Origin of the sequence: Mycobacterium sp. SMC-17 (genome assembly GCF_045310915.1) — a bacterium.
Taxonomy (GTDB): Bacteria; Actinomycetota; Actinomycetes; order Mycobacteriales; family Mycobacteriaceae; genus Mycobacterium.
Map to the genome: position 1 here is coordinate 1 of NZ_JBJIAK010000004.1, position 56287 is coordinate 56287.

The following is a 56287-nucleotide window of genomic DNA, read 5'->3' on the forward strand; positions in this document are numbered from 1 at the left end:
AGCGTTCACCATGACTCGTTGATCACAACGCGTGAACCACGCCAGATCCGAAGTCCACCACTCCCCGGGACGCTATCCGTCCTCTCGCCTGGCCTGCCACTGAAAGTAGCAGCGGCCGCCAATCGCGGCCAACCATTTTCACTGCACGATCCAGGCTGCGCCGCCACGCTTCGACCAGCACCGAAGTATCGGCGGCGCATCCTGGAGCCATGAACGCTGAAAACTCGGACGAAGCCGATCGCGCAGGCATCGAAGCAGTGACGCGTGCCTGGGAAGAAGCGTTGGCGAATCACGATGTCGAGGCCCTGTTGGCGTGCTACGCACCGGATGCGACCCTGGAAAGCCCTGTGGCAGCACACATCTTGGGTGGCCCGGGGGTGTGTCGAGGACACGAGGAACTCCGGCCTTTCCTGACCGAGGTGGTGGCACGTACTCCGGACGAGAGGCACTACTACCGTGCCGGATTCTTCACCGACGGCCACCGTGCCACCTGGGAGTATCCCCGCGAGACGCCGGACGGTCAGCAGATGGATTTCGTCGAGGTCATGGAGATCGAGGACGGCTTGATCCAGGCCCACCGCGTCTACTGGGGTTGGCGCGGCGTCGAGATCCTGGCCAGTGATGGCTACTACCGATGATTTCGATCCTGGGCGATGCGGGCGGCTTTTCGGTCTAGCCTGAGCGGTAGGCGATCGGCGGGGGCGAACGACGTGAATCTGGATATGAAGACCCGGGCACACTGGCTGATGGGGTACGGGCTCCCCCGCGCGACACTGAAGCTGCTTTCACGCCGCGGAGACCCATTTGCCCGATTGCTGCTCGACGACGGTCAGCATGATCGCGCGTATGACCTTATCGAGCAGATTCGCGAACAGGGCCGCATGTCGCCAATATTCGGCGGCAACGCACTGGTCACCGCAGATCTCCAGATCACCCGAGAAATCCTGCGTGACAACAGGTACCGAACCGCAAAGCCAACCGATCGATCGCCGTTCCGCACTGTCCAGCGGCTCTTCGAGAAGACCAATCCCGGCGTGATCAATCCAGTGGAGCCGCCGTCACTTCTGATGGTCGACGCACCCGACCATGCCCGGCTGCGACGCCTGGTATCCCGGGCATTCACCCCGAAAGCCATCGACGGGCTTCGGCACCGCATCCACGACGTCGCCGAAAGGCTGCTGAACGAGCTGGACGACGGCGGCAGCGAATGCGATCTGGCGGTCGCCTATGCGTCCCGGATCCCCATCGAAATCATCGCGGACATGCTGGGCATTCCCCGCGCGGAGGCGCCCTACCTCTACGAGATGGGTGAGTCGACCTCCAAGCTGATCACGACCACAGCACCGTCGTGGCGTAACTTCCAGACCGCCGTCGCAGCGCTCCGCGAGCTCGAGACCTACCTCGCCACCCACATCGAGCACCTCCGCGGCGCAAGCGCCGACGACAGCATCTTGTCCGCCGTCGTCCAGGACACCGAACTCTCCGACTTCGAGGTCAGGACGTTCGCGGGCCTTCTTCTCGGCGCCGGATTCCTCACTACGGCACATCAATTCGGCAACGCCGTGGTGGCGCTGATCAATCATCCCGACCAGTTGGAGCGACTCCGAGCCCATCCGGAGGGCTGGCCCAACGCCGTCGAGGAGATGCTGCGCTACGACTCCGTCTCCCAGATCGGAGTCAGAGTGGCGACTGAGGAAGTTCAGGTCGGCGGATACCCGGTGCCCAAGGGGACCGCCGTCTTCCTGCTCCTCGCCGGCGCCAACCGCGATCCAGCCGTGTTCGAACGCCCGGACCAATTCGACGCCGCACGCGACAACGCCCGCGATCACGTCAGCTTCGGCACCGGCAGTCACGTGTGCCTCGGCGCTCCCCTGGCACGCATGGAACTGCAGATCGGCCTGCAGACGCTGTTCGAGCGCTTCCCGCGTCTGGCTCTCGCTGGTACGCCGGCCACGAACGACAGCACTCTGCTGCGAGGGATCAGCTATTTGCCTGTCTCTCTGGGACCTTCACCGGTGCGCCCGGGCTGATGCCGAGACTCTCGCCAGCTGACCCGCAGCCCTGACCACGACGTCGAGCTCGGTGGGTGTCCACGGCCGTCCGCGGGCGATGACCACAATGTGCTCGATGCCGAGCTTCGCCAGATTTCGGCAACGTTCGACCAACTGCTCGGCGGTCTCGTCGGGAGTCAAAGCGGTGGTGAGGGTGTGTTCGATCTCCTGAGGCGGCCGGCCGATCTCGGCGCAGTGCCGCCCGAGCGTGTCGAGTTGGCGGCGAATCACGCTCTCCCCGTTGGGGATATCGAACAGGTTGCAGGCGTCCGCGTACTCGGCGACCATGCGCAAGGTACGACGTTCGCCGGTGCCGCCGATCAGCACTGGCGGCCGCGCTATCGGTCGCGGCCGGCAGATCGGCTGCTCAGCGCGGTAATAGCGCCCCTCGTAAGGAGATTCGTCGCCGTCCCACATTCGGCGGACCAGTTGGAGCACCTCACCCATACGGTCGAATCGCTCACCGGTCGGCGGCAGGAGCAGCCCGAGGGCCCGCGCCTCGTCGGCGTTGTAGCCGGCACCCAGTCCCAACCAGGCTCGCCCGCCGGACAATACGTCCAAAGTGGTGACGGCTTTGATCAACACCGCCGGGTCGCGGAACGTCGTTGCGGTGACCAAAGTGCCGAGCCGCAACTCCGAGGTCTTGGCAGCAAGGAATCCGAGCGTGGTGTACGCCTCCAGCATCGGCTCGTCCAGCCGGCTGGCGGGGTCGGCCTGCAGCAGATGGTCGGCCACCCAGAGCGTGTCAACGTCTGTGCCATCGAGCAATTCAGCCACCGCGGCAAGATTTGCGCGGATGGCGGTTGGTCCCTCCGGCCACGAGAAGTTGGTGACGCTGACGCTGAGTCTCATGCCGGCCCTCCGGGGACGGCATGCTCTTGCCGGTTGCGGGCGGCGCGGCGCTTCGGCAGCAGGACGGCAACGGCGACAAGCCAGATCAGTCCCGAGAACCTGGCGATCGGCAGGAGCGGCGCGGCCGGCGGCCAGATGAGAACCAGCGTCGTCAGCTCGGCGGCCGCGGCGATTCCGAGACCGGCCCACGCCACGGGTCGCGGTACCAGCTGCAGGATCAGCGCCGGGACCGCGATGCCTGCTGTCAACAGTCCGAGCATCACGACGTGTGCCACGCCGCCGGTGAGAAACACCAAATAGTAGAGCGCATTGATCAGTGGGCCGTCGGTGATGATCTCCGGCCGCGATAGCGTCCACAGCAGCAGGCTCGACAGCCCCAGTCCCCCGGCGGCCAGTACCCCGCCGGCCAGGGCGATGGTGGCACCGGGCGCGGTGACGCCGAGTTGCCGCAGCCGTGCGCTGACGGTGGCGGCGTAGATCAGGAGCGGCACCGACGCCCCGAAGACGAACACCGCGCCCACCTGTGCCGACGACGAATGCGCGCGGAAGTAATCCTGCACTGCCGCTGAATTCTGGTACGGCAGCGGCGGTGTGCCGCCAAGCGCAACACCCGATATGACGCCGCAGAGCAGCAGGCCGAGTGAAATCGTGCCAAGAAGCCACGGCGGCGGCCCGCTCTGTTGGGGCGCCCGGCTTGGCACCGGTGGTCCATCGTGCGCGTAATCGTTCATGTATTGAACGATATTCTTAGTGAATTAGATGCGTCAACCTCATTCACGAATTGAACGGTTTCGGCCATGTATTGTTCGTCCATGTCATCAGCTTCCGGCGCCCAGCAGCGGGGCGGTGTCGCATTCCTGCTTGCCCAGCTCGGCCACCACGCCGCTCAGTTGTTCGCCGAACGTCTCGAGGCCGTGAAGCTGACTCCCCCGCATGCCGGCATCCTGCGGATGATCGCCACTCAGCCGGGCCTCAGCCAGCAGGAACTGAGCACTCTGCTGGGTTTGTTGCCCAGCAGAGTGGTCGTATATCTCGACGAGCTCGAGTCCCGGGGCGAGGTCGAACGCCGGCGCAACCCGACCGACCGGCGTCTGTACGCGTTGTATCTGACCAAATCGGGTGAGAAGTTGATGCGGACGCTCTCGGAGATCGCTCGTGAGCACGAACAAGACCTGACCACCGGCCTGTCCAGTCAACAACGCAAGACGCTGGGCGAACTGCTCGCCGCCGTCGCCGACCAGCAAGGTCTGACGCCGGCCGTGCACCCGGGCTTCCGGCAACTCGGCCGGCGGCGGGATGCGACTCCTGGCTGAGCAACGCGTTTACAGTGCGGCGTAGGTCGCTTCGACGAGATCGTTTGCACGACGATCCCCGGCGAGCGCGTCGCGACGGAGGTTGGGCACGAACGCGAACGCCAGTTGATTGTCGACGTCACCGAACGCGAACGCGCCGCCGGCGCCAGGATGCCCGAACGCTCCGGGTCCGGCGTTATCGGGGAACGAGAACAACTGCGACGGCCGCATGTACCCCAGGCCGTAGCTGGAATCGAGAACCATGACGGCATCAGAACCGCTGTGCCGCAAACGGATTGCGTCAGCCAGATTCTCCGGAGGCAACAGCTCCCCGGCGCTCAGACGCGCATAGAAATCCGCTAGTGCACGCGCAGTGGTTATCAGTCCGCTCGCCGGCCAGCCGGCCGCCAGAACACCGGGATGGTTGTAGCGCGCAGGTGGATTGGCGGTCGCGCGGGTGAACAAGGATTGCGGATCGCGGTATGCCTCGACGAGGCGTGCGACCGTGGTGGCGGGGATTGCGGCGGTGTCCGTTGCCCATTGCTGTTCGCTCGCGTCGGGAAAGCCGGTCCGGGCGATGCCATCGAGGGCGGCGCTACTGGTGCCGATCATGAGATCTCCACTGATGTGCGATCGCACGAACTCACCCACCGTCCTCTTGGCGTGCCGTCGGACGATCTCGCCGGCGAGCCAACCGAACGTCAACGCGTGATAGCCGTGCTTCGATCCCGGTTCCCACAGGGGCTGTTGAGCGGCGAGCAGACCGGCCATCAGTTCCGGATCGGCAGCTTCCTCGATCGAAACGGGGCGCTCCACAGCGGGTAGACCGGCGGCGTGCGAGAGCAGCTGTTCCCCCGTGGTGTGGCTCTTGTCCGCCGCGCCGTACTCGGGCCACCACGTCACCACAGGTGCTTCGAGGTCGACACCGTAGAGCTCCGCCACCATCAGCGCGGCCGTCGCGGTCACCGCCTTGGTACACGAGAAGGTGACGCAAGCCGTGTCGCGCTGCCAGCGCCGTCCCGTGCGCGGGTCAGCGATGCCGCCCCACAGGTCGACAACGGGCCTGCCATCGATCACGACAGAAACGCCCGCGCCCCAGTTCTGTCCGTCGGCGAAGCTCGCTTCGAAGATATCTCGCACAGCGGCGAACGCCGGATCGACGCTCCCCTCCGTCAAACCTGCCATGAGGACCATTAGAGCATGCGTCGACGCAACAATATGGCCGGATGGTGTAACGCGAGCTGGGTCTGGCCGTCGTGATTGTAGCGGGCAGACCGACACTTCAAACGTGTGGAAATCTTTGCCAGGTAATCACTTTCCAGCGCGGTAGGTTGGTGCTCACGGCACGTCAGCGATTCAATGGGGACTTCGATGCTCGCAAACACCTCCTCGGGCGTACGTTTCAGCAGCGCGGCGGGGCGCTGGATCCTCGCCGCGACGGTGCTGGGATCCGGCATGGCCCAGCTGGACGCGACGGTCGTCAACGTGGCGCTGCCGGCGATCGGCCACGACCTGAACACCGAAGTTGGCGGGCTGCAGCTCGTGGTCAGCGCCTACTCGGTGACGCTGGCAGCCTTGATCCTGCTGTCGGGCAGCCTCGGTGACCGGTTGGGCCGCAAGCGGATTTTCGTCGTCGGTGTGGCATGGTTCGCGGTGGCATCAGCGATCTGTGCGCTGGCGCCAACCGCCCAAATGCTCATCGCCGCAAGGGCTTTGCAAGGCGTCGGCGGTGCGCTGTTGACGCCGGGCAGCCTCGCCATAATCCAGTCGGTGTTCATGCCGGCCGACCGCGGCAAGGCGATCGGCGCATGGTCGGCGCTGGGCGGGGTCGCCGCGGCAATCGGCCCGCTGCTCGGCGGTTACCTCGTACAAGCGATCAGTTGGCGCGCCATTTTTCTCATCAACGTGCCGCTGGGCGCTCTGGTCGCCTGGCTGGCACTGCGCCACGTGCCCGAGAGTCGCGCCCCGTCGAGCGCCGGCCGCCTCGACTACGCCGGCGCGACGACGGCGACTGCCGGGCTGGCCGGCGCGACGGTCGCCTTCGTGGAAGGGCCCAACCGCGGTTGGGATTCTCCGGTCGTGCTCGCGGCCGGGGTGCTCGGTGCCGTCGCAATGGTCGCATTTGCCGTGGTCGAACGGCGCACCGCGAATCCCATGCTGCCGCTTGGCATTTTCTCCTCACGACAGTTCACGAGTGCCAACGCGGTGACCTTCGTCGTGTACACCGCACTCGGCGGGGTCTTCTTCCTGCTCGTGGTCGTGCTGCAGACCGCGCTCGGCTACTCCCCGGTCGCGGCCGGCGCCGCCTCGCTCCCGGTCACTGCGATCATGCTGGCCCTGTCGTCGGCATCTGGCGCACTCGCCCAGCGCATCGGCCCGCGACTGCCACTGACCATCGGCCCGCTCGTGATCGCGGCCGGCATGGTGCTGATGACGCGGATCGGCCCGGGCGCCTCATACGGCACCGTCGTACTGCCCGCCGTGGTCGTCTTCGGGTTGGGGCTCGCGGCGACGGTCGCTCCCGTCACGGCCGCCGCCCTGGCAGCCGCTGATGAACGCCACGCCGGTGTGGCCTCCGGCGTCAACAACGCGGTGGCACGCACCGCGGGGCTGCTGGCCGTCGCCTTGCTGCCCCCGCTGTCCGGGCTGACGGGCGACGCTTTCCGATCGCCCGCCGCGATCACCGCCGGCTTCCACACGGCCATGCTGATATCGGCCGGCCTTGCGGCCCTCGGCGGAGCGCTCGCGTTCGCGACGATCTCCAACGACCTGCTCGCCGAAGAACCGGCCGAGGAACCCCAGAACCACCACTATCACTGTGCGCTGGCCGAGGTTCCCGCCGCCGAACGCGGTGGTAGCTGAACACGGCCGCGAATTCATCCAGTAATCCCGCATTTGGGAGAAGAATGTCCACATGGCGAACCAGAGCGCCCTGACCGACCAGGAGAAGCAGGCCCGGCTCGACGTCAACCAGCTCAAGCAGCTGGTGGGCCTGGTGGAATACGACCCGACGGACGATCCATTCCCAGTAACCGGTTGGGACGCCATCGTTTTCGTGGTCGGTAATGCCACAGAGGCAGCGAGCTACTTCCAGTCGACGTGGGGCATGGAACTGGTCGCCTACTCGGGGCCCGAGAACGGCAATCGTGACCATAAGGCCTTCGTGCTGCGTTCGGGGTCTGTCCGGTTCGTGCTGAAGGGCGCGGTGAGTCCCGACAGTCCCCTGATCGCCCACCACGCCAGCCACGGCGACGGCGTCGTCGACATCGCGTTGGAGGTGCCCGACGTCGACAAGTGCATCGCACAGGCCAAGGCAGCCGGCGCCACAGTCCTGGCAGAGCCGCACGACATCGCTGATGAGCACGGCGCCGTGCGCGTCGCGGCCATCGCAACCTACGGGCAGACCCGCCACACGCTGGTTCAGCGGGATGTCGCCGGAACCCGCTACCGCGGTGCCTACCTGCCTGGCTACCAGCCGGCGACAAGTGGTCTGGTCCGACGAGACGGTGCTCCCGCGCGGCTGTTCCAGGCGCTGGACCACGTCGTCGGCAACGTCGAACTCGGAAAGATGGACGAGTGGGTTCGCTTCTACAACCGGGTCATGGGGTTCGTGAACCTGGCGGAGTTCATCGGCGACGACATCGCCACCGACTACTCGGCGCTGATGTCGAAGGTCGTGGCCAACGGCAACCACCGGGTGAAGTTCCCGCTCAACGAACCGGCCGTGGCGAAGCGCAAGTCGCAGATCGACGAGTACCTCGAGTTCTATCGCGGACCGGGGGTCCAGCACCTGGCGCTGGCCACCAACGACATCCTCGCCAGTGTCGACGAGCTGCGCCGGCAGGGCGTGCAGTTGCTCGACACCCCCGATGCGTACTACGAGGATCCGGAATTGCGCGCCCGCATCGGCGAGGTCCGTGTGCCGGTCGCGGAACTACAGCAGCGCGGCATCCTGGTCGACCGTGACGAAGACGGGTATCTGCTGCAGATCTTCACCAAGCCGCTGGGAGACCGGCCGACGGTGTTCTTCGAACTCATCGAACGCCATGGCTCACTGGGTTTCGGCAAGGGCAACTTCAAGGCGCTCTTCGAGTCCATCGAGCGCGAGCAGGAAAAGCGCGGGAACCTGTGATGGCCGGGTACCAAAGCGGTTTCGGCAACAGCTTCGAAAGCGAGGCCCTGCCCGGTGCGCTGCCCGTCGGCCGCAACTCACCGCAACGGTGCGCCTACGGCCTCTACGCCGAGCAACTCAGCGGGTCACCATTCACCGCACCCCGCGCCGCCAACAAGCGGTCCTGGCTGTACCGGATTCGGCCGAGCGTGGCCCACTGGGGCGATTTCACCGCCGTGCCCGGCGAACACTGGCGCTCGGCGCCCGACGACGGTCCTGCCGTCCCGATTGCCCAAATGCGTTGGAACCCTGAGCCGATGCCGGATCCCGCGGTCGAGGACACGACGTTCATCACCGGCGTCCACACGATGACGACCGGCGGGGACGTCAACACCCGCAGCGGATTCGCGTGCAGCGTCTACACCATCACGTCGTCGATGGTGGACGCCTACTTCTACAACGGCGACGCCGAGATGCTGTTCGTCTTGGAGCGCGGCAACGTACGGTTCTGCACCGAGTTCGGGATCATCGACGCCGAACCGTGTGAGATCGTCGTCATCCCCCGCGGCGTGAAGATGCGGGTCGAGGTGCCCGATGGTCCGGCCCGCGGCTACCTGTGCGAAAACTATGGCGGCCCTTTCACTCTCCCCGAACGCGGCCCGATCGGCGCCAACTGCCTGGCCAATTCACGAGACTTCCTCACACCGGTCGCGGCCTATGAGGATCGCGAGGCCCCGTCCACGATGTACGTGAAATGGGGCGGCACGCTGTGGCGGGCCGACATCGCCCAATCACCGCTGGATGTGGTTGCCTGGCATGGCAATTACGCGCCCTACAAGTACGACATGCGGCGGTTCTCCCCCGTCGGCCCGGTGCTGTTCGACCACGCCGACCCATCCATCTTCACGGTGCTCAGCTCACCGAGCGAGACGCCGGGAACCGCCAACGTCGACTTCGTCTGTTTCCCCGAACGGTGGATGGTCGCCGAGGATACCTTCCGGCCGCCGTGGCACCACATGAACGTCATGAGCGAGTTCATGGGACTCGTCCGCGGTGTGTACGACGCCAAGCCGAACGGCTTCGTGCCCGGCGGTGTCAGCCTGCACAACTGCATGACCCCACATGGCCCGGACGCCAACGCATTTCAGGCCGCCAGCACCGAGGAACTCAAGCCGGTCAAGCAGGAGAACACGCTGGCCTTCATGTTCGAGACCCGGTTCCCGCAGAAGGTCACGGCCTACGCCGCGAACTCACCGCAACGCCAACACGATTACGCCGACTGCTGGCGCGGCCTGGCCAAGTGCTTCCAGCCGGACACGCCGTGACAGCACTGGATTTCACGCACGACCCGCGTCGGCGAAGTTGGGTCACCTCCGCGGGTCCCGACAGTGACTTTCCCCTGCAGAACCTCCCGTTCGGCGTGGTGACCGGTGCCGTCGGCGAACCTCGCGGTGTCGTCCGGGTCGGCGACATGGTCTTGGAGCTGTCGGGACTGGCGGCTTCGGGGTTACTGGACGATGAGGCACAGACTGCCGCGGAGGTGGCGGCGGACGCCTCTTTGAATGCCTTGTTCGCCTTGGGATCTGGTCCCCGAACAGCGCTTCGCAGGGCGCTGCACGCCTTGCTTGTCGAGGGCACGCCGCATCAGCAGGCGGTGGCAGCGCTGCTCACCCCGCTGCGCGATGTCGACGTCCTGCTGCCCGCCCGCATCGGCGACTACACCGATTTCTACGTCGGCATTCACCATGCCCGCAACATCGGTGCCCTGTTCCGCCCCGACAATCCCCTGCTGCCCAACTACAAATGGGTCCCGATCGGCTATCACGGGCGGGCCTCCAGCGTACGGGTCAGCGGCACGCCGATCGTCCGCCCGCACGGACAGCTGAAGGCTCCCGACGCACCGGCCCCCGTGCTGGCGCCCACCCGCCGCCTGGATTTCGAGCTCGAGCTCGGCGTGTGGATCGGCCCGCCAAACCGGCTCGGCACGCCGGTGCGCATCGATGACGCCGAATCGCATATCGCCGGCTACTGCCTGCTCAACGACTGGTCGGCGCGCGACGTGCAAGCCTGGGAGTACCAGCCCCTGGGCCCCTTCCTCGCCAAGAGTTTCGGCACCACGGTCTCGCCGTGGGTGATCACTCCAGAAGCGCTGGCGCCGTTCCGGATTCCGTTCGAGCGCCCCGACGACGACCCCGCTCCCCTGTCCTATCTCGACAGCCCGCGGCATCGCGCCGGCGGCGGCCTCGACATCGCGCTGGAGGTCCAGCTCAGCACCGTGCGGATGCGGGCCGACGGGGATGCACCAACCCCGATCACTCGCTCGTCGAGCCGTCATATGTACTGGACCGTCGCGCAACTGGTGACTCACCACACGAGCAACGGCTGCAACCTTGAGCCCGGCGACCTGCTCGGCAGTGGCACGCTCTCCGGACCCGGTGCGGGTTCCGAAGGCAGCCTGCTGGAGCTCAGTGGTGGCGGCACTGAGCCGATCGCGCTGCCCAATGGGGAAACACGCATGTTTCTCGAAGACGGTGACGAAATCAGGCTCAGGGCACGGGCTCAGCGCCCGGGCGCGGCCACCATCGGGTTCGGCGAGTGCGTCAGCGTCATCGACTCGGCCATCACCTACCCGTGACCTGGGCGGCGTCGTGGACCAGGCGCGCCACCATCTCGTCATCGACGTCGGCGAAGAAGCCGCCGACGACATCTTCGATCTCACTGAATCCTCTGGCACAGAAGAGAATTGGTTGATAGTGCGTGATGTCGTAGGTCTGCACACCCATCCGGGCGATGTCCAGTGGCCGCAGATCCGCGACGTCGATCTGCTGGATTTCCCCGTATGACGACAGCAGCCCGGCGCCGTAGGTGCGAACTTCGCCGTGCTGACGGACCACACCGAATTCGAGGGAGAACCAGAAGACCTTCGAGACGAATTCAAGTGCCTCAGTCGTTTTCACCCGCTGCGCGGCCTGCCCGGCCAGCCGGTACAGCGCCGCGAACCGTTCGTGCGCCAGACAATTGCCGTGCCCGACCACTTCGTGAATCAAATCGGGCTCGGGAGTGTAGAGCGGCACGGAGTGATGCCGGATGTACTGGGTGGAGTGGAAGATTCCGTCGGCGAGGAGTCCGTAGAACTCGCGCAGCGGCACGAGGCCGGCCGCGGGCACGTACTGAAACCCGGTGAGCGGCCCGAGCTTCTCATTGACCTCGACGAGTTGCGGGATCCGATCCTCGGGAAGTCCGAGCCGCTCCCGGCCCTGCAGGTACTCGGTGCAGGCGCGGCGCTGGTGCAGCCGGTGCAGCTCGGCACACGCGATGCGCCAGACTTCCTGCTCGTCGTCGGTGTAGGTCGCGACGGGCGGCGGCGTCCCGGGCTGCCAGTCCATGGCGAGCGCGGCAATCGCGTTGCGGCGGGCCCGGTATTCGGGGTCGACGGCACCTGGGTGGTCCGCAGCCAGATGGACGGTGACGTCATCTCCCGTACGCGTCACCGGCGCATACAACTGCGCTTCTTCGAACATCGCTGCCTCCCGGAGGTCCGGGCGTCGCACGCGCGGCGTCTACGAACCAGGATATGCGCGTCGCTCACCCGCGAGCGGCAAGTATCTGTTCGCGCAGGATGTCGGCGTGCCCGCAGTGGTGCGCCAGCTCGCGCAGGACCTGCAACATGACCCAGCGCAAGGTTCGCGGCCCGGCCTGGTGTCCCGTCACGATGGTGTCCAGCGGAATGTCGGCAACCACCGCCCGCGCTCTCGTACAGGCATCACGGTGCGCCGCCAGGACCGACGCGATGGTGTCGTCGCCGCTGAGCTGGAAGGACTCGTCGACGCTCTGCGCCAGGCCGAGGGCCTCACGGGAGACGCCGCCGACGCATGCCTCGAACCACACGCGCTGCATCCAGGTGGCGTGCTTGAGCAGGCCGAGCAGAGTCGTCGCCGATGGGACGAGCCGTCGGCGGGACTCCTCCTCGGTGAGGCCCTCGAGAGTCAGCTCGACGGCGCGGCGGTAGTCCTCCAGGAAGGCGTCGAGCTGGGCCCGTTCGTCGTCCAGCAGTACATCGAACGAGCCCATCGCTGTCCTCCCTCACACCGTGGCGGCCGGATGCTTCCTGGTGACCTTCACCATCATCTTGGAGTACCCCTTCACGAAGTTGGATTGGGTGTACTCGGGTTCCCCGACGACCTCGATGTCCTCGAAGCGCGCCAGCAGCTCCTCCCACAGGATCTTGAGCTGCAGCTCGGCCAGACGGCTGCCCATGCAGCGGTGGATGCCGATGCCGAAAGCCAGGTGATGGCGGGCGTTGTGGCGGCCGATGATGAAGTCGTCCGGGTTCTCGAACTTGCGCTCATCGCGGTTGGCCGAGGCGTACCACATCACGAGCTTGTCGCCCTTGCGGATGAACTGCCCGTTCAAGATGGTGTCCTGCTTGGCGACGCGGCGCATGTACGCCAGTGGGGTCTGCCAGCGGATGATCTCGTGGACCGCCTTGGTGATGAGGCCCGGATCCGCCTTGAGCCGGGCGAACTCGTCGGGATTCTGATTCAGCGCGAGCACGCCGCCGGTCATCGAATTACGGGTGGTGTCATTGCCGCCGACGATCAGCAGGATCAGGTTGCCGAGGAACTCCATCGGCCGATCGATCAGGTCCTTGGTGTCTTCAGACGACTGCATCAGTGTGATGAGGTCGAACCCGGGCTTCTCACCGGCGGCCAACCGCGCCTTCTTGTCGTGCCAGAGGGCGCTGAACGCGCGCGCCATATCCGCTGCGGCGCTGAACATCTCATCCATGTCGGCTTCGCCGCCGGTGGCCGAGGCGCTGCCGGCCACAGTGTCGGTCCAATAGACCAACTTGCGGCGCTCGTCGTAGGGGAAGTCGAGCAGGGTCGCCAGCATGCGTGACGTCAGCTCGATCGAGACGGTGTCGACCCAGTCGAACGGCGTGCCCTCGGGCAGGCCGTCGAGCACTTCCTGCACGCGCGACCGGATGAGTGCTTCCATCTCCTGGAGGTTCTGGGGCGCCACCACGCCCTGCACGGCGCCGCGCTGCTCATCGTGCCGCGGCGGGTCCATGGCGATGAACATCTCGACGTCCAGGCCCTCGGGCGGGTCGCCGATGATGATCTGCGGCTCCGCGGAGAACCGCTCGTTGTCCTTGTCGACGGTGACGATGTCGTCGTACCGGGTGATCGACCAGAAGGGGCCGAACGGGCTGTTCGGCTGGTAGTGCACCGGCGCCTCGTCACGGAGCCGCTTGAAGTAGGACTGCCAGCGGCCCTGACGGAACAGGAACGGGTTGCTGACGTCGATGTCCGCCAGCGCGACGTCCTCGACCGGGGGTATCGGGCTCTCGACGAAGACCGGCGTCTTGTCACCGACCACCGACTTCTTCGTCTTCTGATAGAGGTGCATGCCCTTGATCTGCAGGGGCATCGGGATGGTCGACTGCGCACGGTTCAGCACCGGATCGAGGATCGCTTCCTGCGCCTTGGTGATTGCCTGATCGAGGATGTTCACGATTTTCTCCGTCTTGTCAGATCTGGAATTCGGGGCTGTGGATCGGCCTCTGGCCACGTCATGTCATGCGGGCACGTTGCGCTCCAGTGCGCTGCGGTGCCGCCGGACGAACTCGAGGTCGCCCTCCAACAGCGCGACGAACGGCCGGGCACCGCGGTCGCCGGCGTCCACCGCGGCACGGCACGAGCGGACGGCCTCACCGATGCGACCGATGATGTCGTCGACGAAGCCTTCGCGGTCGTCGAGTCCGTATGCGTCGAGGAACATGTGCAGGCGACGCACGGCATCGGGAGCCTTGGACCAACCGCGGGCACGGCCGTGATCGCGGGCGTGCAGACCGACGACATGCCAAGCGGCATAGGCCAGTTCGCGACGCCGAGTGGTCGGTCCGGCGTGGTCCCAGTCGATCAGTGAGTGGATGCGGCCGGCTGAATCTGCCACCAGGTTCGCGAGGCTGACGTCGTTGTGCCCGATGATCTCGCCATCCCGCAGACCGCGACTGCCGTCACGCCACTGCAAGGCGGGCCCCGGGCGGAAGCTCTCCACGGCGTCATGGAACTGACGCAGCAGACGCGCGACCCGCACCAGGTTCGCTTCGAAGCGCAACCATGCGGGCCAGCCCGCGGCACTGGCGGCCGTTTGTCCGTCGATGAAGGTCAGCACCTCATGGCCTTCGGAATCGACGCCGAACACGCGGGGCGCACCCTCGAAGCCGACAGACTCGAGGTGCTCGAGAAGTGCGTGCACGGCCGGCGTCCAGTGTCCGGTCGAACGGCGGACCGTTCCCCCGGAGCGAAGGACGGTACCGCCCCAGCCGCCGACCAGGCGCTCTGCGGTGTCGTTGACTGCAACCATCGGGGCCTCCTCGCATCGACTGTTCGTTGGCAATGACGCTACGAACCGAAACGTGCAGCTGGGAGACCCTAAGTGGCTGAATACTTACTCGAAGTGGCAACCCCGAGGCCAGATGTAAGCTACCGGCCGTGGCCGTCGTCGATCAGTACCACCTCTCCGGTGCCTGGAACTTCCGTGACGTCGGCGCACTACGAACCGGCGACGGACGCGCGATACGGCCCGGTGTGCTCTACCGATCGTCGGAACTGTGTGCGCTCGACGACGCCGGTCAGAAGAATCTTCACGCACTGGGAATCACCGACGTCATCGACCTTCGTAGTGACAGCGAGATCGCGTGGAACGGGCGCGACGTCCTACCGGCGGGAGTCACGCTGCACGTCGCGTCGGTACACGACGACGGGCAGCAGAACGCCCCGCATGAGCCCGGCCGGGCGGTCACACCCGAGTTGTTCGAGGCCGCCCTCGAGTACGCCTACAGCCGCTTTCCGCTGCTGCCGACGGGACAGCACGCACTGGCGTACACAATCGGCGTGATAGCGGAAGCACCGGGTGGCGTCCTCATTCACTGCGCGGCCGGAAAGGATCGCGCGGGCTGGATCGTCGCCGCCCTCCTGCGTGCCACCGGTGTCCGCGAGGCCGACATCCTGGCCGACTATCTGCGCAGCAACGAGTCCGTCGAACCACTGCGCAAGCATGTGCTCGCCCGCAACGGTGACCTCTCCCGGTTCTCGGACAAGATCCTCGGGGTCCATGGCGACTTCATCGCCGCGTCGTGGCGGACGGTCGACGAGCAGTTCGGCAGCTTCGACGCCTACCTGAGCCAGATCGGCATCGACGCACCCAGGGTCGCCGCACTTCGCGCCCGCCTGCTGGGCGAAACCGACACTCCCGCAGTGAATTCGGCGAAGCCAAACGATCTTGGCGCGGCAACTTACTAGATTTGGCAACGTGGTCGACTGGGATATTCCGCGTACGCCGGCAAGCGTCGGCGTGCTGCTCGGCCTGGCCGGCGAACGCGGCGTCAGCCCGGAAACGTGCCTGGCCGGCTCACGGCTGACCGTCCGGGGCCTACAACGCCCGGGAGCCGAGGTCACCGCCCGCCAGGAACTGACCGTGGTGACGAATCTACTTGAGGCACTTGACTATCCCGATGACCTGGGTGTCGAGGTAGGGCTCCGCTACCGTCTCGCCACCTACGGAATCTTCGGGTTCGCGTTGATCAGCAGCCCGACGTTGCGCAGTGCGATCGACGTCGGAGTGCGCTATCTCGACCTGACGTTCGCTTCGTCGACGCTGGGCACCCGGGTGGTCGGCGACGAGTTCCAGTTCGTCATGGAGGCGCCGGGAACACCGGACCGCGTCCGGCGATTCGATATCGACCGGTTGGCCACGGCGATATCGGTGATCAAACGCGAATTGTCAACGGAACTGCCGCCCTTCGGCGTTCGGTTCACCCATTCCCGCCCGGCCGATCTCGATCGCTACATCGCGGCATTCGACACCGAGCCGGAGTTCGACGCGCCAGAGAACCTGCTGATCCTGCCCGTCGGCTTGCTCGACATCCCGTTGCCCCAGGCCAACGCCTACAACTCCGCCGCTACCCAGGAGCAGTGCCGCAATCTCCTCGAAGAGCGGCGCAGCCGGACCGGGCTGTCGGGCCAGGTTCGTGACCTGTTGCTGGCGTCCCCGGCGCAGCCGCCGAATGCGCACGAGATCGCTCATGCGCTCCTGATGAGTCCGCGGACGCTACGGCACCGGCTCGGCACCGAAGGCACGTCGTACCGCGAACTGCTCGACGAGATCCGCCAGCGACTCTCGGAAGAGATGTTGATCGGGGGCCGCCTGACGGTCGCCGAGACTGCCAGTCGGCTCGGCTACGTGGAGTTGTCGAGCTTTTCGCAGGCATTCCGCCGCTGGCATGGGATGAGTCCGCGGGCCTTCCGCGCTTCTCGCACCTGACCAAAGAGCTTGGTCCGCACGCTATCTGACGCGGCTATGCCGCGCTGTCCCACCAGTCGAGTAGCCGCGCCCCGTACAGGGTGAGCCACTTCGACGGCTGCCCCGCCGGCACATCGACTTCGAACCACACCCGCCCCGGCCGGCGGCCCGTCTGCAGCCAGGTGCCGTCCGACTGCCGGGCGGCTCGCACGATGTCGATCGCCGCGCTCATCCGAGGGTCCCGCCCGATGTCATCGTGCAGTGCCGCGCGCCGAAAGTACTCACCCGCGTTGAGTGCGCTGTAGGACCAGCGCATCGGATAGCTGAAATCGTTGATCCATTGCCCCACTGGCTGATTCGTCGTCAGCCGGTAGAGCAACCGGCGTTCGAGGAGGTACTCTTCCCCGCGCCGGCGCGCTGCGCTGATCTCGGCCTCTCCCCCGGTGGCAGCCTCGAACGCCAGCAGTCCTTTCAGCGAGTTGAGCGTCGAATGGAACGAGGAGCGCGTCGAACCTTCGACCCAGTCGCAGTTCCAGCCACCGTCCGGCAGCTGATGCTCGAGAAACCAGGCGGCGAGGCCGTCGACGTTCGCGCCGAGCCACACGCCGTTGGCCAGGGTCCAGGCGTTGATGCAGCAGTCCACCTCACCGGACCAGTAGGGCAGGTCGTCGTACTCCCAGCGGCAGTACTCGTCGAGCAATTCGGCGGTGCGGCGATCCCGCAACACCGATGCGTCAAGTCCCCACTCGCGCAGTGCATTCAACGTCCACGTCGTGGCTGTCCACGGCTGGCCATCCTCTGTGCCATCGGGGTCGTCGAAGTCGTAGTCCGCCGGGAAGAACGCGCCCCCGGCCCACCGCACGTCTGCGTCCTGCAGCGCGAGCAGACGTGCGCCGAAGCCCTCGGTCGCGATCCGTGACCGGGTTGCCTCCCATACCGTGGCCGGGGCACCGAGAAGATCGCGCTCGACCTGCCAGCGCAGCGCCGGGTCCGAGTCCAGCAGCCAGTCCGTCAGGGCTTCGCTCGTCATCAGGCCGCCATCACGCTAGGAGCAGTAGACCTGGCCGTTGAGCACACAATTCGACGGTGGTGTGTAGGTGCCGCTCAGCACGCCGCGAATGCCACCGTTGGCGGTGCCCCCGGGTGGAATCACGCGGTTCCAGCTGGCGGGGCTGATCACATAGTGCGTGCCGTACTGGGTGAAGGTGCTGCTCCACGCGTGCGAGATCGACTGGCCCATCGGCATGTCGAACTCGATCTTCCAATCTGCCATCGGCACGGTGCTGTAGTTGGTGACAACGAAGCGCGCGATGAAGCCGTCCTGCCAGGTGTGTTGCACCACGAACCGCGCCCCGGCCGCGGCCGCGTGCGCCACCGGACTGCCGGCGAGTCCGAGGACGATGACCGTCAGCGCGGACACGACGAGGTGAAGCGCTGCGCGGCAGCGCTTCACACGGGAGTCCGGTCCAGTCATCGCAGCCCAGACTAAGGCTCCCCCGCGCGCGTCCTCCATCGCGCCGCAGGTGCGCTGCCGTACCTTTGCGCGATTGCAACCATCGCGAGACCGTCTCCCGGTCCCGCTTGGCGCTCCAAAAATTCTGCCTCCACTTGCTTGCACTCACCGGCGTCGAGTGCTAAAACAAATCTATGCCAGCCGATACAGATAATCGAGCTGGAAGCGCATAGATGGCATAAGAGAAAGGACAGATGGAGGTGGCCACGATGCTGCTGCGTACTGACCCGTTCCGACAGCTGGATCGCTTCACCCAAGAGGTTCTCGGCACCGCAGCCCGGCCGGCCGCGATGCCCATGGACGCCTGGCGCGACGGTGATGAGTTCCACGTCGAGTTCGACCTGCCCGGCATCAACACCGACTCGCTCGATCTCGACATCGAGAACAATGTGGTGACTGTGCGCGCCGAACGGGCGCCTGTGGATTCGTCACGCGAAATGCTGGCCGCCGAACGGCCGCGCGGCGTCTTCTCTCGACAACTGGTGCTGGGCAACAACCTTGACACCGGCAGGATCACCGCGGAATACCGCGACGGCGTCCTTCAGCTCGTGATCCCGGTGGCCGAGAAGGCCAAGCCCCGCAAGATCACCGTGAGCAGAGGCGGCAACGCCAAGGCGATCGATGAGAATCGAGTGATCACCGAAGACGGCAGCCCTGTCACCGACACCTCGAACAAGAAGGAGCCGGTGCACGCCTGACCGAGTCGAAGTGCCGGTGCCGGGCCGGGACGCTGTCCCGCTCGGCACCGGCACCCGGCAACCGAATTCGTCGCGACACATTCTTGAATGGTCGGTGCCATGCCGACGGTGCGAGGAGGTGAAAAGTGATGCAGTACAGCATGATTGCGGCGCCGGCGGCGCCTGACACCAGCGCGCCAGAAGAGCTGGCCCAGTCTCTGGGTGTGGACGACCCCACGATGGTGATAGCGCTGATCGCCGAAGTCGACGCCATCTTCTGCGCCGCCGAAGCTCCTTGCCGTCAGCAACCGACGCCACCGGCGATCGGGTGTGCCCTACACGAGCCCCGGTGCGCTGGTCGGTCTTTGGAATACACATCTCGGCGACCACGGCGCGGGCCGGTGCGCTGCATGACGCCGGTACAGCGCAGTCCTCCGGAAGCCGCAGCCGCTTGGTACCTCCGCCACCAAGGCTGGGCCGTACGCCGCCGGGGCCACACCGTGGGCGCCCTTCAGGCAGAGGCGCCGATGCCCAATCTAGGCAACGCCCCCCGGCGGCAGGCCCGGTCTTCACGCCCCTCCGTTTCGTCGTGGGCACCTCTGGATACCCCTTCAGAAGGACCAATGACAGCTGACTCCTGAAAACAGGAGCATCACGGAAGGAGCTTCACGTGGCGTTCTCGCAGATCGCATCGAAAACGATGACAGCCGCTGTCGGTATCGCGGCAGCCGGAATCCTGACGGCGACCCCGGCCATCGCCGACCCGACGGCGGTGATGTTCGGCCAGCGCGCGGAGATTCCCAGCCCCGGTGGGGCGATCGAGTACACCGTCATCAACCTGCAGCCCAGTGGCCACAACGACGGCATCTGGTACTCGGACGTGACAGCACGCGCCGTGAGCGGCGCTCCGACGCCGAACATCTCCGATTTCAACGCGCGCGCTGTCAACAGCTCGACATATGCGGACATGAAGGGCAACGAGGCCGGCGGCCTGCCCAACCAGCCGATCGCTCCGGGCAGCTACACGACGGGTCGAATCTACTTCGACGTCCGTAACGGAACCGCGCCCGACAGCGTCGTGTACCGCGATGCCGGCGGCACCGACAAGGTGGTCTGGAAGAGCTGAGCCGACTGCGATGGCGGATTTCCGCCAGCGCTGCACGCGACGCCGCCAATAACGTCGACGCGTGACCACAACCGCACATAGAGACCCGGTAATAACCGGCACCACAGTCCTTTTCATGTCGCTGGCCGCCGCCTTGGGGACCGCGACCATCTACCCGCTGCAGCCGGCCATCGCTGACATCGCGCGGTCGCTCGATTCCGGTCCGGCGGCCGTGGGGGCTGCGCTGGCCTGCGGGCCGGTCGGCTATCTGCTGGGACTCGCCCTGCTGGTCCCGCTGGTGGACAGGTTCTCGCCCCGCTGGGTGGTCGCACTGCAATTCCTGGCGCTCGGCGGCGCGCTGGCGTTGACCACCGTCGCTGACACCGTGTGGCTGCTCGGTGTGGGACTGCTGGTGACCGGTGCCTGTTCCTCTGTGGGTGCGGGTCTGAGTTCCGTTGTCGGACGGTTCGCGCCCGAGCGTCGGCGCGCGACCATTCTGGGGATCGTCACCGCCGGCATCTCGGCGGGAATCCTGGCCGGCCGGATTGCCGGCGGTTGGCTGACCGACGTGATCGGCTGGCACGCAATGCTTCTCACTGTCGCCGCGGTCACCATAGGCGTCGCCGGTGCCTGCTTGTTGTTCCTGCCGACAGCGGTCGGCACACTCGAGCGGAACTACCTCACCGAACTGGCGTCGGTGCCCGGGCTCTTCCTGCGCTGCCGGGTGCTGCGCCGTGGCGCCCTGCGCGGGTCCCTGTGGTTCTTCGCGTTCTGTGCGGTCTGGTCGGGAATCGCCGTCGCGTTGTCGCAAGAGCCGTACTTGTTGTCTGCCAAGCAGATCGGCCTCTACGCCCTGGCCGGGATTGCCGGGATCTTCGCGACGCGCGTTGCCGGCGTGTACACGGACCGATTGGGTTTCCGGCCGGTGATCCTGGTGGGCCTCGCGGTCGCGGCCGCCGCCTGTCCGGTGCTTGCCGTCGGTTTGAGCAGTCCCTGGGCGACCATGGCCGCTCTCGCCGTGTTCGATGCCGGTCTGTTCGCGGCGCAGGTAGCGAATCAGGCCACCATCTTGGCGATCGATCCGTCCGCGCCTGCCCGCTTCAACAGCGCGTACATGCTCGTCTACTTCGTAGGTGGCAGCCTCGGGACGGCGTTCGGCGCGGCAGCGGTGATCTCATTCGGTTGGCCGGCGACGGTCAGTGCCTGTGGCGCAGCGCTTCTCGTCGCTGGACTGCTCACTGTGGCCCGTGCTTCCCGCGGGTCGTGAGCGCCGACTCAGATGGTGCGTTTGAGGCCGACGTGCGCGGCGTGGTACCCGAGTCGGTCATAGAACGCCCGGGCCTGTTCGCGCGCTTCGTCGGTGGCCACCTGCGCCAGCCGTGCACCGTGCGCCCGGCCGTACTCGTGCGACCACTGCACCAGGGCTGTACCCAGACCCTTTCGGCGCTCGGCAGCGGTGACCCGCAGTCCTTCTATCTGCAGCCGGGTCGAGCCACCGCGGGAGAGACCCGGAATCACGGTCAACTGGACGGTGGCGACGATCACGTCGGAACAGTTGCGAACCACCCCGAGGTAGTTGGCATGGTCACGAACGAGGACGTCATAGGCCGCCTCGTAGTCTTCGAGGTCGGCGGTTTCCCGATCCGGACCGAATTCGTCGTCGGACAGCAGCGCGACGATCGACGCGACGTCGTCACGGGCCGCCCGTTCCACCCGGAAACTGCGGTCCCCCACTTGCAGCAGTCCCCGAACCGACGTCCGCGCCTGCGCCTGCAGGCGCGTCACCAAGAGGTCCAGCCATGCCCCGACATTCGTGCGCGCCTCATGGGTGTCGGGATAGCGACACCGCAGATGCAAACCCGACTCGTCCAGGATGAACCACAGCATGACCCCGTCGGTCTGGATGGCGGCGCTCACGTACTGGGCGTCCAGGCCGACGTCATCGATGCGGACCGGAAGGCGCCGCAGGTCCAGCCACGAGATCGCGAACATGCCCGGGGACATCGGCATGCCGCCCCATGGGGACAGCACGTCCGCCAGCGGCCAGGAACCGAGTTGCACTGCCTCCTTGACGGCGTTGGCCGCGGCACGTGGCTCGGCGACCGTCGACTCCAGTACCGAATTGGTGATGAACCAACCCACCGAGTCGTGCCAGGTGGTGTCGAAGCGACTGTGCACCGGGAAAACGGCGCGAAGCGGCGCGTCCGCCAGCTCCCGGGTCACGGCCGTCATCGCGGCCACCGCCAGCGCCAGCGTCGACACCCCGTCGTTGCGGGCCTGCACGGCGAACGCCGCACCGGCGTCGACGTCGAACACGTCCCGGACCTCGACGCGTTCCGGCCCCAACTCAGGTTCGCCCAGCGGCAGCGGGAATCGCGGCATCACCCCGCCGCTGTCGGCGATGATGCGCGCCCACGTCTCCCGGACATGGTCCGGCGCCGCGGGACGATCGAGCAGAGCCTGGGTGTGTTCGACGAAAGCGGGCGCCGGTGGCAGCGAAACCACGCGCCCGGTGCGCGCGGCCGCGAGCAACGCCAGCAGATCCCGGGCGATCACCAGCATCGACCACATGTCGACGTGGCTGTGGTCCGCCGCTATCACCACCGTCAGTCCGGCGGCGGTTTCCAGCAGGCACAACCGGTGTGAGGGCTGCTGATACGGCGAGCAGGCCGCATCCAGGACACCGCGCAGCGCGTCGTTCACCGCCTGGCCGGCAGCTATCTCGTGCTCGACCCAACCGCCCGGACGCACTTCGATCTCGTGCAGTTGCGGATCGCCGTCCGGTCCTGCCGAAAATGCGGTCCGCAACGTGCCGTGGCGGGCCACCACCGCCAGCCACGCATCGGCCAGCGATTCCCGGCTCACGCGCTCCGGCAAGCGAATGGACAACGCCATCCACGAACCTGGCCGGGCCCCTGCACCGACATGAATCCGCTGGTCAAAGGACACCGGAAGCCGCCGACCCGGCGCCGACACCGCGACGTCGTAGCCCCAGAGCCGTCCGAACGGCAGTCGCAGGTGCGAGACGTTCGTGAGCCGCATGGCGGTACCCTAGCGCCCCGGTTAGCCTGAATGCTCGGTCAGCAGGTCGACTCCACGACGAGGCGATCGGTTACGGAAAGAGTTGCCTGATGCCTACTTTCGCAGTTCCCGGAGCCGAGCTTGCGGTTGAACTGAGCGACGAAGGTGGCCACCCCGTTGTCCAACTCCACGGACTCACCTCCAGCCGCGCGCGCGATCGGGTGCTCAATCTCGACCTCGGCCGGGGGCTCAGCGGGACGCGGCTGCTGCGCTACGACGCGCGTGGCCACGGCAAGTCGACGGGCCGGAAAGTCCCCGCGGACTACCGGTGGGAACAGCTCGCGCAAGACCTGCTGAATCTGCTCGACCGGTGGTTTCCCGGCGAACCGGTGCACGGGGTCGGGCCGTCGATGGGTACCGGGACGCTGTTGCATGCGGCGTGCCGCGAACCAGAACGATTCACGGGATTGACCTTGATGGTGCCGGCCACCGCGTGGGAGACCCGGCGCGCGCAGGCCGCGCACTACGAGGCCGCGGCCACGCTCATCGAGACCGAGGGCGTCGGCGCGTTCATTGCGGCCTCTCGTGGCGCGCCCCGGCCGCCGGCGACCGTGGGTGCACCCGAGACCGTTCCCGACGTCGCCGACGCCCTACTGCCGTCACTGTTTCGCGGCGCCGCGCTCAGCGACCTGCCGTCGCCCGAAGCCATCGCGCGGATCGACGTGCCGACAACGATCCTGGCCTGGATCGACGACCCGGCCCATCCGCTCTCGACCGCCGAAGCCCTTGCCGCGCTGATGCCGCGGTCCACCTTGACGCTCGCTCACACACCCGAGGATGTCGAGACGTGGCCCAAGATTCTGAGCCAGGATGTCGGCCGCCGCGGCTGACCGGTACTTGACGCCGCCCTTGACATCGACGTAACACTGCTGCCATGAGGCGTCCCTAGTGTGAAGCGGTCATTCACGTAGGGATAGGAACTGCATTGAGCGGAAATACCACCCGCTTGCGAGCGATCGCCGGCGTCCAGGCCTATACGCCCCCGGCGTACACCTTCGACCCGGCCGAAGCGCCCGGCGAGATCTTCGGCACCAACGTATTCACCAAGGCCGAGATGCAGGCGCGCCTGCCCAAGGCGATCTACAAATCGGTGGTCGCCACCATCGAGAAGGGCGCCAAGCTGGACCCGACGGTCGCCGATGCCGTCGCCGCCGCGATGAAGGACTGGGCGCTGGAGAAGGGCGCGACGCACTACGCGCACGTCTTCTATCCGATGACCGGCCTGACTGCCGAAAAGCACGACAGCTTCCTCGAGCCGGTCTCTGACGGGCAGGCCCTGGCCGAGTTCGCCGGCAAGACGCTGGTGCAGGGCGAGCCCGACGCGTCGAGCTTTCCGTCCGGCGGCCTGCGGTCGACGTTCGAGGCCCGCGGGTACACCGGTTGGGACGTCACCAGCCCGGCGTACATCCTCGAGAACCCGAACGGCAACACACTCTGTATCCCAACGGTTTTCGTGTCGATGACCGGCGAGGCGCTGGACTACAAGACGCCGCTGCTGCGCAGCCAGCAGGCCATGGGCATCCACGCGGAACGCATCTTGACGCTGTTCGGCCACAAGGATCTCGAGAAGGTCGTCTCGTTCTGCGGTCCCGAGCAGGAGTACTTCCTGGTCGACCGGCACTTCTTCCTCGCCCGGCCCGACCTGATCAATTCCGGCCGTACGCTTTTCGGCGCCAAACCGCCCAAGGGCCAGGAATTCGACGACCACTATTTCGGTGCTGTCCCCGACCGGGTGCTGGGGTTCATGATGGACACCGAGCGGGAGCTGTTCAAGCTCGGCATCCCCGCCAAGACGCGCCACAATGAGGTCGCCCCCGGGCAGTTCGAGGTGGCCCCGATGTTCGAGCGCGCCAACATCGCTTCCGACCACCAGCAGTTGCTGATGACCGTGTTCAAGACCATCGCCAAGAAGCACGGCATGGAATGCCTGTTCCACGAGAAGCCGTTCGCCGGCGTGAACGGCTCGGGCAAGCACGTCAACTTCTCGGTCGGCAACGCCGAGCTGGGATCGCTGCTGGTGCCCGGCGACACGCCTCACGAGAACGCCCAGTTCCTGGTGTTCTGCGCCGCCGTCATCCGCGCCGTGCACAAATTCGCTGGGCTGCTGCGGGTTTCGGTCGCATCGGCGACCAACGATCACCGCTTGGGTGCCAATGAGGCACCGCCCGCGATCATCTCGATCTTCCTGGGCGATCAGCTTGCCGACGTCTTCGAGCAGATCGCCAAGGGCGCTGCGACGTCGTCGAAAGGCAAGGGCAGCATGATCATCGGTGTCGACACCCTGCCGGTGCTGCCGACCGACCCCGGTGACCGCAACCGCACCAGCCCGTTCGCGTTCACCGGCAACAGGTTTGAGTTCCGGGCACCGGGCTCGGGCCAGACGGTGGCAGTCCCGATGATCGTCCTCAACACCATCATGGCCGACTCGTTCGACTACATCGCCACCAATCTGGAGCAAGCTGTGGCCGACGGCGAAGACTTCGACACGGCGGTGCAGAAGCTGCTCACCGAGGTGATCACCGAACACGGTGCGGTGGTCTTCAACGGTGACGGCTACTCGGAGAACTGGCAGGCCGAGGCGGCGTCCCGCGGGCTGCCGAACCTGAAGACCACGCTGGATGCCATCCCGGAACTGATCAAGCCCGAGGCGGTGGCGGTTTTCGAGAAGTACGGCGTCTTCAACGAGCGGGAGTTGCACAGCCGCTATGAGGTACGCCTGGAGCAGTACGCGCTGACGATCGGCGTCGAGGCCAAGCTGGCGCTCGAGATCGGTTCCACCATCGTGCTGCCGGCCGCGCTGCGCTACCAGACCGAGCTCGCACAGAACGTCGCCGCATTGACGGCGGCTGGTATGACGCCGAGTTTGACGCTGCTGCAATCGGTCTCGGAGCCGATCAGTGCGCTCAGTGACGCGTTGGCCACGCTGAAGGCGGCGCTGTCAGATCATTCGGCCGCGTCGGCCTATGACGAGGCCAAGCACGCTCAAGTTGCGTTGCTGCCCGCCATGGAGGCAGTCCGTGCCGCGGCCGACACGCTGGAGACGGTGGTGGCCGACGACCTGTGGCCGTTGCCGACGTATCAGGAGATGCTCTACGTCCTCTGACCGTCCACGTCACACGCCGGTGGCACCATCGATCCGTTCGCGGATGACGTCGGCGTGCCCGCAGTGGCGGGCGTACTCGGCGATCATGTGCGTGTAGATCCAGCGCAGATTCACCTCGCCACCCATGAACGGGCTGGTGTCGTCGAGCCGGCGCGCAGCGCAGTTGGCGCGCGCATGGGCAATCTCGTCCTGCCAGATCCGGAACGCGAGCGGGTACGACGACTCCGGTGACAGCTCGAATCCGCCGTCGTGGCCCTCGGGATGATCCGCGGGCCCGAAGATCGGTGGTGCCTGCTCACCGGCGAGCACCCGGCGAAACCAGTTGCGCTCCACCTCCGCGGCGTGCCGCAGCAACCCGAGCAGCGTCAGCTCCGACGGCGGCGCGGACGCGGTGCGCAACTGCTCGTCGTCGAGACCCTCGCATTTGGCCGCCAACGTTGCGCGGTAGAAGTCCAGCCAACCCTCGAGTGTGGCGCGCTCGTCGGCATTCATGGGCGGCACCGGCCGCTGCACGGAAGTCACGCTTCCCGATGGTGCCAGGCCATCCCGACATTCTGCCGATCGCCCAGGAAAATCCGATGTCTGTCGAAACCCGGGGTAGCCGTTCGTGTAGAAGGTGAAGGGTGGCAACCGGCCGCCCCGAATCGAGGAGTGACGGTCATGCACTACCTACTCGCCATGCATCAGCCGGTCGGCGATCCGCCGCCGCCGGAGGTGCTGGGGCCGATCATGGATGCCCTGGACGCGGTCGAGCACGACATGAAGGCAGCGGGCGTGTGGGTGTTCTCCGGTGGCTTGCACGGTCCTGACGCGTCGACCGTGGTCCGGGTCCACGACGGCGCGGTCCTGACGACGGACGGACCGTACGCCGAGGGCAAGGAACACCTGGGCGGCTTCACCATCATCGACGTGCCCGATCTGGATTCCGCGCTCGGCTGGGCCCGCAGGCAGGCGGAAGCCGTGCGGCTCCTGCCCATCGAGGTGCGCCCGTTCCGGGGCGATCTGAGGGGCTGAACGCGGCCGTGCCAGAGCTGCCGCCCGCAGAGATCGCCGGCGTGTTCCGGCGGGAGTACGGGCGCGCGGTGGCTGTCCTGGTCCGTCGATTCGGCGACATCGACCTCGCCGAGGAGGCGGTCCAGGACGCCTTCACCAAAGCAGTGGACCGCTGGCCGCAGACCGGCGCGCCGCCGAGCCCCGCGGGCTGGATCATCACCACCGCCGCGCACACGCTCATCGACCGGTTCCGCCGGGAACCCGTCCGCGATGAACGGCACGCGCAGGCGGCACTGCTCTATCCGGCGGCCGATGACGACAATCTCGAAGAAGGCCCCGTGCACGACGACCGGTTACGCCTGATCTTCACCTGCTGTCACCCGGCGCTCGCCCTCGACGCACGCGTCGCACTCACGCTGCGATTGCTCGGCGGCCTGTCCACCAAGGAGATCGCCCGTGCCTTCTTGATCTCGGAAAGCACTGTCGCGCAACGGCTGGTCCGCGCCAAGCGCAAGATCCGCGACGCCCGCATCCCCTACCGGGTGCCGCACGACAGTGACCTACCCGAGCGTGTGCACGGCGTCCTCGCGGTGGTGTACCTCATCTTCAACGAGGGACACACTGCAAGCTCAGGCGACGATCTCGTACGGGCCGAACTCACCGCCGAAGCGATTCGGCTCGGCCGGCTGCTGGCCGAGCTGATGCCGGACGAGCCCGAGGTCTGGGGACTGCTCGCGCTGATGCTGCTGACCGATGCACGACGCGCGGCGCGAACAGATGCGGACGGCAAGCTTGTTCTGCTGGCGGACCAGGACCGCGGTCGGTGGGACCGCGGCCTCATTGCCGAAGGGCAGGCGCTGGTCCGCAGATGCCTGCGCAGGAACCAGCCCGGGCCCTACCAGATCCAGGCCGCCATCAACGCCGTGCACAGTGACGCGCCGACCGCCGCCGCCACCGACTGGCACCAGATTCTCGCCCTGTACGACCAGCTGATGGCGATTGCCCCGACACCCGTTGTCGCCCTCAATCGCGCCGTGGCGGTTGCCGAGGTCCATGACCCGCAGACGGCGCTGGATCTGGTGGAAGCGCTCGACCTGGCCGGCTACCACGTCTATCACGTGGTCCGCGCCGCACTGCTGTCTCGTCTCGGCCGGACAAGCGAGGCGGCCGACGCCTACAGCCGCGCTGCCGACCTGACCGCGAACCCCGTCGAACAGGCATACCTCACCGGCCGAGCGTCAGGAGATCGACGAGTTCGGCCGGATGCGACAGCATCGCCATGTGACCGCCGGGCATGACCTCGGGTTCGATGCCGAGACGGTCCGCGACCACGCGCCGCATGAATCGCTCAGGGAAGAACCGGTCGTCGCGGAACAGGATGAACCGCGTCGGAACCTGCGGAAGCGCTTCGGCCGGCCACGGTTTCAGCGACGGGGTCTCCGATTGCGCGCGTTCGACCTCCTCCGCGACCACGGCGGGGTCGACACCGTTGTAGTACAGCGCGACGGCGTCATCGACTTCGTACCCACCCGCGGCGGCCGCTTCCCGTTGCGCGGCAACACATCCGGTGGCGCTCCACCAATCACCGGGGCGTTCGCCCGGCCGGGGAACCATCGCCGAGACGTAGATCAACTCCGCAGCACCGGCCCGCGGGCAGGCCAGCGCTCCGGTGAACCCGCCGAACGAATGCGCCACGACCACAGGCGGTTCGCCGTCATCGAATGGTTGTGCCGCGACCACGTCGGCGTACGTGTTGAGGTCGGCCGCATCATCGGCGCATGGTAGGTCCACCGCGATGCCGCGGTGCCCGCGAACAGCCAACTCGCGCACCACAAATCGCCAGTATGACGGATCGCATCCGCCACCCGGAACGAGCAGGAACGTCGTCACAGCCTGCCGACGACGAAAGTCGCGGCCTGGTCGGCCATGCCATTCGAGCCGTAGGTGATGTGCGCGAACGACGGCCCACCCGCGGGGGCCCCGTTGCAGATGGTGTCGTCGGGTACGCACAACTCGATGGTCTTGGCCACGTACGCGGGCCCGATGGCTATCGGCGGCGCGCCGATGTCCGCCATGAACTGCGACGAGGGCTTTCCGAACAGTACAAGCGCCGCAACGTGATTCGCGATCGTCGGCGGCATCGGCTTGGGCGCGTACCAGGTGTACTCCGCCAAGTCCGCCGGGATCTCCTTCGGCAGCGCGTTCGCGGTCGTGAACCCGGAAACCACTGCGCCCTGCGAGTATCCGCCGAGGACGATCCTGGTCTGTGGGCAGGCCGCGGCCGACGCTTCGACGTGTGTGGCGGCGTCCTTGACCCCGTCGACAACGCTCTGTACGAAATCCAGCCGGTTCCCGAAATCGCTGCTGGCGGCATAGTTCACCGGATATACCGCCACCGACTTGTTGCCTGCCTGGGCCTGCAGGGCATCGACGAAGGCCCGGCCGGCCATCCCGATACCCGGGGGTTCGCTGGTGCCGCGGGCGAACACCACCTCGACATCGGGGCACGGGTCGGCGGACGCCGGTGGTGCCGGAGCGCCCACAAACGCGGAAGCGACGACCGTGGCGACCCCGACGACATGGGCTAACCGCCTGGCTCGGAACAGCTTGATGATGTCCATACCAGCTTCACCGCCTTGCACCAGCTAACTGCGACCGGTTTTTCCATGCTGACACACAGCAGATGGCGAGCGATACCCGCGAGCCACAGGAATCTGCCAAGAATCCGCCAAGGGCGCCGCCCCAGCATTGACCCATGACGGCTCGGTGTAGTCGTCGGGCGTGAGGTCAGGCGACGGTCACGGTGTCCCCGACGACCGACACCGCCTTCGGCGCCAGCGGCTCCTCTGCCGGACCGGTGACGACGGAGCCGTCGACCGCACTGAATTTGCTTCCGTGGCAAGGGCAGTCGATGGTGCCGTCGGAAACCTTCGACACCGTGCACTGTTTGTGGGTGCACACCGCGGTGAACGCCTTGAACTCACCGGCCTTCGGCTGAGTGACGACGACCTTCGCCGCGGCGAGGACCACTCCCCCGCCCACCGGCACATCGGCAGTCTTCACCGAGGGTGCTGCGGCCTTGGTCTCACTGCTGGTGGACGTGCCGGCCGGCGACGCAGACTCTTTCCCGCCACAGGCAGCGAGCACCACCCCGGCACCGACGGCACCCGCGCCGAGGAGTACCCCACGGCGGCTCGGGTGTCCGGCGTCGGCCATGACCGGCTTACCGCCGACCACCGCCGTTGTATCCGGGCGAGGCCACCTCGTCTTCGGTCAATTGGTAGGGGGGCGTGAACAAGCTGGGGTCATCGAGCGAGGATTCCGGCGCATTGAACGGACCTTGAGCCGCTTCCGGGGCCGCGGGCGCATCCACCGGCGGCACGCAGGTGCCCTCGGAGGCGACCAAGCCATCCGAGCACTGCAGTTCGTCGGCGTGCGCGATCGGCATGCTGATCAATGCAGCCACCGCAGATGCAACGCCGAACGTTGCTGCCCCCATTGACATGCGAGCGAATCGCGTGGTCGTTGCACTCATTTCATACCTACTCTCCGGCGCTATCTGGTTCGGTGAAGGTAGCACCATTGAGACCGCTGTGACTGTTCGTTTCGCCACTTGAGTCAATTGCGTTTACACACAATTTTCACAGCAGACCGTAGGCCTGCTCGAGCGCCAGCAACGCCTCGCCGGTCTCGATGGCCAGCTTCTGCATGTGCGGCATCGAGTCGCGGCACCCGGTGAAACCGAAATTCAAAGTGCCCGAGTAGCTTTGACATGTGATGTTCAGGCCGACACCGTGGACGGGAATCGACACCGGATAGGTGGACACCAGCTCGTTGCCCCGGAAGTACAGCGGATAGTCAGGTCCGGGGACATTCGACAAGATGACGTTGTAGGACGCCGGTGCCACCTTGGGGGCACCCACCGTCGCCGCCCCGGTCTGCACGAGGAACGGCGCCATCAGTGCCGCGGTGTAGGCCAGGATCGCCGTGCTGGTCATGCCCGACAACTGATCTTTGGCCGCCTTCGTCGAGGCGCTGATGGTCTCGATCCGCTCGCGGGCGTCGGCGAGGTCGGTACCCAGTGTCGCGAGAATGGCGCCCACGGCGTTGCCGCCGCCGGGATCGTCTTTCGGGCGAATGTTGACCGGCAGCATGGCGATCAGCGACTTTTCGGGCAGCGCGTCGAGTCCGAGGAGATAGTCACGCAGGCCACCGCCACAGATCGCGAGCGCGACGTCATTGAGAGTCGCGCCGGCCGCATCCGCAACGGCCCGCAGCCGCGCGATGTCGTACTGCTGCGTGGCGAACCGCCGGCTCCGGCCGATGCGACCGTTGAAGATGGTGTGCGGCGCCTGGCCCGGCCCGACGAGCGGATTGCTCCTGCTGACCGCCGTTACGGCCAGCTTGGCGAAGGCGGCAGGCAGATCGATGACGGTCGACAACTCCGAGGTGATGGACCGCAGCAACCCGCCGATGTCGGGGATGAGGCTGCTGTCCTTCTCGTCCTTCTTGCGCTCCCGCTTCGGCACCGGGTTCCGGAAGAACAGCGGGGTGTCGGTGTCGGACGGGTCGGTCGACATCGACCGGATGAGCGTCTTCATCGCCGTGTAGCCGTCGACGAGGGAATGGTGCATCTTGACGTACAGCGCGACGTTTCCGTCGTCGAGGCCCTCGATGATGTGCAGTTCCCAGGGCGGTCGTGTTAGGTCCAGTTGGCGAGCATGCAACCGGGAGATCAGGATTCCCAACTCACGCTGGTCACCGGGACGGGGCAATGCGGACCGCCGGACGTGATACATGACGTCGAACTTCGGGTCCTCGACCCACCGCTGCAGTGGATTCAGCAGGAACCACGGCGTCTGCAGCTTCATGTTCCACGGCGGCTCGATTTCGTTCGACCCGTAGATCTCGTCGCGCAGCTGATCCAGGATGTCCCCGGCGTCGCCCGATGTCGGGCGGAACTGCATGAGTCCCGCCACATGCATCATCGTCTCGGGAGATTCGGCCGCCAGGAACATCGAATCGAGCGGCGACAGTCGTTTGCTGGTCACCCGGGTGAACATACTGCGGTCACCGCGCGAAGACGGCGCCTTCGATGAGGATCGTGGTCCCGACCGCAATCAGGACCACGGGCAGGATGAGGTGTCCCCACCGCGTGAACGTGCCGGCGACGACCGGGTGCGAGGCGAAATACCGGCCGGCGATACACCACACCCCGACCCCGAGGAGAAACACCGTCACGTACCAGGCGACGGTGCCGGCAGTGGCGACCGCGAACATCGGCACGTAGACGCCCACGTTGTCGCCGCCGTTCGCGAAGGTCACGGCGGCGACCTGCCAGACACCCGGCGCGAACGACGCCGGCCCGCCGTCGGCTTCCGACGTTTCGGCGCCACGACCCCGCCAGGCCGCCCAAGCTGCCCTGAGCCCCAACGCGATTGGCAACAATCCGAGGTACGGCAGGACGGTGACCGGTAGCAGTGCCGCGCCGACAAGCGCGGCACATATCGACACCACCAAGATGGCGGCGAAACCCAGGTACTGCCCGGCGGCCACCCGCGCGGCCGCGCCGCGGTGGCCCCGGGCCTGGCCGAAGAACACCGCGAGCACCACGAGATCGTCGATGTTGGTGACGGCGAAGGTCGCGACCGCCGACGTGATGGTGGTGGCGCTCATCGCCGTGGACATTACGGGACGCTGCCGAGCCGAAGCGCAGTGTTCGTCTCGCCGCTACCTCGTCGACGCCGGCCCATGACACAGTGCCCGCGTGACCGTCGACTCGGCGAGTGGCCTGCAGCGCGCCGTCGACCGATTTCACCGGGGCTGTGAGCTGGCCGTCGGCCGGCTGCCCTTCGGCCTCAAATCGATTGTCGCTCCGACGTTCCTGGGTTTCGCACTGATCAACGGCTGCACGTTCGCGATCGACCTGTTGTTGCTCACCGGATTGCGCGACGGGTTGGGATTGCCACTGGCAGCGGCAGTCACGGCGGCCTATGCGAGCGCGTTCGGGCTCAGTTATGTGCTGAATCGAATCTTCAACTTCAGCTCGCACAGTGCGGTGGGTCCGCAGCTCGCCGTCTACGTCGTCGTGGTCGCCGTCAACTACCTGGCGTTCATCCTCGGTGTGTCGACCGGGTTGTCGGCCCTGGGCGTCGAGTACCACGTCGCCCGGATGGCCGCGGGCGTTTGCGAGGCGGTCTACATGTACGCCGCGATGCGCTGGGTGGTGTTCCGGCGCTGAGCTCGCGGTGACGTGCGTCTCATGACGAGCAAGAATGCTGCGACGGTGTTAATTTCGCCTGGTCAAGTTGTACTGAGGTACCAAACGGGGGTAGTCGGGGACGGCAGGGCACATCAGACGCGCCGGCGAGAATCATTCGCTCCACGCCGCCATCACCGCCGCTGACTCATCAGCGAGATTCCACGTACGTCACCACGGGCGACATCGTCGCCCGATTCGTGGCGCGCTGCGTATCAACCGTAATTCCGTCCTCGTGCACAGATAGGAAACTGCCCAGTGGCCCGCCTGAACCGCTGCAGTGCAATAGGTTTCGTTGTCGCACTCTGCGTGGCGATCGGCGCGGAGCCGTCGGCGGCGGCATCGGACGAAAGCCCCGACGTCACCTTCTATCTGCAGGGCACCTGCTTGTGCGCTGTGTCGCCGACCGCCCGCGAGGCCCTGGGACTGGCCGACGGGTACCTGGATTCCAGCGGCACCATCCATGGCATCGGGTATCCCGCAGGCCTGTTGTTCGGCGCGGACGCAGTCATCGGGAGCACCAAGGTGAACGCGACCCTCGCCACCGTTCCGGACGGCGCCGCCGTCACCCTCGCCGGCCTGAGCCAGGGCGCCATCGTCCTGAACTACGTGAAACTCTTGCGGTCGCTGCAGGATTCGTTCACTCGTCACCGTGCGGACAATCTGCAATTCGTGACCTTCGGTGACCCGCAGAACACCACCGGCGGCATCACGACCAAGAATCCGGCACTGCAACTGTTCGCGCCGAACGTGCCAAGGGCGAGCGCATACCCCATCACCGAGATCGTTCGCGAGTACGACGGTTTCTCGGACTGGCCGGACAAGCCAACGCGTTTGGCCGTCCTCAACGCCGTCATGGGAATCGGATTCGTGCACACCGACTACGGGTCGGCCGCCAACCCGGCGACACCGGGAACGCTCAAGACCGTCCGCACCAACGCCGCCGGCGGCACCACCACGCATTACGTGGTGCCCACCAGGCGATTGCCACTCACTCAACCGTTGCGCGATGCCGGACTGAACACGTCTCTCATCGACGCTCTGCTCCGGCCGCAGATCGACCGCGCCTACGTCCACCGGCCGCAGGTTGCACCTGGAGATCCGGCTCCCCGGCCGTCGATCGCCGCCCTGGCGGCAAGGGCCCTGAATCCGGCGGCCGCCAAACCGGCTGCTGCCAGCGCCAAGGAGTCTGGCGGCGCACAGGAAGACAAAGAGAAGGCACCGAAGCCCAAGCGGGGGTTCGGTTTTCGGAAATCTCGCCGTGGCGGGGAATCGAGGAGGTAGTTCGCATGTGGGTCAAGACGCAGGCCGTGACCGTGTCGGTGGTGTGCTCGGCAGCCGTCGTGGTCACCAGCGCCGCACCGGTTCTCCCGGCCGCGCACCCGACGACGGTGCACAGCTCCGAATACCGGTACGCGCTCACGGCGGCAGCCATCGACACCGCCTTCAATCCGATTCGGTACGTCGGCAACGTCGGAGGTGCGGCCCAGGCCGTCGCCACCGACGTGATCTACTGGCAGACACCGGACTTCCCGCTGCTGGTGCTGAGCGCACAGGTTGACTCCAGCACCGGTGAGTACGAGGCCGTGGAGAAGGTGACGTCGACGGCGGGGCACCTGCAGAGTCTGGTCAGCGCGGTCACCGCGTTTCCCGGCGCATCATCCTCGCCACAGGTGAAGCAACTGGTCAGCGGAATCGGATCGGCCGGCGCCGCCGCGGCCGGCACCACGCGTACCGTGACAGCCACTCTGGCGCCCCACCTCGCGCCGCTGACGCCGGTGATCTACGTCGTCAGGGTGCTGCGGGCCGCGGTCGGCGTCTATTACGCCGTGGCCACGCTCTCGACCACGGGAGTCGGCACGGTGCTGAGCGGGCACAACCCGTTGACGGCAGTCGCCAATGTCGTGTCCTCGGTCCAGAGCCTGGCCAACGTCCTCACCCACGCGCCGCGACCGGCCGCGTCGGTCTCTACCGGCACGACCGGTACGACCGCCGGGGCGACCGCGACCGCGGCGCAAACGGTCGCGCAGCCGACCGCCGGTGTCGCCCGGACCCTCGCGAAGGGCACCAAATCCAAAGCGAAGCAGGGGGAATCGGCAGCCAAGAAGCCCGGTGACCACGCCACCGCACCCAAATCGGCTGCCGCACCGGCCACGTCGACGGCTGCCGCCGAGCAGCAGGATGCCAAGCCGGCGACACCCACCAAGAAGTCCAAGCGCGCGGCGAAGGGTGACGACTCGTCGGCCAAGGCGGACGCCGCCAAAGCCGCCTCGTCCAAGGAGTCCAAAGAGTCCAAAGAGAAGGGCGACCACGGCCGGCGTAAACACTGAGCGGCGGTGCGCGTGCGCTAGAACAGAAGTACGCGCCAGCACCGACGAAGGGGACGCCCGCCATGGCGAAGACGCACCACTACGAGCTCGACGTGACATGGACCGGCAATACCGGCACCGGAACCTCGGGCTACCGCGAGTACGACCGCGCGCACGACGTCAGCGCCGACGGCAAGCCCACGATCGCCGGCTCCGCTGACCCTGCTTTCCGCGGCGACCCGCAGCGCTGGAACCCCGAGGAGCTCCTGGTGGCGTCCCTGTCGCAGTGCCACATGCTGTGGGTCCTGGCGCTGTGTTCCCAGGAGGGCATCGTCGTCACCGGATACGCCGACCATCCGTCGGGCACCATGGCGCAGACCCCTGACGGTGGTGGATATTTCACCGAGGTGGTGTTGCGTCCGGTCGTGGAGATCGTCGACGACCGGCACCGCGAGGCGCTCACGAGCGTCCACGAGCGTGCCCACCACCTGTGTTTCATCGCCAATTCCGTCAACTTCGACGTGCGGTGCGAACCGCAGGTGAGCGTCGCCGAATCGGCGTGACCCGCGGTGCCGCCGTGGGAAAATGGCGCATGACCATCAAGCTCGACGCACTCGATTCCGCGCTGCTGTCGGAGCTGGCCGCCGACCCGCGGACGCCGATCCTCGAGCTGGCGTCGCGGCTGAAGGTCGCTCGAAATACCGTGCAGGCGCGCATGAAGCGGCTCGAAGAATCCGGCCTGGTGCGTGGCTACCCGCCCAACATCAACCTGTCGCAGCTCGGGTTCGCGGTGCATGCGCTGGTCTTCATCGAGACCGACCAGACCAAGATGAACGCCATCATCGAAGCTCTGCAGGACGTCCCGCATGTACTGGAGGTCCATGCCACGACGGGACGGGCGGATCTGCTCGCCCGTATCGCGGCGCAGACGCAGGAAGAACTGCTCAGCGTGATCCAGCGCGTGCACCGCATCGACGGCGTCAAACACTCCGAAACCATGCTCGCGATGGCGACTCCGGTCGAATACCGATCGCTTCCTCTCGTGCAGCACGTGACGCAACGTCGAACAAAATGATGCGTGCGTCACAGTGTGCCACGTCACAATTGAGCAGTCTGCTCAACATTTTGACCGACTGTTGACGTAGATCACCCACAGGGGCAGATTTCGCTGCACTGATTGCTAATAGTTCGCACCTAGGACTGGCGATCTGAGTGGCGGAAAGTGTGGAGGTTCTCGATGACCAGTGTCCTGTCCCGATCCGAACTCGCAGCGGCCGAACCCGCCGCGCCCTACGACCTCGACGACCGGTACCGCGCCGGCGCCGGCCCCGTCCTGCTGACCGGCGTCCAGGCCATCGCGCGCATGATGGTCGAGCAGCATGTCCGTGACCTCCGCGCCGGCCGCCGTGTCGCGACCTTCGTCTCCGGTTACCAGGGCAGCCCGCTCGGCGGCGTCGACAAGATGCTGCTGGGCATGCCGAACGTGCTGACCGAGCACGACGTCGTCTTCACGCCCGGCTTCAACGAGGAGCTCGCCGCCACCTCGGTCTGGGGCAGCCAGACCGACCTTCCCGCCGGGAAAGCCACCCACGACGGGGTCATCGGCGTCTGGTACGGAAAGGGACCCGGCGTCGACCGCGCGACGGACGCGCTGCGCCACGCCAACATGTACGGCGTCAATCCCCGCGGCGGCGTGCTGCTGCTGGTCGGCGACGACCCGGCATCGAAATCGTCGACCGTGCCCGCCGTGAGCGAACGGTCGCTCGCGGCCCTCGGCATCCCGGTCCTGTTCCCGCGCAACGCCGAAGAGATCATCACCATGGGCATGCAGGGCGTCGCGCTGTCGCGCGCATCGGGCTGCGTCGTGGCGATGAAGATCGTCGCCGACGTGGCCGACGGCGCCTGGACGGTCGACGCCGATGTCGCCGACATCACCATCACCGCACCTGAAATCCTCTGGGACGGAAAGCCGTTCACCTACGTCCAGCGACCGATGGCCGCACCGGCCGACAGCCTCATCGCCGAGGCCGACCTCTACGGTCCGCGCTGGGCGACCGTCCGCGCGTTCGGGGACATCAACCAGCTCGACGTCCTCGAGGTGGATCCGGTGCGTGCAAAGGTCGGCATCGCCGCCACCGGTACCACCTTCGACGCCGTCCGGCAGGCGCTGCTCGACCTCGGCGTCGACGACGCGGCACTGCACCGCGCGGGAATCCGCCTGCTGCGCATCGGGATGCCGTACCCCGTCGGGCAGGAGTCCGTCCGGGCGTTCGCGCGCGGTCTCGAGCAGGTGATCGTCGTCGAGGACAAGACGGCGTTCGTCGAAACCCAGGTCCGTGAAATCCTGTACGGCACCGCCGATGCCCCGCAGATCGTCGGCAAGCACGATGCCGCCGGTATGCCGCTGTTCCCGCTCGGTGGTGAGCTGACCGCCGCCCGCCTGCTCGCGCCGCTGCGCCGGGTGCTGCGCGATCACGTCGAGCTCAAGCGCACCCCTCCCCCGCCACTGTCACTGGAAGTGTTGTCCGCCAAGCGAACCGCCTACTTCTGCAGCGGCTGCCCGCACAACCGTTCCACCGCAATCCCGGAGGGCTCCATCGGCGGCGGTGGCATCGGCTGCCACACCCTGGTCACCATGTCCGGCCGCAGTGACAGCGCCGTGGTGGGTCTGACGCAGATGGGTGGCGAGGGCAGCCAGTGGATCGGGCAGGCACCGTTCACCGACGTGCCGCACCTGTTCCAGAACGTCGGCGACGGCACGTTCTTCCACTCGGGTCAGCTCGCGGTGCAGGCCTGCATCGCCGCCGGGGTCAACATCACCTACAAGCTGCTCTACAACGAAGTGGTCGCCATGACCGGCGCACAGGACGTCGAGGGCGGCCTGGTCGTTGCCGGGCTCACCCACAAGCTGACGGCCGAGGGCGTCAAGCAGATCATCATCTGCGCCGATGAACCCAAGCGGCACAACAAGAAAGCTCTCGCGAAGGGCACCCTGCTGTGGCACCGCGACCGCCTCGATGAGGCGCAGAAGGTGCTGCGAGAGATCCCGGGCGTGACCGTGCTCATCTACGACCAGCACTGCGCTGCCGACGCGCGCCGTCAGCGCAAGCGCGGCACGCTGCCCACCCGCAACACGCGCGTGGTGATCAACGAAGCGGTGTGCGAGGGCTGCGGCGACTGCGGCACCAAGTCGAACTGCCTGTCCGTACAGCCGGTCGACACCGAATTCGGCCGCAAGACCCGCATCGACCAGACGTCGTGCAACACCGACTACACGTGCCTCGACGGCGACTGCCCGTCGTTCGTCACGGTCGAGCTGACCCCGGAGAAGAAGGGCCGCAAGACATCCCGGCGCAAGGCGCCGGAACCGCCGCGGGTCACCGATCCGGAGTTCGGTGTGCCGGCCGGCACGCAGAACGTCCTGCTCGCCGGCATCGGTGGCACCGGCATCGTCACGGTGAACCAGGTGCTGGCGACCGCGGCCCTGCGCGCGGGCTACGAGGTGGAGAGCCTCGACCAGATCGGCCTGAGTCAGAAGGCCGGACCGGTGGTGTCGCACCTGCGGTTCTCGACCGCCGCCCTCGAGCCGTCCAACCGGCTCACCTCGGGCAGTGCCGACTGCATCATCGCCATCGACCTGCTCACCGCGACCGACAACCGGAACCTGGCCTACGGCAGTGCCGAACGAACCATCGCGGTCGCCTCGACGAGCCAGACCCCGACCGGCGACATGGTGTACGACAAGTCCGTCGCCTACCCGGAGACCCAGTCGTTGCTCGACCGGCTGACCGGCGTCACCCGCACGCTGACGCACTTCGACGCGCTGGCAGCGGCACAGGCCCTGTTCGGCAACACCGCAGCGGCCAACTTCCTGGTCGTGGGTGCCGCCTTCCAGAACGGCGGCCTGCGCCTGCCCGCGGCGAGCATCGAAGAGGCCATCGGCATCAACGGTGTCGCGGTCGCTGCCAATGTGGCGGCGTTCCGCTGGGGCCGCGTTGCGGTGGCCGATCCGGCCGCGTTCGCCGCCGCCGTCGAGGCCGCCCGGCCCAAGGCCCGGCCCGCGGTGGCCAGCCCGGAGCTGCTGGCCAGCACCACGTTCGGAGGCGAGGTTCGCCGGCTGGTCGAACTGCGTGCCGGTGAACTGGTCCGCTACCAGAACACGAAGGTCGCGCGGCGGTACGTCGAAACGGTGCAGGCCGTGTGGCAGCTGGAGCGCACCATCACCGACAACACCGCCTTCAGCGAGGCCGTCGCCCGCGGGCTGCACAAGTTCACGGCCTACAAGGACGAATACGAGGTCGCCCGGCTGCTGGTCGACCCGGCGTTCCTGGCCGATGTGCAGGCGCAGGTGCCCGGTGGGGAGAACCTCACCTACAAACTGCACCCGCCCGTCCTGCGCGCCATGGGCCGCACGAAGAAGGTCGGCTTCGGACCGAAATCGCATGTGGCACTGAAGATGCTGGCCAAGGCCAAGGTGCTGCGCGGCACCAAGCTGGACCCGTTCGGCTACGCGCACGTGCGAAAAGTGGAGCGGCAGTTGCTGTCTCACTACACGGCCATGGTGCTGCGCCTCGCCGCCGAACTGACCGTCGACAACTACGCCACGGCCGTCGAGGCCGCCGGACTGCCCGACATCGTCCGCGGTTACGAGGACATCAAACTCGGCAACGTCGAGCTGTACTGGGCACGCCTGCGCGAGCTCGGCATCCCGGCCTGATTGGCCCCACCCAGCTGTCCTGCCGTGACACCCGCGGCAGCGTCAACCATGCCGCCGAACATGCGGCACCAGAAAGGAATCCGTAGTGACCTTCTTGTCCAACGCACCGGTGTCCAACTCGCCGGTATCCACCCCCGCCGGAGTCTTCGGTCGTTCGCACAAGCTGAGCTCCCGTAGCCACGAGCAGGTCGTGTTCTGCGAGGACGCCGAATCCGGTCTCAAGGCCATCATCGCGATCCACTCGACGGCACTGGGCCCGGCCCTCGGCGGCTGCCGCATGTACCCGTACGCCGACGAATTCGAGGCACTCGAGGACGTGCTGCGGCTGTCGTGGGGCATGACGTACAAGGCCGCGGCGGCCGGGGTGAACCTGGGCGGCGGCAAGTCCGTGATCATCGGCGATCCCGCCAGCGACAAGAGCGAAGCGCTGTTCGCGGCGTTCGCGCGCTACGTCAACACCCTGGGCGGACGCTACGTCACCGCCGGTGACGTCGGCACCAACACCGACGATCTCGACATCATGGGCAAGTACACGTCGCACGTCACCGGCCGCAGCGCCGGGGCCGGCGGCTCGGGTGACAGCGCTCGCCTCACCGCACTGGGCGTGTTCAACGCCATGCGCGCCGGCGCCGAATCTGTCTGGGGCGCAGCGACGTTGGCCGGCCGGACCGTCGGCGTCGAGGGCGTCGGCAAGGTCGGCCGGGAACTCATCGCACTGCTGCTCGCGGACGGCGCGGACGTGTACGCCACCGACGTGAACGCCGCTGCTCTGCTGCGCCTGTCGAACGACCACCCGTCGGTGCGCCTTCTCAATTCGGTTGCCGACGCCCCGGTCGATGTCTATGCTCCGTGTGCCCTCGGGTCTACTCTGACGCCTATGAGCGCTGACACCATCGAGGCGAAGCTGATTTGCGGTGCCGCAAACAACCAGCTCGCGACGCCGGACGTCGAGCTGTTGCTCGGCCGCCGCGGGATCACCTGGGTACCTGACTACGTCGCCAACGCCGGCGGCCTCATTCAGGTGGCCGGTGAACTGCACGGCGCGGACCGCACCGCCGTCGAGGCCGACGTGACCCGGATCTACGACCGCTGCCGCGACATCATCGCCACCGCGCGCGAGACGGGCATCAGCATCGGCGCCGCCGCGAACCTGTTCGCCGAACAGCGGCTCGACGGAGCCATCTGATGGGCGCCGGCGGCGGGCTTTTCCGCACCAAGTCGGTCGAGCAGTCGATCCGGGACACCGATGAGCCCGACTCGAAGCTCCGCAAAGATCTGACGGCAAGGGATCTCACTGTTTTCGGCGTGGCCGTCGTCATCGGCGCCGGCATCTTCACCCTTACCGCTCAGACCGCGGGCAACATGGCGGGGCCGGCCGTGTCGGTCGCCTTCGTCATCGCGGCGATCACATGCGGGCTCACCGCGCTGTGCTACGCCGAGTTCGCCTCGACTGTGCCCGTCGCCGGCAGCGCCTACACCTACGCCTACGCCACCTTCGGTGAGCTGGTCGCGTGGATCATCGGCTGGGATCTGATCCTCGAGTTCGCGCTCGCGGTATCCGTTGTCGCCAAAGGCTGGTCGCAGTATCTCGGCCACGTCCTCGGTGGGACGGTGTCACCGGTGGTGCACCTTGGGTCGGTCAAGTTCGACTGGGGTGCGCTGGTGATCATCGCCATCGTCGGTGTGCTGCTGGCGACCGGAACGAAGCTGTCGTCGCGGGTTTCGGCCGTCGCCGTGGCGATCAAACTCTCCGTGATCGTGCTGATCCTCGTTGTCGGCGCCACCTACTTCAAGGCCTCGAACCTCACCCCCTTCATCCCGGCGGCGCAGCCCTCGGCGAAGGCGGATGGCGTACACCAGTCCATGCTGGCCTGGCTCACCGGAACCGGCGGCACGAGCTTCGGGTGGCTGGGTCTGCTGACCGCGGCCAGCATCGCGTTCTTCGCGTTCATCGGCTTCGACGTGGTCGCCACCGCGGCGGAAGAGACCCGCAACCCGCAGCGCGACGTCCCGCGCGGCATCTTCGGCGCGCTGGCCATCGTCACCGTCTGCTACGTCGCGGTGTCGTTCGTGCTCACCGGCATGGTGCCGTACACCGAACTGCAGGGAGAAAATGCCACCCTCGCAACGGCATTCGCCCTCCACGGTGACACCTGGGCCAAGAACATCATCTCCATCGGCGCATTGGCGGGCCTGTCGACCGTCGTCATGGTGATGTTCCTCGGCCAGACCCGCGTCCTGTTCGCCATGTCCCGCGACGGCCTGCTCCCCAAGCGGCTTTCGCACACCGGCAAGCACGGCACCCCGGTACGATTGACCGTCATCGTGGGCGTGGTGTGCGCGGTTCTGGCGGCATTCGTGGACTTCGGCACCCTCGCGGGCATGGTCAACATCGGCACGCTCGTCGCCTTCATCCTCGTGGCGATCGGAGTGCCGATCCTGCGCCGCACACGGCCCGATCTCAAACGCGGCTTCCGGGTGCCTCTCGTGCCACTCGTCCCGATCCTGGCTGCGCTGTCGTGCCTCTGGCTGATGATCAACCTCGAGGTCGAGACCTGGCTTCGGTTCGTCGTGTGGATGGCCGTCGGCGTCGCGCTGTACTTCGTCTACGGCAGGTCACACTCGAAGCTCGCGCAGCGGAAGGCCGAGGCGCACAAGCACCTCAACGTCACTCAGATCGCGGCGTGAGCATCAGCTGCAGGTAACGCGAATCTCGAAGGGCTTGGTCACCATCACGGGCGGTAGCGCTGCCGTCACCCCGGTAGCGCTACCGCTGATGACGTAGGTGTCGCCATCCTTGGACGCCGTGGCCTCACCGCCCGACATGCCCTGCTGATAGCCGAGAATGACGCCGTTGACGTTCCCCAGGATCACCGAGTGCACCGTGGCGGCGTCCGGTGTCAGCACCACCGCCACTCCCGAGGCCTTCTGACCGATGGCGATGTTGAAGTTTCCGACGGCGTTGGTACAGACCACATTGCCCGTGATGTTCTGACGCACCCCGTCGACGGTCACCTCGGCCTGGCCGGGCGGCGGATTGCCGGTCGGCGGTTGGGTGGGCGAGGCCGTCGTTGACGATGCCGGCGATGACGTGGACTTGGTGGTGGTGGTGCTGCTGCTCGAGCTCGTCGTCTCCGACGGCGGTTTCTCGCCACTGCAGCCGGCGATCCCCACGACAACCGCCACGCTGACCGCACCGATCGCAACCTGTCGCCTCATGACACCCCTCTTGTTGTCGTCGCCAATCCCGATTCACCACATCTACGCCGTTGAACCGGTCGCCGCATTTCTTTTCTGAGATGCGACGACCGGCTCGTTCCGGTGGCTACGGCAACCTGCCTACATCGGCATGAAATTGCCGAACCACCAGAAGCCCCAACGCTCGATGGCCGGGCTCCACACCACGGACGCGCCCGGAGCCCACCATGGCGGGTTCGGTTGGACCGGCGCCCAGGGCGGCGGAATCGCCGGGGGCACGTTCGGTTCGGCGCTCGCGACGCCGCTGCCCAGGGTGCTCGGCGATACTGTGGAGATTCCGCCGGCCACGCCGAACAAGCCGGCCGCCAGACTGCCGGCGACGGTGGCTGCTGCTGCCAGTTGTTTGATGGTCATTGTCTCGTCCTTGCCTCGACTGCATGGCCTCATGCGTCAAGGTCCGCGACGGATGCGACATCGCATTCCTACCTGGCGAGCGTGCCCGACCCCCGAACGAGCGGACCTGGCGCCGTAGGCAATTGGTGAATACCCCACGGCGCCAGCGGTAAACGGGCCTGCGGTCAGTCGAGGCAGAACTCGTTGCCCTCCACGTCCTGCATGACGATGCACGACTCGTTGATGTCGTCGGCGGGAAGCAATCGCACGCGGACCGCACCGAGCGAGACCAGCCGTTCGCACTCCGCCTCGAGCGCCGCCAGTCGTTCGTCCCCGGCCAGACCGGTGGCCACGCGCACGTCCAGATGCACGCGGTTCTTCACCGTCTTGCCTTCGGGAACGCGCTGGAAGAACAGGCGCGGGCCGACGCCTTCAGGATCGACGCACGCGAACTTCGAACCTCGATGTTCGGGTGGCAGTGCACGGTCGAAGTCGTCCCACGATGCGAATCCCGGCGGTGGCGGCGGTACGACGTATCCCAGCACGTTGCACCAGAACCGCGCCACCCGCTCGGGTACCGCGCAGTCGAAGGTGACCTGAAACTTCTTGACATCAGCCATCATTCGCCCTCAGTGGTTCAGCTTACGAAGGCCGGCGACGGTGTCGGCCAAGGTGATGCGCGGATCGCGGTAGGTGACACCGAGTTCGCGCTCGCTCGGGGTGTCGTCCGAGTCGGGCATCTGGGTGTAGTACTGCATCGCGGCCTCGGTGAACGGCGTCTGGAACGGCAACAATGGTCCCAGCCGATCAAGTACCTGGCCGGCCAGCCGCAGCACCGTGTCGGGAACCGGAACGGAGAACATGGTCTTGTCGCCGACTTCGCTCAACAGCCGAGCCAGCTCGTCCACCGGGATCCGATGGCCGCCGGCCATGTAGCGGCGGGGTCCCTTGCCCGGCTTCAGCAACGCCGCGTGGAGCTCGGCCAGATCCCGACCGTCGACCACCGTCCAGGCAGCGCTGCGGCCGGGAATCGCGCCGAGTTGAAGTGCCTGCGCCACGCCTTCGCCGGCCTCGCCGAACTGGTTGCCGACCGGCGGACCCATGACCATGCCGGGATAGGTGATGTTCACCGGCGCCCCGGCGTCCTGCATGCCGCGGGCGTAGATCTCGACCTGGGCTTTGGAACGTCCGTAGCCGTCGGTGCCGCCGAACACCGGAAGGTCGGCCTCGAGCTTGTCCACGTCGGGATTGAACAGCGCGGTGATGCTCGAGACGTGGATGATCGGATCGAGGCCCAGCTCCACAGCGCCGCCCAGTACGTTGCGCGCACCGTCCATGTTGGTACTCAGCATCTGCGCCGCCTGGTTCGGATCGGTGGCGACCAGCGCCGCGGCGTGCAGCACGGCGTCGCACCCGTCCAGCGCGCGCAGCACCGAGTCGCGATCGGTGATGTCGCCGACCACGTGGTCAGAGACGTCGACGCCCAATTGGGCCACGCTGGTCTGCAACCGAGCCGCGTTGCGCACCAGGAACCGGACCGAATGCCCCTTGTCCGCAATGGCTTTCGCACTCCAACCACCGACGAATCCGGTCCCGCCCGTGACCAGCACCCGCATGACGCCTACCCCCTCCGAAGTGAACTGCCGCTGCCCAGACGCTAGTACCTGCCATCACGCCGCAGGGCGGATCCGCGCGATGTGGACATCACTCGGACAACACGCCCGATTCCAATCGCGCGACCCCCTACGCGCGCATCTCGACGTGAGGCAACAGGCCGACAAGTGCCGCGGCGTTCGGCTATCCCTGGACACAGCGCAGTAGCATCAGGACGACTTCTTGACCACGCTCGACTTGAGCTGCAGACGCCCGAAACCGGGCACGTTTGCGTCGATGTCGTGGTCGCCGACGCCGTCGGTGATGAGCGTGATGCCGCGGACCTTGGTGCCCACCTTGATCGCACCGCCACCGCCGCCCGACACCTTGACGCTTTTCACGAGCGTGACGCTGTCGCCGTCGGCCAGCACGTTGCCCACAGCGTCCCTCACCACTCGCCCGGCATCGGCGTCGCCGGCATCACCGTCAGCCCACTCGTGGCCGCACATGGGACATGCGTACAACGCACCGGATTCGTAGGTGTACTCGCTCGTACACTCTGGGCACGGGGGCGTCGCGGCTGTCTCTGTCATGCGATGAGTATGGCAACACCGTCAGCGCCGCGGCGATGCCGTGGAGCACGCCGCGCCCCGTTCGGCGAGCAGCCGGGCAGTTGCTTCGCCGATGCCACTGCTGGCGCCCGTGATGGCGACGACTTTGCCTGCGATACCGGTCATCTCAGCCCTGTCTACGCGCCGTGCCCCGGGCTGAGATCCTTCACATCGTCGAAGAACACCGGCTTGCCCCCGGTGCCGGAATCACCGCCCGCGACAGGTGCCAGCAGATGACCCACGTGGTCGCCCATGTCGAATCTCGCGATGATCTCGCCGACGAACCAGGCCAGCGCGGAATCGAGGACCGCAGAGCCTTCCGGCCCGACATGCCAGGCGCAGCGCTCGAATTTGTCGACGGCATCGCCCGTCTCACCGCCGAACAGCTCGGCCAGCTTCAACTCGTCGCGCGGCAGCAGGTGCACCGCAAGGTGAGTGGCCGTCCGCGCGATCGAGGTCGTGTGATTCGCCGTGGACAGCCCGACGAGGAACCTCGGCGGGTCGATGCTGGCCTGCGTGGCGAAGCCCACCAGGCATCCGGCGGTCTGACCGCCGGCCTGCACCGTGACCACGAACATCGGGTAGTCGAGCAGGTCGACGAAATCATCAAATGCGGTCTCTGGTTTCATCACCGGTCCTGGCCTCGGGTTTTGGGATACCTGAGTTGGGGTAGCCACTGCTCATTCTTGCAAACCGTCAACGGGTGCCGTCGATGGTCGATACCGGAGATGGGAGTCCTGCGTGAAGGCAGTTACCTGGCATGGCCGACGAGACGTCCGAGTCGACACCGTGCCCGACCCCGAGATCGAAGCGCCAACCGACGCCATCATCGAAGTCACCTCGACCAACATCTGCGGATCGGATCTGCACCTGTACGAGGTGCTCGGGGCGTTCATGCACGAGGGCGACATCCTCGGGCACGAACCCATGGGCATCGTTCGCGAGGTCGGCAGCGACGTCGACGGGTTGTCCGTCGGTGACCGGGTCGTCGTGCCGTTCCAGATTTCCTGCGGGCACTGCTACATGTGCGGCCAGCAGCTCTACACCCAGTGCGAGACCACGCAGGTTCGCGACCACGGCAAAGGTGCCGCGCTGTTCGGCTATTCGGAACTGTACGGGCAGATACCGGGCGGCCAAGCCGAATACCTCCGCGTGCCGCAGGCCCAGTTCACCCACATCAAAGTGCCTGAGGGACCGCCGGATTCGCGATTCGTCTACCTGTCGGACGTGCTGCCCACGGCGTGGCAGGCTGTCGCCTACGCCGACATTCCCGACGGCGGGAGCGTCACGGTGCTCGGGCTGGGGCCGATCGGCGACATGTGTGCGCGCATCGCCCAGCATCTCGGCTATCGGGTGATCGCCGTCGACCGGGTTCCGGAACGGTTGGCGCGGGCATCGGTGCACGGTATCCACACCGTCGACCTCGACACCGTCGACGGCAGCATCGGCGACACCATCCGGGCGCTGACCGACGGCCGCGGCACCGACTCGGTGATCGATGCGGTAGGCATGGAGGCCCACGGATCGCCTGTGGCCCAGGCACTTCAGCGCATGACGGCGACGCTGCCCGACATGGTGGCCAAGCCGATGATGCAGAACTTCGGGGTCGATCGACTTCATGCGCTCTACTCGGCCATCGACATCGTCCGCCGCGGCGGGACCATCTCGTTGATCGGCGTGTACGGCGGCATGTCGGACCCGCTACCGATGATGACGCTGTTCGACAAGCAGATTCAGCTGCGCATGGGCCAGGCCAACGTCAAGAGATGGGTCGACGACATCCTGCCGCTGCTCGGCGACGACGATCCGCTGGGCGTCGACACCTTCGCCAGTCACGTTCTGCCCCTTGATGATGCACCACATGCCTACGACATCTTCCAGAAGAAAACGGACGGTGCCGTGAAGGTGATGCTCAAGCCGTGAGCGGAAGGACCGATGACACTACCCCGAATGCAACCCGACCCGGGCGCCATCGCCGAGGCCAGAGACATCGTCGGCGCCGTGGCGTCGGCGTTCTCCCATCAGGTCGTGGGCCAGGAGCACCTGCGTGAGACGATGCTCGTCGCGCTGCTCGGTGGCGGCCACCTGCTGATCGAGAGCGTTCCCGGTCTTGCCAAGACCACCGCGGCGCGCGTCCTTGCCGCGTCTGTCGGTGGCAGCTTCCGCCGCATCCAGTGCACGCCGGACCTGTTGCCCAGCGACATCATCGGCACGCAGATCTTCGAGGCCGACACCAACACGTTCACCACCCAACTGGGCCCGGTGCACGCCAACATCGTGTTGCTCGACGAGGTCAACCGCTCGAGCGCCAAGACACAGAGCGCCATGCTCGAAGCGATGGAGGAACGTCAGACCACGATCGCCGGCGTCGAATACCCGATACCCGAGCCGTTTCTCGTCATCGCCACCCAGAACCCCGTCGACCAGGAAGGCACCTATCCCCTGTCGGAGGCCCAGACCGACCGCTTCATGCTCAAAGAGCTCGTGCACTATCCGTCGATCACGGACGAGATCGAGATCATCGACCGCATGGACGCCGGGCGGTACGACCGCGCCCGTCATCCGGCCCCCGTGGTCTCGCTCGACGACGTTCGGCGGGTGCAGGAGATCGTCCGCTCGGTCCACCTCGACCGCGCGCTCGTCGCGTACGCGAGCCGACTGGTCGACGTCACGCGCAGCCCCGCCCAACACCTACCGTCGCACCTCGCCCGACTCGTCGAATACGGCGCGAGCCCCCGCGCAACCATCGCCTTCTGCCGCGCCGCACGCGCGCTCGCCGTCATCCACGACCGCGGACACGTTGTGCCCGAGGATATTTCGATGCTCGCACACCGCGTGCTGCGGCATCGGCTGATCCTCGGCTTCGAGGCCGCGAGCGCTCGGATCACGCCTGACGCAGTGGTCGACGCGGTACTGCAGACGGTCCCGGTGCCGTGAGGCCGACATGGGGAAACACCTCGACGCCGCGAAAATCCACATCGGCCGTGACCCCGGCAGCCTCCTGGAAGGCGGCCGCTACGCGCTGATCCACACCCGGAGCCTCGAGTTCGACGAACTACGCCCCTACGTCCCGGGCGACGACGTCCGGGACATCGATTGGAAGGCGAGTTCCCGGTCCGGCCACACCCTCGTCAAGCAATTCGTGTCCGAGAAGCACCACAAGATCGTGGTGGTCGCCGACGCCGGCCGAAACGTGTCGGCGCTCGCGCCGTCGGGAGAGCTCAAGAAGGACATCATCATGCACGTCATCGGCGCGATCGGACTCATGACGCTGCGCCGCTCCGACGAGATAGGCCTGGTGGCGGGAGACCGCCGTGGTTGTATCGACACCCGCCTGCGGCGTGGCGAGACGCATATCGAGCGCATGCTGCACCACTACCTGCAGCTCGCCGGCGAATCCCCCGCCCGCAGCGATCTGCTGGTCCAACTGCAATGGCTGGCCACGCATTACCGCCACCGGCTCCTGGTCTTCATCGTGTCCGACGAACCCGAGATCAGTGACGCGTTGCAGAACGTGCTGCGCTCACTGACCGCCCGGCACGACGTCCTGTGGGCGCTGGTGACCGACATGCCACCGGTGGGACCCGGAACCGGCCGCAGCTACGACGCCGCCGATGGACAGTTCCTGCTACCGCCGTCCGCACTCGACCGCGCCGTCACCGAAGCCTACCGGCGATCGGAAGACGAACGGCGCCAGAAGCTTTCGGAGTTCCTGACCCTGTCCGGCGTACCGCATGCGCGAATCGGCGCGAGCACCCAGATCAAACCCGCCCTGACGGCGATGACGGGGGTCTACGCACGTGCCAGATGACGATCTGCTGCGCTACGTGGTCGGCCCCGAGCCCTATTCCGGGTTGTGGCCGTGGCTTTCGGCCGCGCTGATCGTCTGTGTAATCGCCTGGTATGCCTGGCTTTTCACGGCGACGTCAGCGTCCCGCCGGATCGGCGACGTGCGGTTGATCCGAGTCGTGCGGGACGAGATGATCAAGCTGCGCGCGGTCCGGGACATTCGCGGCATCGCCAGGCGCCATCGATCGGGCGACCTCTCGGCGCCGGCTGCCGGGGCGGCACTGAGCCGAGAAGTCCGCCGGTTCCTGCACGCCGCGACCGGGCTCCGCGTGCAGTACATGCACGTCGGCGCCATCGCAGCCGGCCCGGCCGGCGCCGCCGCACCGCTGCTGTCCGAACTCGTCGACGTGCAATTCAATCCGCGATCGGACGTCGATGTCGACGATGCCTGCGCGACTGCCGAAGGGCTGGTCAGGCGATGGAGCTGACCTGGCGGATTGCGGCGATCATCGGGTGCGTCGCGCTGGCGGCGTGCGTGGCGGTGGCCGTGCTCTGGCCACACCGCCAGCGTCCCGGCGATCTCAGACCGCTCGCCAACACCGGCCGCCTGACGCGGCTGCCCGAATACCGCCGGGCACAACGCCGGAACACGATCTCGGTGTGGTCCGCCGTCGTGCTCCTCGTGGTGGGTTTCGGTGCCGCCGTCGTGGCCACGGCACGACCCACGGGTCTGCCCACGCTCGATCGCCGGTCCGAAGCCGCTGCGCCGCAGGACATCATGATCTGCGTCGGCGCCCCGGTCTCCGATTCCCCGGTCAACGCGACGCTGCAGTTCTTCGCCGATGCGGCCCGGGAATACCGCACCGAGCGGATCGGGCTGACGTCTGCCAATCGCCGTGTCGTCCCGTTGACCCGGGACTATCAGTACGTGGCCGCGGAGTTCACCGCCTATGGTCGGCAGATCAAGCGCAGCGACGCCAGACCGTTCGTCGCGCCCGTCCGCTACACCGGCTACACCCCGAACATCGAAGACCTCCTCGCGCTGTGCATGACCGGGTTCCCGCCGGCCGCAAAGGGCACTGCGACGCGCAGGTCACTCATCTACGTCGGGCCAGACGCTTCGAGCGGAGAGGCCGGCCGGCTGTTCGACGGCGCCGCGCTTCGAGACCTGGCTGCCACCAGCAAGATCCAGGTGAACGCACTCATCGTCGGCGCCGATGGGGGCACCGTTTCCGGCCTCGTGCACGACACCGGCGGCAGGTCGCACCCTGCCACTGATATCGGTGCGTCGTTGCGCGACATCACCCGCCATCCGCCCCCGGCCGATCGGACGAACGTCGCCGCCACACCGACAGAGACTCCGGACATCGCACTCGTGGTCGCCCTGCTCGCCGCCTGCGGTGCCGCATGGTGGCGACGGCGAAGCACCGAACACACCGGTTGGCGGACGTGGCGCTGGGCCGGATTCGGCCTGACCGTGGTGCTGTTGATCGGCGCCGGCACGCGCCCGGCGATCGGGGCGACACCCCCGCCGCCCCAGACCGCAGGCGCGCTCGAGCCGAATGTCTTCCTGGTCGTCGACCGCTCGGCGGACATGGCGGCACCGGGACCCGACGGCCGCTCACGCGCGGCCGAGGCGAGTGCCGACATCGCGCAACTGATCGACCGCTATCCGACCGCGCGGTTCGCCGTCGTCGGATTCGCGTCCGGCCCAGCAGTGGAATGGCCGCTCTCGGCCGACGCGTGGAGTCTGAAGCCGGTCGCGACGGCTCCCATCACCTACCCCACGCCGGAACCGGCGCATACCGACGCCGGCGCGGCAAGTACGGTGCTGCGCTACCAGCTGCTCAGCGCAGCCCAGCAATACCCTGACGCCAAGAGCCTCGTGTATTACCTCGGCGCGGGGACACCGGAATCCGCCACTCCGCAAAGGGAATTCGATCTACCGGAAGGCGTGGTCGCGGGCGGGGCGGTGATCGGTTACGGCGACGACGCGGTCCCCTCGCTACGGGCCGTTGCCGAGCAGATCGGGGTGCCGTACGTGCCGCGGCCCGCGGCTGGGCTGCCGCCCGAGGCGCTCACCGACGTCGCCCGCCCCGTCCAATCGCCCGTCGGCTCGGGTCACAGTGGAACGGAACTCTATTGGGCGCTCTCAGGGCTGGCCGCCGTGCTGCTTCTCATCGAACTGTTCCTGACGTTGCGAGAAGCGGCCCGCACCCGACTGGACCGGGTACGACTGTGAACACCGACCGACGAAAGCTGCGTCGCCGACTGCTCCTGGGCTCGGCGCCCGTCGTCGCCGCGGTGCTGATCCTCGCCGCGAAGCTGGCATCTGTCGCCGTGGTCGGCGACTCGGCGGTCACCGACTACGCGAATCGGGACACCGCCGCGCTGTCCGACGACGTCGCAATCCTGCGGCAGTTCAACGTGATCGAACCGAACCGGACGTCGTACGCCGGCGGAAGCCTCGCGGTACTGCAGCACCGGCTCGGCGATGCCGACCGCGAATTCGGCCGCGCCCTGGCGCAGACCCCGGCCGACCGGTCGTGCCCGGTCCGGGTCAACCTCGAGCTGATCCGCGAAACCCTCGGCGATCAAGCCGCCGCAGCGGGCGACCGCGACGCGGCCGTCCGGCAGTACACCGCCGCCAGGGATGTGGTCACGCACGCGCCCGCCGACTGTTTCGCGGGCAACGCCGACCCCGATGCGCAGCGGCGCCGGATCCGCGCAGAGGCCCTGCCCCGGCTGGACGCCAAGCTCGCCGAGGCCGGCCCGCCGCCGGCCGCGCCGCCCCCACCCCCTCCGGCAGCACCGCCCCCGGCGCCGCCGCCCGCGGCCGGGGATGCCACGTCGACCCTTCCGCCACCGCTGCCCCCGCCGGACGGCGCCGACCCGATGCAAGGGCTGCAACAGATCCTGCGCGACGCGGCACGGTGACATCGGCAGGTGTGCCCGCGGTGACGTCTGGGTATGCACCATCGATGAGTGACACCGCTCTGTTGATCATCGACATGTTCAACGACTACCGGCACGAAGACGGTGAGGAACTTGCGGCCAATGTCGCCGAGATTCTCGATCCGTTGCACCGGCTGCTGACGGCGGCCCGATCACACCATGGTGTGGACGTCCTGTACGTCAACGACAACCATGAAGATTTCAGCGTCGGCGGCGAAGGCATCGTCGACGTCGCGTTGTCCGGGAGCCACCCCGAGCTCGTCAAGCCGCTGGTCCCGACACAGGGCAGCACCTTCCTGACCAAGGTGCGGCACAGCGTCTTCTACGCCACCGCCCTCGACTACCTGCTGCGGCAGCGTGGCGTCACCAGGCTGATCCTGACGGGTCAGGTCACCGAACAGTGCATTCTCTACAGCGCCCTCGACGGATACCTGCGGCACTACGACGTCATCGTCCCACCCGACGCGGTCGCGCACATCGACCCGCAACTCGGTGACGCGGCGCTGAAGATGATGCGGCGCAACATGGGCGCCGAGATCACCGAATCCACGCGGTGTCTGCCCTGACGCGTCGAGCGCGCGTGTACCGACCGTGACACCGGGTATGCGCCCTGTGTGAACACGACACCACCGATAACCCCCATGGACACCGTGGCCGAAGTTGCGGCGCGTCTGCGCGTGGATTCGATCCGGTCCAGCACCAGTGCCGGATCCGGTCACCCCACGTCGAGCATGTCAGCCGCGGATCTCGTCGCCGTGCTGATCACCCGTCACCTGCGCTATGACTGGCGCGATCCGGCCGCCGTCACCAACGACCATCTCATCTTCTCGAAGGGCCACGCGTCACCGCTGTTGTATTCGGCCTTCGCGGCCGTCGGCGCGATCACCGACGAAGAACTGGTCGACGGCTACCGCAGGTTCGGGCAGCGCCTGCAAGGTCACCCCACACCGGTACTGCCGTGGGTGGACGTCGCGACAGGCTCGCTCGGCCAGGGACTGCCCGACGGCGTCGGACTCGCGCTGGCCGGGAAGTACCTCGACGGCCTTCCGTACCGGGTGTGGGTGCTGTGCGGTGACAGCGAGATGGCCGAAGGCTCCATGTGGGAAGCGCTCGACAAGGCGTCCTACTACAAGCTGGACAACCTGGTCGCCCTCATTGATGTGAACAGGCTGGGACAGCGGGGCCCGACAGACCTCGGCTGGAACGTCGCGGCCTACGAGCGGCGCTGTCAGGCTTTCGGCGCCCGGACGGTCGTCATCGACGGCCACGACCTCAACGCGATCGATGAAGCCATGGCCGGCGTCGAGACTGCGGAAGCAGTGGACCGCCCGACGGTGATCATCGCCAAAACCATCAAGGGCAAAGGGTTCTCGGAGGTGGAGGACAGCCCGGACTGGCACGGCAAACCGTTGCCCGACGACATGGCCGAACGGGCCATTGCCGAACTCGGTGGCCGGCGCCGATTGATCGTGCGCAGCCTCGAGCCACCGACGCCCGCTCCGGCAGAGGAATGGCGGGCGGCCGAGCCCGTCGACCTCCCCACCTACGAACTCGGTGCGGACATCGCCACGCGAAAGGCCTACGGTGACGCGCTGGTGTCGGTCGGCAGTCGCAACCGGCACGTGGTCGCACTCGACGGTGAGGTCGGAAATTCCACCCACGCAGGCGAATTCGCGCGGGCATTCCCCGACCGCTACTTCGAGATGTTCATCGCCGAACAGCAGCTCGTGGCCGCGGCGACGGGCCTGAGTGTCCGCGGATACATTCCGTTCGCCTCCACGTTCGCCGCGTTCCTGACGCGCGCCTACGACTTCATCCGTATGGGCGCGATCTCGAACGCGAATGTGAAACTTGTCGGCTCCCATGCCGGCGTCGAAATCGGCGCGGACGGCCCATCGCAGATGGCACTCGAGGACGTGGCGATGATGCGCGCCGTCCACGATGCCGTCGTGCTGTACCCGAGTGACGCCACCAGCACCGTGGCACTCCTGCAATCGATGGCCGAGACACCGGGAATCTGTTACCTGCGCACCACGCGCGGCGCCTACCCGGTGCTGTACGACGCCACCGAGGAGTTTCCGGTGGGCGGCGCCAAGCTCCTGCGCGTATCCGATCACGATGACGTCACCTTGATCGGTGCCGGTGTGACGGTGCACGAATGCCTCAGCGCCGCAAACGAACTCGCCGGGAAGGGCATCACCGCGCGGGTCATCGACTGTTACTCGATCAAACCGCTCGACGCCGCCACCGTCGCCGCAGCCGTCGCCGCCACCGGTGGCCGCGTCGTCGTCGCCGAGGACCACCACCCCGAGGGCGGTCTCGCGTCGGCGGTTCTCGATGCGCTCGTCGCTCACGATCTTGCCGACATCCGCCTCGCGCATCTGGCAGTCCGCGGCATGCCCGGTTCCGGCACGACACGCGAGCTGCTCGCCTGGGCGGGCATCGACGCGGACCGCATCCGGGAAGCCGCGACGACGTTGATCGCCAAGAGCGTTGTCGACAGCACGCCGCGCTGAAGTTCGGGCTTGCGACAATGGACGCATGGTCGAGCAGAGCCTGTGGATGCAGAAAGTCGAAGCCGATCCCGGCCACTCGCAGTGGTACATCGAACGGTTCCGGGCGCTCGCCCGCGCCGGTGAGGATCTCGTCGGTGAAGCCCGCCTGATCGACGCGATGGCTGCCCGCGGCTCGCGAATCCTCGACGCCGGCTGCGGCCCCGGCCGCATCGGCGGCTACCTTGCCGCGGCCGGGCACGAGGTGGTCGGGGTGGACGTCGACCCCGCTCTCATCGCGGCCGCCGAAGAGGATCACCCCGGACCGCGCTGGCTGGTGGGCGACCTCGCCGAACTCGACCTGCCGGCCCGCGGCATTCCGGAGCCGTTCGACCTGATCGTGTCGGCCGGCAACGTGATGACGTTCGTCGCCCCGAGCACCCGCGTGCAGGTGCTCTCCCGGCTCCGCGCCCACCTCGCCGACAACGGCCGTGTGGTCATCGGGTTCGGCGCCGGCCGCGATTACGAATTCAATCAGTTCTTCCAGGACGCCAGCCGAGCCGGCCTCACCCCGGATCTGTTGCTCTCCACCTGGGATCTGCGGGTGTTCACCGACAAATCCGACTTCCTGGTCGCAGTCCTCATCCCGATCCCGCCCGGGTAGCGTGACACCGGTGAACCTCTCTCGCGTGTCCTCCTCCGTTGCCCTGACCGCCTGCGCCGCCTCCCTCACCGTAGCCCTCACCGCATGTGGCTCGGACGAGAAGCCACCGGCGGCGACCACGACGCAGGCGCCGTTGGTGACCACGACCCCGAGCGCGGCGACCGCCCTCGACAACTCCTCGACCGCCGCGGCCCGCACCTGCCCGACGGCAGAAGGACAGGC

57 protein-coding genes and 1 pseudogene (1 of these 58 cut by a window edge) are annotated in these 56287 nt (G+C 66.9%); 34 read left to right on the plus strand and 24 right to left on the minus strand.

Annotation, left to right across the window (positions count from 1 at the left end; all coding sequences use genetic code 11):
* The first annotated feature begins 209 nt into the window (after positions 1-209).
* Both ACJH7A_RS03790 and ACJH7A_RS03795 read left to right on the plus strand, forming a co-directional pair.
* Positions 210-638: a nuclear transport factor 2 family protein gene (locus tag ACJH7A_RS03790; protein WP_166428201.1), complete on the plus strand. Its 429-nt coding sequence runs from the start codon at positions 210-212 to the stop codon at positions 636-638.
* Between the two features lie 72 nt (positions 639-710).
* Positions 711-2030, plus strand: a complete 1320-nt coding sequence (locus tag ACJH7A_RS03795; protein WP_406801446.1) for a cytochrome P450 — start codon at positions 711-713, stop codon at positions 2028-2030.
* On the opposite strand, the gene ACJH7A_RS03800 is transcribed toward ACJH7A_RS03795, so the two are convergent.
* Positions 2010-2903, minus strand: a complete 894-nt coding sequence (locus ACJH7A_RS03800; RefSeq protein WP_406801447.1) for a TIGR03560 family F420-dependent LLM class oxidoreductase — start codon at positions 2901-2903, stop codon at positions 2010-2012. The two genes, ACJH7A_RS03795 and ACJH7A_RS03800, sit on opposite strands and share 21 nt — an antisense overlap.
* The gene (locus ACJH7A_RS03805) at positions 2900-3634 is read right to left on the minus strand and encodes a hypothetical protein (protein WP_406801448.1); all 735 of its coding nucleotides are present in this window, start codon (positions 3632-3634) and stop codon (positions 2900-2902) included. The genes ACJH7A_RS03800 and ACJH7A_RS03805 overlap by 4 nt, the downstream gene beginning before the upstream one ends.
* Positions 3635-3715: 81 nt before the next feature.
* Here ACJH7A_RS03805 and ACJH7A_RS03810 point away from each other — a divergent pair, with 81 nt between their 5' ends.
* The gene (locus ACJH7A_RS03810; RefSeq protein ID WP_406801449.1) at positions 3716-4216 is read left to right on the plus strand and encodes a MarR family winged helix-turn-helix transcriptional regulator; all 501 of its coding nucleotides are present in this window, start codon (positions 3716-3718) and stop codon (positions 4214-4216) included.
* Positions 4217-4225: 9 nt separating this feature from the next.
* On the opposite strand, the gene ACJH7A_RS03815 is transcribed toward ACJH7A_RS03810, so the two are convergent.
* Entirely contained in the window at positions 4226-5476 is a 1251-nt protein-coding gene (locus ACJH7A_RS03815; protein ID WP_406801450.1) for a serine hydrolase domain-containing protein, read from the minus strand.
* Positions 5477-5566: 90 nt separating this feature from the next.
* On the opposite strand from ACJH7A_RS03815, the gene ACJH7A_RS03820 reads away from it, so the two are divergent.
* Genes ACJH7A_RS03820 through fahA form a run of 4 tightly spaced genes read left to right on the plus strand, consistent with a single transcriptional unit; the run spans position 5567 to position 10941 of the window.
* Positions 5567-7057 (plus strand): DHA2 family efflux MFS transporter permease subunit, encoded by a 1491-nt coding sequence (locus ACJH7A_RS03820; protein WP_406801451.1) that lies wholly within the window; start codon positions 5567-5569, stop codon positions 7055-7057.
* Between the two features lie 52 nt (positions 7058-7109).
* A complete protein-coding gene (gene hppD, locus ACJH7A_RS03825; RefSeq protein ID WP_061006485.1) occupies positions 7110-8327 on the plus strand; it encodes a 4-hydroxyphenylpyruvate dioxygenase in 1218 nt (405 codons plus the stop codon).
* Entirely contained in the window at positions 8327-9631 is a 1305-nt protein-coding gene (gene hmgA / locus ACJH7A_RS03830; protein ID WP_061006484.1) for a homogentisate 1,2-dioxygenase, read from the plus strand. Before hppD ends, hmgA begins: the two co-directional genes overlap by 1 nt.
* Positions 9628-10941 (plus strand): fumarylacetoacetase, encoded by a 1314-nt coding sequence (gene fahA / locus ACJH7A_RS03835; protein WP_061006507.1) that lies wholly within the window; start codon positions 9628-9630, stop codon positions 10939-10941. Before hmgA ends, fahA begins: the two co-directional genes overlap by 4 nt.
* Here the strand turns inward: fahA and ACJH7A_RS03840 are convergent.
* The 4 genes from ACJH7A_RS03840 to ACJH7A_RS03855 form a co-directional block, all read right to left on the minus strand.
* Complete coding sequence (locus tag ACJH7A_RS03840; protein ID WP_061006483.1) at positions 10928-11827, minus strand: phenylalanine 4-monooxygenase; 900 nt, start codon at positions 11825-11827, stop codon at positions 10928-10930. The genes fahA and ACJH7A_RS03840 overlap by 14 nt on opposite strands.
* A 64-nt stretch (positions 11828-11891) precedes the next feature.
* Positions 11892-12377 carry a DinB family protein gene (locus tag ACJH7A_RS03845; RefSeq protein WP_061006482.1) on the minus strand — a complete coding sequence of 162 codons (486 nt, stop codon included), beginning with the start codon at positions 12375-12377 and terminating at the stop codon, positions 11892-11894.
* A 12-nt stretch (positions 12378-12389) separates the two neighbouring features.
* Positions 12390-13820, minus strand: a complete 1431-nt coding sequence (locus ACJH7A_RS03850; RefSeq protein WP_226518411.1) for a cytochrome P450 — start codon at positions 13818-13820, stop codon at positions 12390-12392.
* 63 nt (positions 13821-13883) lie between these two features.
* Positions 13884-14675 carry a phosphotransferase gene (locus tag ACJH7A_RS03855; RefSeq protein WP_061001332.1) on the minus strand — a complete coding sequence of 264 codons (792 nt, stop codon included), beginning with the start codon at positions 14673-14675 and terminating at the stop codon, positions 13884-13886.
* A 128-nt stretch (positions 14676-14803) separates the two neighbouring features.
* Between ACJH7A_RS03855 and ACJH7A_RS03860 the strand changes: the two genes are divergently transcribed.
* Positions 14804-15613 carry a tyrosine-protein phosphatase gene (locus ACJH7A_RS03860; protein WP_061001331.1) on the plus strand — a complete coding sequence of 270 codons (810 nt, stop codon included), beginning with the start codon at positions 14804-14806 and terminating at the stop codon, positions 15611-15613.
* 10 nt (positions 15614-15623) lie between these two features.
* Positions 15624-16634, plus strand: a complete 1011-nt coding sequence (locus tag ACJH7A_RS03865) for an AraC family transcriptional regulator (RefSeq protein ID WP_061001330.1) — start codon at positions 15624-15626, stop codon at positions 16632-16634.
* A 34-nt stretch (positions 16635-16668) separates the two neighbouring features.
* On the opposite strand, the gene ACJH7A_RS03870 is transcribed toward ACJH7A_RS03865, so the two are convergent.
* Together ACJH7A_RS03870 and ACJH7A_RS03875 are read right to left on the minus strand one after the other, a co-directional pair.
* The gene (locus tag ACJH7A_RS03870; protein ID WP_061001329.1) at positions 16669-17643 is read right to left on the minus strand and encodes a hypothetical protein; all 975 of its coding nucleotides are present in this window, start codon (positions 17641-17643) and stop codon (positions 16669-16671) included.
* Between the two features lie 15 nt (positions 17644-17658).
* Positions 17659-18087 (minus strand): cellulose-binding domain-containing protein, encoded by a 429-nt coding sequence (locus tag ACJH7A_RS03875; RefSeq protein ID WP_061001328.1) that lies wholly within the window; start codon positions 18085-18087, stop codon positions 17659-17661.
* Positions 18088-18335: 248 nt separating this feature from the next.
* Between ACJH7A_RS03875 and ACJH7A_RS03880 the strand changes: the two genes are divergently transcribed.
* The 3 genes from ACJH7A_RS03880 (at position 18336) to ACJH7A_RS03890 (ending at position 21175) form a co-directional block, all read left to right on the plus strand.
* Entirely contained in the window at positions 18336-18824 is a 489-nt protein-coding gene (locus tag ACJH7A_RS03880; RefSeq protein ID WP_234785450.1) for an Hsp20/alpha crystallin family protein, read from the plus strand.
* 649 nt (positions 18825-19473) lie between these two features.
* Positions 19474-19929 (plus strand): DUF1942 domain-containing protein, encoded by a 456-nt coding sequence (locus ACJH7A_RS03885; RefSeq protein WP_061001326.1) that lies wholly within the window; start codon positions 19474-19476, stop codon positions 19927-19929.
* A gap of 115 nt (positions 19930-20044) precedes the next feature.
* Positions 20045-21175: an MFS transporter gene (locus ACJH7A_RS03890; RefSeq protein ID WP_061001325.1), complete on the plus strand. Its 1131-nt coding sequence runs from the start codon at positions 20045-20047 to the stop codon at positions 21173-21175.
* Between the two features lie 8 nt (positions 21176-21183).
* Here the strand turns inward: ACJH7A_RS03890 and ACJH7A_RS03895 are convergent, their stop codons facing one another.
* Positions 21184-22950 (minus strand): GNAT family N-acetyltransferase, encoded by a 1767-nt coding sequence (locus ACJH7A_RS03895; RefSeq protein WP_406801452.1) that lies wholly within the window; start codon positions 22948-22950, stop codon positions 21184-21186.
* Positions 22951-23039: 89 nt separating this feature from the next.
* Here ACJH7A_RS03895 and ACJH7A_RS03900 point away from each other — a divergent pair, with 89 nt between their 5' ends.
* Together ACJH7A_RS03900 and ACJH7A_RS03905 are read left to right on the plus strand one after the other, a co-directional pair.
* Positions 23040-23819: an alpha/beta fold hydrolase gene (locus ACJH7A_RS03900; protein ID WP_406801453.1), complete on the plus strand. Its 780-nt coding sequence runs from the start codon at positions 23040-23042 to the stop codon at positions 23817-23819.
* Between the two features lie 95 nt (positions 23820-23914).
* On the plus strand, positions 23915-26092 hold the full coding sequence (locus tag ACJH7A_RS03905) for a glutamine synthetase III (RefSeq protein WP_318985024.1): 2178 nt from the start codon (positions 23915-23917) through the stop codon (positions 26090-26092).
* Positions 26093-26101: 9 nt separating this feature from the next.
* Here the strand turns inward: ACJH7A_RS03905 and ACJH7A_RS03910 are convergent, their stop codons facing one another.
* Positions 26102-26584, minus strand: a complete 483-nt coding sequence (locus ACJH7A_RS03910; RefSeq protein ID WP_318985116.1) for a DinB family protein — start codon at positions 26582-26584, stop codon at positions 26102-26104.
* A gap of 168 nt (positions 26585-26752) precedes the next feature.
* Here ACJH7A_RS03910 and ACJH7A_RS03915 point away from each other — a divergent pair, with 168 nt between their 5' ends.
* A complete protein-coding gene (locus ACJH7A_RS03915; protein WP_318985023.1) occupies positions 26753-27106 on the plus strand; it encodes a YciI family protein in 354 nt (117 codons plus the stop codon).
* 8 nt (positions 27107-27114) lie between these two features.
* Positions 27115-28383 (plus strand): RNA polymerase sigma factor, encoded by a 1269-nt coding sequence (locus tag ACJH7A_RS03920; protein ID WP_406801454.1) that lies wholly within the window; start codon positions 27115-27117, stop codon positions 28381-28383.
* Here the strand turns inward: ACJH7A_RS03920 and ACJH7A_RS03925 are convergent.
* The 6 genes from ACJH7A_RS03925 to ACJH7A_RS03950 form a co-directional block, all read right to left on the minus strand.
* Positions 28310-28906: an alpha/beta hydrolase gene (locus tag ACJH7A_RS03925; protein WP_346415792.1), complete on the minus strand. Its 597-nt coding sequence runs from the start codon at positions 28904-28906 to the stop codon at positions 28310-28312. The two genes, ACJH7A_RS03920 and ACJH7A_RS03925, sit on opposite strands and share 74 nt — an antisense overlap.
* A 65-nt stretch (positions 28907-28971) precedes the next feature.
* Positions 28972-29706 (minus strand): cutinase family protein, encoded by a 735-nt coding sequence (locus ACJH7A_RS03930; RefSeq protein ID WP_244872537.1) that lies wholly within the window; start codon positions 29704-29706, stop codon positions 28972-28974.
* 166 nt (positions 29707-29872) lie between these two features.
* Positions 29873-30301: a Rieske (2Fe-2S) protein gene (locus tag ACJH7A_RS03935; RefSeq protein ID WP_318985019.1), complete on the minus strand. Its 429-nt coding sequence runs from the start codon at positions 30299-30301 to the stop codon at positions 29873-29875.
* Between the two features lie 7 nt (positions 30302-30308).
* A complete protein-coding gene (locus tag ACJH7A_RS03940) occupies positions 30309-30533 on the minus strand; it encodes a hypothetical protein (RefSeq protein WP_212811393.1) in 225 nt (74 codons plus the stop codon).
* A gap of 193 nt (positions 30534-30726) precedes the next feature.
* Positions 30727-32148, minus strand: a complete 1422-nt coding sequence (locus tag ACJH7A_RS03945) for a WS/DGAT/MGAT family O-acyltransferase (protein ID WP_406801455.1) — start codon at positions 32146-32148, stop codon at positions 30727-30729.
* 7 nt (positions 32149-32155) lie between these two features.
* Complete coding sequence (locus ACJH7A_RS03950) at positions 32156-32761, minus strand: cadmium resistance transporter (RefSeq protein WP_406801456.1); 606 nt, start codon at positions 32759-32761, stop codon at positions 32156-32158.
* Between the two features lie 91 nt (positions 32762-32852).
* Between ACJH7A_RS03950 and ACJH7A_RS03955 the strand changes: the two genes are divergently transcribed.
* The 8 genes from ACJH7A_RS03955 to ACJH7A_RS03990 all read left to right on the plus strand — a co-directional run bounded on the left by ACJH7A_RS03955 (position 32853) and on the right by ACJH7A_RS03990 (position 43058).
* The gene (locus ACJH7A_RS03955) at positions 32853-33326 is read left to right on the plus strand and encodes a GtrA family protein (RefSeq protein ID WP_406801457.1); all 474 of its coding nucleotides are present in this window, start codon (positions 32853-32855) and stop codon (positions 33324-33326) included.
* A 327-nt stretch (positions 33327-33653) separates the two neighbouring features.
* Positions 33654-34628 (plus strand): PE-PPE domain-containing protein, encoded by a 975-nt coding sequence (locus ACJH7A_RS03960; RefSeq protein WP_406801458.1) that lies wholly within the window; start codon positions 33654-33656, stop codon positions 34626-34628.
* Between the two features lie 5 nt (positions 34629-34633).
* Positions 34634-35674 (plus strand): hypothetical protein, encoded by a 1041-nt coding sequence (locus ACJH7A_RS03965; RefSeq protein ID WP_406801459.1) that lies wholly within the window; start codon positions 34634-34636, stop codon positions 35672-35674.
* A gap of 62 nt (positions 35675-35736) precedes the next feature.
* Positions 35737-36216, plus strand: a complete 480-nt coding sequence (locus tag ACJH7A_RS03970; RefSeq protein ID WP_212811387.1) for an OsmC family protein — start codon at positions 35737-35739, stop codon at positions 36214-36216.
* A gap of 29 nt (positions 36217-36245) precedes the next feature.
* Positions 36246-36728 (plus strand): Lrp/AsnC family transcriptional regulator, encoded by a 483-nt coding sequence (locus ACJH7A_RS03975; RefSeq protein ID WP_061001308.1) that lies wholly within the window; start codon positions 36246-36248, stop codon positions 36726-36728.
* Positions 36729-36890: 162 nt separating this feature from the next.
* A complete protein-coding gene (locus ACJH7A_RS03980; protein WP_406801460.1) occupies positions 36891-40370 on the plus strand; it encodes an indolepyruvate ferredoxin oxidoreductase family protein in 3480 nt (1159 codons plus the stop codon).
* 94 nt (positions 40371-40464) lie between these two features.
* A complete protein-coding gene (locus ACJH7A_RS03985) occupies positions 40465-41556 on the plus strand; it encodes a Glu/Leu/Phe/Val dehydrogenase dimerization domain-containing protein (protein WP_406801490.1) in 1092 nt (363 codons plus the stop codon).
* Complete coding sequence (locus ACJH7A_RS03990; RefSeq protein ID WP_212811385.1) at positions 41556-43058, plus strand: amino acid permease; 1503 nt, start codon at positions 41556-41558, stop codon at positions 43056-43058. Before ACJH7A_RS03985 ends, ACJH7A_RS03990 begins: the two co-directional genes overlap by 1 nt.
* A 3-nt stretch (positions 43059-43061) precedes the next feature.
* Here the strand turns inward: ACJH7A_RS03990 and ACJH7A_RS03995 are convergent, their stop codons facing one another.
* The 7 genes and pseudogenes from ACJH7A_RS03995 to ACJH7A_RS04025 all read right to left on the minus strand — a co-directional run bounded on the left by ACJH7A_RS03995 (position 43062) and on the right by ACJH7A_RS04025 (position 46797).
* The gene (locus ACJH7A_RS03995; RefSeq protein WP_406774618.1) at positions 43062-43589 is read right to left on the minus strand and encodes a lipoprotein LpqH; all 528 of its coding nucleotides are present in this window, start codon (positions 43587-43589) and stop codon (positions 43062-43064) included.
* Positions 43590-43709: 120 nt separating this feature from the next.
* Positions 43710-43982 carry a hypothetical protein gene (locus ACJH7A_RS04000; protein WP_406774619.1) on the minus strand — a complete coding sequence of 91 codons (273 nt, stop codon included), beginning with the start codon at positions 43980-43982 and terminating at the stop codon, positions 43710-43712.
* A 164-nt stretch (positions 43983-44146) separates the two neighbouring features.
* On the minus strand, positions 44147-44581 hold the full coding sequence (locus ACJH7A_RS04005) for a VOC family protein (RefSeq protein WP_406774620.1): 435 nt from the start codon (positions 44579-44581) through the stop codon (positions 44147-44149).
* A gap of 9 nt (positions 44582-44590) precedes the next feature.
* Positions 44591-45577, minus strand: a complete 987-nt coding sequence (locus ACJH7A_RS04010) for an NAD-dependent epimerase/dehydratase family protein (RefSeq protein ID WP_406774621.1) — start codon at positions 45575-45577, stop codon at positions 44591-44593.
* 207 nt (positions 45578-45784) lie between these two features.
* On the minus strand, positions 45785-46147 hold the full coding sequence (locus ACJH7A_RS04015; protein ID WP_406774622.1) for a zinc ribbon domain-containing protein YjdM: 363 nt from the start codon (positions 46145-46147) through the stop codon (positions 45785-45787).
* A gap of 48 nt (positions 46148-46195) precedes the next feature.
* Positions 46196-46291: pseudogene (locus ACJH7A_RS04020) on the minus strand (SDR family NAD(P)-dependent oxidoreductase); the annotation flags it as partial.
* Between the two features lie 11 nt (positions 46292-46302).
* Positions 46303-46797 (minus strand): flavin reductase family protein, encoded by a 495-nt coding sequence (locus ACJH7A_RS04025; RefSeq protein WP_406774623.1) that lies wholly within the window; start codon positions 46795-46797, stop codon positions 46303-46305.
* A 109-nt stretch (positions 46798-46906) separates the two neighbouring features.
* Between ACJH7A_RS04025 and ACJH7A_RS04030 the strand changes: the two genes are divergently transcribed.
* From ACJH7A_RS04030 to ACJH7A_RS04075, 10 genes are all read left to right on the plus strand, one after another.
* Positions 46907-48088: a zinc-dependent alcohol dehydrogenase gene (locus ACJH7A_RS04030; RefSeq protein ID WP_406774624.1), complete on the plus strand. Its 1182-nt coding sequence runs from the start codon at positions 46907-46909 to the stop codon at positions 48086-48088.
* 12 nt (positions 48089-48100) lie between these two features.
* Positions 48101-49102, plus strand: a complete 1002-nt coding sequence (locus ACJH7A_RS04035; RefSeq protein ID WP_346416186.1) for an AAA family ATPase — start codon at positions 48101-48103, stop codon at positions 49100-49102.
* A 7-nt stretch (positions 49103-49109) separates the two neighbouring features.
* Positions 49110-49976: a DUF58 domain-containing protein gene (locus ACJH7A_RS04040; protein WP_406774625.1), complete on the plus strand. Its 867-nt coding sequence runs from the start codon at positions 49110-49112 to the stop codon at positions 49974-49976.
* A complete protein-coding gene (locus ACJH7A_RS04045) occupies positions 49966-50442 on the plus strand; it encodes a hypothetical protein (protein ID WP_406774626.1) in 477 nt (158 codons plus the stop codon). The genes ACJH7A_RS04040 and ACJH7A_RS04045 overlap by 11 nt, the downstream gene beginning before the upstream one ends.
* Positions 50433-52196 (plus strand): VWA domain-containing protein, encoded by a 1764-nt coding sequence (locus ACJH7A_RS04050; RefSeq protein WP_406801461.1) that lies wholly within the window; start codon positions 50433-50435, stop codon positions 52194-52196. Before ACJH7A_RS04045 ends, ACJH7A_RS04050 begins: the two co-directional genes overlap by 10 nt.
* Positions 52193-52891 carry a hypothetical protein gene (locus tag ACJH7A_RS04055; protein WP_406774628.1) on the plus strand — a complete coding sequence of 233 codons (699 nt, stop codon included), beginning with the start codon at positions 52193-52195 and terminating at the stop codon, positions 52889-52891. Before ACJH7A_RS04050 ends, ACJH7A_RS04055 begins: the two co-directional genes overlap by 4 nt.
* Positions 52892-52935: 44 nt before the next feature.
* A complete protein-coding gene (locus ACJH7A_RS04060) occupies positions 52936-53475 on the plus strand; it encodes a cysteine hydrolase family protein (protein ID WP_406774629.1) in 540 nt (179 codons plus the stop codon).
* Positions 53476-53550: 75 nt separating this feature from the next.
* Entirely contained in the window at positions 53551-55425 is a 1875-nt protein-coding gene (locus ACJH7A_RS04065; RefSeq protein ID WP_406774630.1) for a transketolase, read from the plus strand.
* A 25-nt stretch (positions 55426-55450) separates the two neighbouring features.
* The gene (locus ACJH7A_RS04070; protein ID WP_212811371.1) at positions 55451-56065 is read left to right on the plus strand and encodes a bifunctional 2-polyprenyl-6-hydroxyphenol methylase/3-demethylubiquinol 3-O-methyltransferase UbiG; all 615 of its coding nucleotides are present in this window, start codon (positions 55451-55453) and stop codon (positions 56063-56065) included.
* A 10-nt stretch (positions 56066-56075) separates the two neighbouring features.
* Positions 56076-56287, plus strand: the beginning of a protein-coding gene (locus tag ACJH7A_RS04075; RefSeq protein WP_406774631.1) for an FKBP-type peptidyl-prolyl cis-trans isomerase. Its footprint extends 430 nt past the window's final position; the window shows 212 of its 642 coding nt (coding positions 1-212); it begins with the start codon at positions 56076-56078; its stop codon lies off the right edge, out of view.

Bases quoted from the DNA above. Each gene is read 5' to 3' on its own strand.
- ACJH7A_RS03790 (WP_166428201.1), top strand. From the start codon at position 210: ATGAACGCTGAAAACTCGGACGAAGCCGATCGCGCAGGCATCGAAGCA.
- ACJH7A_RS03800 (WP_406801447.1), bottom strand. From the start codon at position 2,903: ATGAGACTCAGCGTCAGCGTCACCAACTTCTCGTGGCCGGAGGGACCA.
- ACJH7A_RS03805 (WP_406801448.1), bottom strand. From the start codon at position 3,634: ATGAACGATTACGCGCACGATGGACCACCGGTGCCAAGCCGGGCGCCC.
- ACJH7A_RS03810 (WP_406801449.1), top strand. From the start codon at position 3,716: ATGTCATCAGCTTCCGGCGCCCAGCAGCGGGGCGGTGTCGCATTCCTG.
- ACJH7A_RS03820 (WP_406801451.1), top strand. From the start codon at position 5,567: ATGCTCGCAAACACCTCCTCGGGCGTACGTTTCAGCAGCGCGGCGGGG.
- hppD (WP_061006485.1), top strand. From the start codon at position 7,110: ATGGCGAACCAGAGCGCCCTGACCGACCAGGAGAAGCAGGCCCGGCTC.
- hmgA (WP_061006484.1), top strand. From the start codon at position 8,327: ATGGCCGGGTACCAAAGCGGTTTCGGCAACAGCTTCGAAAGCGAGGCC.
- ACJH7A_RS03840 (WP_061006483.1), bottom strand. From the start codon at position 11,827: ATGTTCGAAGAAGCGCAGTTGTATGCGCCGGTGACGCGTACGGGAGAT.
- ACJH7A_RS03845 (WP_061006482.1), bottom strand. From the start codon at position 12,377: ATGGGCTCGTTCGATGTACTGCTGGACGACGAACGGGCCCAGCTCGAC.
- ACJH7A_RS03855 (WP_061001332.1), bottom strand. From the start codon at position 14,675: ATGGTTGCAGTCAACGACACCGCAGAGCGCCTGGTCGGCGGCTGGGGC.
- ACJH7A_RS03870 (WP_061001329.1), bottom strand. From the start codon at position 17,643: ATGACGAGCGAAGCCCTGACGGACTGGCTGCTGGACTCGGACCCGGCG.
- ACJH7A_RS03875 (WP_061001328.1), bottom strand. From the start codon at position 18,087: ATGACTGGACCGGACTCCCGTGTGAAGCGCTGCCGCGCAGCGCTTCAC.
- ACJH7A_RS03880 (WP_234785450.1), top strand. From the start codon at position 18,336: ATGCTGCTGCGTACTGACCCGTTCCGACAGCTGGATCGCTTCACCCAA.
- ACJH7A_RS03890 (WP_061001325.1), top strand. From the start codon at position 20,045: ATGTCGCTGGCCGCCGCCTTGGGGACCGCGACCATCTACCCGCTGCAG.
- ACJH7A_RS03895 (WP_406801452.1), bottom strand. From the start codon at position 22,950: ATGCGGCTCACGAACGTCTCGCACCTGCGACTGCCGTTCGGACGGCTC.
- ACJH7A_RS03900 (WP_406801453.1), top strand. From the start codon at position 23,040: ATGCCTACTTTCGCAGTTCCCGGAGCCGAGCTTGCGGTTGAACTGAGC.
- ACJH7A_RS03910 (WP_318985116.1), bottom strand. From the start codon at position 26,584: ATGAATGCCGACGAGCGCGCCACACTCGAGGGTTGGCTGGACTTCTAC.
- ACJH7A_RS03915 (WP_318985023.1), top strand. From the start codon at position 26,753: ATGCACTACCTACTCGCCATGCATCAGCCGGTCGGCGATCCGCCGCCG.
- ACJH7A_RS03930 (WP_244872537.1), bottom strand. From the start codon at position 29,706: ATGGACATCATCAAGCTGTTCCGAGCCAGGCGGTTAGCCCATGTCGTC.
- ACJH7A_RS03935 (WP_318985019.1), bottom strand. From the start codon at position 30,301: ATGGCCGACGCCGGACACCCGAGCCGCCGTGGGGTACTCCTCGGCGCG.
- ACJH7A_RS03940 (WP_212811393.1), bottom strand. From the start codon at position 30,533: ATGCCGATCGCGCACGCCGACGAACTGCAGTGCTCGGATGGCTTGGTC.
- ACJH7A_RS03945 (WP_406801455.1), bottom strand. From the start codon at position 32,148: ATGTTCACCCGGGTGACCAGCAAACGACTGTCGCCGCTCGATTCGATG.
- ACJH7A_RS03950 (WP_406801456.1), bottom strand. From the start codon at position 32,761: ATGAGCGCCACCACCATCACGTCGGCGGTCGCGACCTTCGCCGTCACC.
- ACJH7A_RS03965 (WP_406801459.1), top strand. From the start codon at position 34,634: ATGTGGGTCAAGACGCAGGCCGTGACCGTGTCGGTGGTGTGCTCGGCA.
- ACJH7A_RS03970 (WP_212811387.1), top strand. From the start codon at position 35,737: ATGGCGAAGACGCACCACTACGAGCTCGACGTGACATGGACCGGCAAT.
- ACJH7A_RS03975 (WP_061001308.1), top strand. From the start codon at position 36,246: ATGACCATCAAGCTCGACGCACTCGATTCCGCGCTGCTGTCGGAGCTG.
- ACJH7A_RS03980 (WP_406801460.1), top strand. From the start codon at position 36,891: ATGACCAGTGTCCTGTCCCGATCCGAACTCGCAGCGGCCGAACCCGCC.
- ACJH7A_RS03990 (WP_212811385.1), top strand. From the start codon at position 41,556: ATGGGCGCCGGCGGCGGGCTTTTCCGCACCAAGTCGGTCGAGCAGTCG.
- ACJH7A_RS03995 (WP_406774618.1), bottom strand. From the start codon at position 43,589: ATGAGGCGACAGGTTGCGATCGGTGCGGTCAGCGTGGCGGTTGTCGTG.
- ACJH7A_RS04000 (WP_406774619.1), bottom strand. From the start codon at position 43,982: ATGACCATCAAACAACTGGCAGCAGCAGCCACCGTCGCCGGCAGTCTG.
- ACJH7A_RS04005 (WP_406774620.1), bottom strand. From the start codon at position 44,581: ATGGCTGATGTCAAGAAGTTTCAGGTCACCTTCGACTGCGCGGTACCC.
- ACJH7A_RS04010 (WP_406774621.1), bottom strand. From the start codon at position 45,577: ATGCGGGTGCTGGTCACGGGCGGGACCGGATTCGTCGGTGGTTGGAGT.
- ACJH7A_RS04015 (WP_406774622.1), bottom strand. From the start codon at position 46,147: ATGACAGAGACAGCCGCGACGCCCCCGTGCCCAGAGTGTACGAGCGAG.
- ACJH7A_RS04035 (WP_346416186.1), top strand. From the start codon at position 48,101: ATGACACTACCCCGAATGCAACCCGACCCGGGCGCCATCGCCGAGGCC.
- ACJH7A_RS04040 (WP_406774625.1), top strand. From the start codon at position 49,110: ATGGGGAAACACCTCGACGCCGCGAAAATCCACATCGGCCGTGACCCC.
- ACJH7A_RS04050 (WP_406801461.1), top strand. From the start codon at position 50,433: ATGGAGCTGACCTGGCGGATTGCGGCGATCATCGGGTGCGTCGCGCTG.
- ACJH7A_RS04060 (WP_406774629.1), top strand. From the start codon at position 52,936: ATGAGTGACACCGCTCTGTTGATCATCGACATGTTCAACGACTACCGG.
- ACJH7A_RS04065 (WP_406774630.1), top strand. From the start codon at position 53,551: ATGGACACCGTGGCCGAAGTTGCGGCGCGTCTGCGCGTGGATTCGATC.
- ACJH7A_RS04070 (WP_212811371.1), top strand. From the start codon at position 55,451: ATGGTCGAGCAGAGCCTGTGGATGCAGAAAGTCGAAGCCGATCCCGGC.